This window comes from Methylobacterium sp. DB0501, from assembly GCF_011043735.1.
Taxonomy (GTDB): Bacteria; Pseudomonadota; Alphaproteobacteria; order Rhizobiales; family Beijerinckiaceae; genus Methylobacterium; species Methylobacterium alsaeris.
In genome coordinates, this window is the sequence record NZ_JAAKGV010000001.1 from 1 (window position 1) to 55,482 (window position 55,482).

Consider the following 55,482-nt stretch of genomic DNA (forward strand, 5'->3'; position numbering starts at 1 on the left):
GCATGGCGAGCGTGGCGCCGCGCTCGATGCCGGCGGGGCTGTCGCAGATCACCCAGTCGAACTTCTCGCGTAGTTCGCCGATCACGCGGGCGACGCCGTCGTCGGTGAGGGCGTCCTTGTCGCGGGTCTGGGAGGCGGGGAGGAGCGAGAGGGTGTCGAGGCGCTTGTCGCGGATGAGGGCCTGGGGGAGCTTGGCGTCGCCCTGGACGACGTTGATGAGGTCGTAGACGACGCGGCGCTCGGCGCCCATGATGAGGTCGAGGTTGCGCAGGCCCACGTCGAAGTCGACGACGCAGACGTTCTGGCCGGCCTGCGCGAGGGCGGCGCCGAGCGCCGCCGTCGTGGTGGTCTTGCCCACCCCGCCCTTGCCGGACGTCACCACTATGATCTTGGCCATTCTCGTGCTCCCCCCAGAGCGGTCGGGATGATGCGGCATCCGGCTTAGGAGCCGGAAGGCGCGCGTGCGGGGTTTCGGTGGTCTGTCTCGTCGGGCGGGTCGGGGCGGGATCGCCCGCGGGACTTCGCCCGGTCGTCTGGTGTCGCGGCGCCGAGGGCCGTGAGGGACCGGTCCGGAGGGCCGATCAGTCCAGGGCGGCCATCCGGAGGGTCTCCCCCTCCAGCCAGACCTGGACCGCCATCTTGCGCAGCTTCGGGTCGGTGGTGTCGGCGGTGCGGAACAGGCCGTCGATGCCGATCAGCTCGGGCTCGAACTTGCGGCAGCAGATGCGGGCCCGGGGGTTGCCGCCCGCGCCGGCGATGGCACGGCCGCGCAGGGCCCCGTAGATGTGGATCGAGCCGCCGGCCAGGATCTCGGCGCCCGAAGCGACCGAACCCATCACCGTCACGTCGCCCTCGGGATGGTAGACCGACTGGCCGGAGCGCAGCGGGTTCTCGAGGACGAGGGAGTTCGGCTTGCGCGGCGGCTCGGGCGTCTTGGTGGGCTCTTGCGCCTTGACGGGCGCGGGGGCCTCGACGTCCGCCGGTGGCGTCATCTCGGCCGGGCGGCCGCCGCTGAGGAGCGGCGGCAGCGCCGGGCCGAGCCAAGCCGGCTCGGCCTTCTCGACGCCCATGATGCGGATGCCGCGCTGCTTGAGCTCGTCGACGAGGCCGGCGATGTCGGGCGTCGCCGCCGCGGCATTCGCGTCGTCCTCGGCGGGCTCGGCCGCCTCAGGTCCCGCCAGGTCCCCCCGGAGGGAGAGTCCCCCCCGGGGGGAATCCTTGGCGAGGCCCGAGACGTCCAGGATCACGGGGCGCTCGGAGAAGAGCGTCGGCGAGCGCTGCACCAGGGCATCCAGGTGCGAGAACCAGTCGCCGAGCGGCGTCTCCGGTGCGAGCACGAGCGCCCGGAAGGAGCGGCCGCGCAGCGGGAGGGAGGGGCGGGTGAGGCTGATGCTGGTCACGGCGGTTGACGAGTTGTTACCGACCGCCATGAAGCGCGCATCGTGGTTACCGGATCGTTAATGACCCCCGCCATCGTCAGGAATTCGACCGGAGGCGGACCTGCGTGGCGCCGCGGCCGGAACGAGGCGGTGACGGTCACCCATGAAAAAAGGGCCCGCGCAGGCGCGGACCCCGAAGCTTCCGGGCAACAACCGGTGGTACAGATGGGACTTATCCCAGGAAGTCGCCGCATTTCGGCGGCAGCTCGGTCCCCCATGGCATCAGCGGTACCGTCGAGGTCGAGTTCTTCGGTGATCCCTGCACCACCTTGTCGGAATAGACCATGTAGATCAGCGTATTGCGCTTGGCATCGCAGCCGCGAACGATCTGCATGCTCTTGAAGATCAAGGAGCGCCGCTCGCTGAACACGACCTCGCCCTGCTTGACCTTGCCCTTGAACTTCACCGGCCCGACCTGGCGGCAGGAGAGCGAGATGTCCGAGACCTCCTCGGCGAGGCCCAGCGTCCCCTTGATGCCGCCCTTCTCGGGCTGGGTGTAATGGCAGGCGACGCCGGCCACGTCCGGGTCGTCGATGCCGTAGACCACGAGCTTGTCGTTCGGCGTCAGCGGACGCCAGACCGTGGACTTGTCGAAGATCCGGTCCGGCTCCTGCGCGAGCGCCGCGTCGGCGGACGCCGCGAGGCAGCCCCCCGCGAGAAGCGCCGTGAGACTCCGCCCAACCGCCGTGAGACTCCGCCGCCACACCATCGCGTCAACCTTTCCGTAAACGAGCTTAACGTATGTAGGGAGGCTGTCGCCCGGCGGCGAGGGCGGCTAGAACGGACCTGTCCCGTCCAGCCAAGCTTTGCGCATCCGCGCGCGGGGCCGCTCGTTCCCGTCCGCCGCCCGCGAGGGCGGTCGTCCCCGCATACCGGTCGGTCCCCCGAACGCCATGCCGCTGCTCCGCCTCACGGTCCGGCTCCTTGCCGGCGCCCTTGCGACCCTTTCCTTGTGCCAGGCCGTCCTGGCCGAGCCCAACGCCGCGTCGTGCCAGCGCTTTCGCGCCGAGCTCGCCGGCCTGCAGCGGGATTCCAACCGCGGCCAGATCGAGGAGATTCAGCAGCTCGTCGCCTATCGCCAGTCGATCGGCTGCGAGGGCGGGCGCTTCCTGTTCTTCGACATGCGGCCGCCGCAATGCGCCCAGGTCGAGCAGCGCATCCGCGCCCTCAACGCCGGCTACGGCGCCGGGGCCCGCGAGGTCTCGAATGCCCGCCGCGAGCAGCTCATCGGCGCCGTGAAGGAGGCCTGCACTGGCCTGCCGAGCCCGGCGGCGCTGCAATCGAAGCCCGCCGACGGGTTCGGCCGCGGCGGCTCGCAGGTGATCTGCGTGCGGATGTGCGACGGCGCCTATTTTCCGATGCCGAACCTGCCCGACGGGCGCGAGGGCGCCGACGAGATGTGCCAGGCGCTCTGCCCCGGCGCCGAGGCCGCCGCCTACTCGATGCCGCCCACCGACAGCGGCCTGACCCAGGCCGCCGCGATCCAGACCAGGCGCGCCTACTCGGCCCTGCCGAACGCCTTCAAGTTCCAGAAGACCTTCGTGCCGAACTGCTCGTGCAAGGGCACGCAGACCTGGGCCCAGGCCCTGGTCAAGGCGGAGAGCATGCTGGTCCGCCACAAGGGCGACATCTTCGTGACCCCGGCCCAGGCCGAGGCGATGTCGCGACCCAAGGTGCGCCTGACGCTCGTCGGCCGCGCCGACCGGGCCGCCGCGACGCTGGCCGCCACCGCGGCGACCCGGGTCGAGGAGGAGGCCGCCGAGGCGCCCCGCCCGGCCAACCCGGACGAGCGCCCCGCCGTGCGGATCATCGCCCCGAACCTGATCCCGGTGCCGCAGACCGCGAGGGCGGACGGCCCGCAGGCAGCGGCGGTCGCGGTGCCGGCCCCCGGCGCCGCCCCGGTCGCGACCCCCTAGGGCGGGGCCACGCAAGGACCCTCTCAAGTCCGGAACGCCGCCGACGGGCGGCTTCCCGATGGGAAACGACGCGGGGAACCAATTCGCCGTCAAGCTGTTCGAAGGAACCGACGACGGACGAGAGGTTCCCCTGATGCGTTCTGCCCGCGCGCTGCTGCTGACCGGCACGATGCTGCCGGCGCTGCTGCTCCAGCCCCTTCTTGCGAGCCCGGTGGCGGCGCGAGGCGACGACGTGATCCGGCTGGCCCAGGGCGGACCCGGCGGGCCGGGTGGCCCCGGTGGACCGGGCGGGCCGGGCGGCCCGGGACCGGGCGGCGGCCATGGCGGTCCCGGCGGCGAACGGGGTGGTCCCGGCGGCGGTCCGGGAGGCCCAGGCGGCGAACGCGGTGGCCCGGGCGGCGGGCCGCGCGAGCGACCGGAGCCCCGCCAGGAGCGTCCGGAGCCACGGCCGGAGCGCACCGCGCCCCCGCGCGAGCGGCCGGAGCCCCGCCAGGAACGCCCCGAACCCCAGCGCGAGCGGCCCGAGCCGCGTGAGCGCCAGGAACCGCGCGAGCGTCAGGAGCCGCGCGAGCGTCAGGAGCCGCGCGAGAGACAAGAGCCTCGCGAGAGACCCGAGCCGCGGCAGCGCCAGGAGCGGCCCGACCCGCAGGAGCGCGGGCCTCAGGAGCGCGGCCCGCAGGGACGCCCGGACCGGCCCGAGCCGCGCGAGCGGCAGGACCGCCAGCAGGAGCGTCAACAGGAACAGCGCGGCCCGCGCGGCGAGGAGCCCGGCCGTCCGCCGGCGCCGCCGCAGGACCGTGGGCCCGCCGGACGGCCCGACCAGCAACGCGAGCGCCCGGCCCCGGATGCACGGCCCGATCGCCCCGACCGCCGCGGCGAGGAGCCCGGCCGGGCCCCGGAGCCGCAGGACCGCGGGCCCGCCGGGCGGCCCGATCCGCGCGACCGTCCGGACCGCCGCGACGAGCGGCCCGATCCGCGCGACGAGCGCCGAGGGCCCGACGCGCCGGGCGCCCCCGCCCAGCGCGGCCCCGGCCAGCCCCCCGCTCCCGGCCAAGCCCCGGCACCCGGCCAAGCCCCGGCACCCGGCCAAGCCCCGGCGCCCGGCCAGCCCCCTGCTCCGGGCCGGCCGATCCCGCCGCCGGCGGGCGAGGCCCAGCCCGGTCGCGGGCCGGGCCGGCCCGACGCCCCGGGCGCCGGCCCGAACGGCGCACCGCTGCCGCCGAACCAGCAGCCCGGCGTGCCCGGCCGCCCGTTCGTGCCCGGCGGCGCCGGCCCCGACGGGCGCGACCTCGACCGCCGCGACCCGCGCGACCAGGACCGCCGCGACTTCGACCGGCGCGATGGCGACCGGCGCGGCTTCGACGATCGCGGCGAGCTGCCCGGCGGCTACCGCCGCGATGCGCCGGACTACGTCCCGGGCGGCTTCCGCCGCAGCGACGTCGACGTGCGCAGCTACGAGGACGTGCGCCGCGCCCGGCGCGAGTTCAACGACGGCGGCCGCCTGATCATCCGCGAGCCCGGCCGGGTGATCGTGCGCGACGACGACCGCTACTTCCTGCGCCACGACGAGACCGAGCGTTTCCGCCTGCTCGACCGCGACGCCCGCATCGAGCGCCGCGGCCGCGACACCGTGACGATCATCGACCGCCCCGGCGGCTACCAGGTCTTCACCGTGGTGGACGACGACGGCCGGCTGCTGCGGCGCTACCGCCGCGGGCCGGACGGGCGCGAGGTGGTTCTGATCGATAATTCCTATGCCGGCCCGCCCCGGTCGATCGAGCAGGACGTCGTCGTGCTGCCGCCGCCGGACATCCGCATCCCCCGCGACCGCTACGTGGTCGAGGCGGACCGGGCGGACGAGGGCGCGATCTACGAGGCGCTCACCGCCCCGCCGGTCGTCCCCGTCGAGCGGCGCTACACCCTCGACCAGGTGCGCTACAGCCCGACCCTGCGCGCCCGGATGCGCAGCGTCGACATCGACACGATCACGTTCGACACCGGATCGTGGGAGGTCACGCCCGACCAGGCCCGGCGCCTCGCCACCATCGCGGCGGCGATCAACCAGGCGGTTCAGAACAACCCGCAGGAGGTGTTCCTGATCGAGGGCTACACCGATGCGGTGGGCAGCGACGTCGACAACCTGTCGCTCTCCGACCGCCGCGCGCAGTCGGTGGCGGAGGTGCTGACCCGCGACTTCAAGGTGCCGCCGGAGAACCTGACCACGCAAGGTTACGGCGAGCAGTACCTGAAGGTGAACACGCAGGGCCCCTCGCGGGAGAACCGCCGGGTCACCGTGCGCCGCATCACCCCGCTGATCCAGCAGCAGGCGCAGCAGCCGCAACAGCAGCAGCGCTGACGAACGAAGGGCCGCTCTCCGCGGGGCGGCCCTTTTTCCATAACTCCGGCACCGCTCCGGTCATCCGACGTCCGATCGACGGCTCGGCGATTGCTGCGCAATCGCGTTCGCGATGCGGATTTCGGCTTCGCTCGGACGCCGCGCCGGCTGGTGATACCCTTTCCAGGACGACGATCCGTGCGCCGTCGGGCGCGCGGCACGATCGACGCTGCGCCAGGGGACTGCGCAGGCCGGCCGTTCAGGCCCGCCGATGCGTCGCCGACCCGAGGACGCAGCCGGCGAGGTAGGCCGCCAGCATCAGGGCGGCATTCTCGATCCGGAAGCCGTCCCGCCCCGGCACGGCAAGGGGCCCGGGCACCAGGCCGGCGATGGCCGCCGCGGCGGCGGCGAGCGCCAGGAGCGCGACGAGGAACGCGGCGAAACGCGCGCCCCGGGTGGCGGGCGGGCCGGCCCACCATCCGGTGCAGGCTCCGATCAGGAAGCCCGCGAGGAGGCCCGGCCAGGCGACGGAAGCGAGAAGCAGCACGGGCGGGCCTCAGGAACGCAGCGCGAAGGCGACCGTGCGGCGGTCGGTGGGGACGTCGGCGGGCGCGGCGGCGATCCGCCCGGCCGGGATGCCGGCCTTGACCAGGTAATCGACGATCGCCGCGGCGCGGCGCTGGGGCAGGCCGGGATCGGGCATCGACGGGGCCTCGGCCGGTTTCTCCGCGGTCTTGGCCGCCGGCTTGCCGGGCTTCGCCGCGGCCTTGCCCTTGGCCGAAACATCCTTCGCGGCGTCCTTCGCGGCATCCTTGGCCGCGGGCGGCTCCTTCGGGGCCGGCGGCGGAACGGTGCCGGGCGGGTCGTCGTGGCCGGCGACCTCGATCCGGGCCTGCGGGCAGGCCCGGGCGAGACCCGCCACCCCGTCGAGGACGGGGTAGAAGGCGGGCTTCAGGTCGGCGCTGCCGGGATCGAAGCGCAGGGTCGGCTCGCTCGCCAGCGCCGCGAAGGTGTCGCGACAGGAGGCCGGATCCCGCGGCGGCGGCGCGCCGCGGGCACCGACCGCGACCTCGGTCCGCCAGCCGGCGGGCGCGATCCGCGCCGCGTCCGCAGCGACCCGGCGGGCGCTCTCGGGATAGAGCCCTTCGCCGGCGATGCGCAGGCTCTGGTCGCGCACGGTCACCTCGCCCTCGGCGAGCTGGCCCAGGGCGCCGATCCCGGCGGTCAGGCCCTCGACGAGCGCGGGCGGCGCGCCTTCGGCGAGGCGGGTGCGGTCGATCACCCGCTCGCCGTAGAGGTAGGGCCGCAACGCGGTGCGGAGCGCCGCGCGCGCCTCGGCATCCGGCAGGTGGCCGGTGAGGGTGAAGGCGTCCGGTCCGCGCCGGACGGTGACGAGGTAGGGCGAAACCGGGCTCGCCGTCAGGGCGACCGTCCCGCGCGAGACGCCCGCCGGCAGGGCGTCGGCCACGGCCTCGGCCTCGCGCACCGCCTGGGCGTCGATGGCCGAACCCCGGATCGACAGGGTCGATCCCTCGAGGGAGACGCGGCCCTCCCGCACCAGCGCCAGGGCCGCGAAGGCGCGGTCGGTGAGCGCCCGCGCGTCGATCCCGGCAGGCAGGCCGCGGGCGGTGCGCATCGCGTCGGTGACGGGGGTGCCGTCGGCGAGGAGCCGCGCGGCGGCCAGGATCACGGCCCGGTCGCCCTCCGACACGGTATAGCCGTCGAGGCGGATGCCCTCCGGGCCGCGGCTCGCCGACCAGGCGAAGGGCGAGATCAGGGCCGGCTCGACCGCGACCTCGCCGATCGTGAACCCGGCGGGCGGATGGGCGAGGTCGGCCTTGAGGCCCGCATAGGCCTCGACGCTCGCCGCCTCGCCGCGGATCGACAGGACGCGGTCGCTCATCGCCGCGCTGGCGCCGGGCTTCAGGTGCAGGACGATCCCGACGAGGAAGCGGGCGGCCGCGGAAAAAGCCTCCGGCGCACCGCGGGCAGCGCGTGCCGCGTCGCGCAAGCCGAGGCCGGCGGGCAGGCCGGCGCCCAGGGATTCGGCGAGGGCGGCGCGGCCGGTCTCGGCCGGGCGGTGGCCGATCAGGTCGAGGTGGTCGGGCGTCCGGCGCAGGACGGCCCAGGTGAAGGGCGAGGTTTCCGCCACGAGGCCGAGGCGGTCGGCGATCCGCCGGTGGCCGGGAAGGGCCTCAAGGGCGGCGCGGGCCTCGGCGAGGGCGCCCTCCCCCGGCGCCTCGCCGCTCGCCACGAGGTCGCGGCCCCGCGCCTCGGCCCGCAGCCACGGCTCGGCCCCGTCGCGGCCGGTGGCCGCGGCGACGGCCTCGGCGGGTGCCTCCAGGGCGGCTTCGAGCCGCGGCTCGGCCCAGCCGGTCGCCGCAACCCACGCACCGGCGAGAAGAGGAAGGCCGGCGAGCCAGCCGATCGAGCGAATCGCCATCGAAGGACCTCGTCGCGGGAGGGCGCGGCCGGGGGCGTCGCGCGTGCCGGCCACCCTGGCCCCGGTTTCCGGCATCAGCAAGGCGCGACGGGCCGGCCGGCCGCGCTCACGCAAAAAGGGCCCCGGCTCGCGCCGGGACCCTGAATCCTCTGCCGTCGGCGGCCCCCGCGGGGGCCGCGTCGCGGCTTAGAAGTCGCGCTGGACGCGCATGCGGACCTGGAACGTGTCCGCGTAGTTGGTGGTCGGCAGGGCCACACCGGCGGCGTTGGTCGGCAGACCGGCAGCGTTCAGGCCGACGGGCACCTGGCCCGGAGCCTTGTTCTGGTCGACCACGCGGCCGCCCTTGAGGTCGACGCGGTTGTAGAGACCCTCGACGCCGATGTCGAGGTCCTTGACCGGCGACCAGATCAGGCTCGCGCCGGCGACGATCTGGCTGGTGTCGCGCAGGGCGGCGCTGTAGGCGAAGGCGCCGGGGCTGTTGACCGGATTGCCGAGGCCGTTGAAGTTCAGGCCGCCCAGCAGGTTGCGGCTGGTCTTGCCGAACGACATCTCGCCGTAGCTGCCGATGATCGCCGACCGCCACTCGGGGGTCCAGTAGTGCAGGTACGACCCGACCACCGTCCAGCTGGTCGACAGCTCCATCTTGCCCGTCAGCGGGTTGACGGTGGCGTCGGTGAAGTAGGCGGCGAAGGGCGAGCCCTGGGTGTTGCCGGCGCTGGCGGTGTAGGTGCCGATATACTGGGAGTAGCCGGTGTAGATCTGGGCGCCCTCGCCGTACGAACCCTGCAGGTACAGGGAGTCGCCCGGAGCGATGAACGGCAGGTTGAACTTCAGGCCGCCCTGCACCGCCCAGCCGTACTCGCTGTTGACGCGCGGGGTGACGACCGTGCCGGCCGGGATGGTGGCGCCGCCGAAGGTCAGGACCGTGGTGGCGTTCTGGGCGTTCAGCTCATGCACGGCGGCCGACAGCTGGGCCGAGCCCCAGGCGGCGTCGTAGCGCAGGGCGCCGACGAAGTCGGGCATGCGCGAGGTCTGGCGCAGGTCGTAGAACGCCTCGCCGATCGGCACGCCGGCCGCGTTGGTGGCGATGACCGGGCTCAGGTTGGCGGCCGCGGCGGTGAAGACCGCGAACTGGCTCGCCGCGTTGCCGGCGGTGGCGGTGCCGAACAGCGGGTTCTTGCGGAAGATCGGGTCTTCGACCGAGATCGTCGCCGAGAAGCCGTCGCCGAAGGTCGCCGTGTAGGCGAGCAGGTTGGTGGAGGAGGTGTCCGAGCCCAGCGAGGTGCCGATGATCTCGAAGTCGTGGGCGTAGAAGTCGTAGAACGAGGCCGCGCGACCGGCGGTGAGGCCGGCGAACTGGATGAAGGCCTTGTCGACGTTCACGTATTGCTGAGCGCGGCCGAACGTGTCGACGCCGACCGCCGGGAAGGCGTTGGCGATGCGCTGCTGCGTGCCCGAGTTCAGGTAGGCGCCGGTGCGGGAGGCGAGCTCGAACCGGACGAAGGCGCGGAGCGTGCCGTAGGCAGTCTGCGTGCGGGCGTCGAGGTTGAGGCGGCCGAGGCCGCGATAGCCCATCAGGTCGCCGTTGTTGCCGCCGCGCTGATAGCCCTGCGAGTAGCCGGCCTCGAAGCGGGCACGGCCCGACACGCGCAGGCAGGTATCCGTACCGGGAATGAAGAAGAACCCGGCGCCATAAGCCGAGCAGACACGAACGTATTCAACAGGCGCCGCTTTCTTGATCGGCAGATCGGCAGCCTGCGCCCCAGCCACAACGGTCAGGCCAGCGGCCGAACCCAGCAGAAGGCTCTTCACGAGCTTCATCGAGACCTCCAAAGTTTCGAGACCCTGGGGGTGAACGACTGTGTCCCGACGAATGCCGAACCACGCCACTCTTATCCCCTTGCGCCCGGCGCTCCCTGGGGGATGTCATCCGGGCTGCACCGGGTTGTGCCCGGTGCAGGGGCACCATGTGCGAGGCGCTAACGGCGATCAACCGGCTTCCGCATCCGGAACGGCCAAGTCGCCGGGTTTCGGCAGGAATGTTGCACGGACGCCACGAAAGCTTACGCGGGTCAGCTAATAACCGGAGCCTTTCAGGCGAGAACTGATGTTCTCGCGTGCCGTCCTGTCATCGCTTCGGATAGGCCGGCGCCTCCGCGGCGCCGGGACGATTCATTCACAGGTTGAGTCGACGAATCAACCCTCGAGTTCCTCGCGCAGCATCTCGAGGGCGAGCCAGCGCTCCTCGGCCGCGGCGAGGTCGGTCTCGGTCGTCGCCAGGGTACGGGAGATCGCCTCGAACCGGGCGGGGTCGCGGGCATAGAGCGTCGGGTCGTCGAGGGCGGCCCGCAGCTTGGCCCGGTTGCCCTCGAGCGCCGCCATCCGGGCCGGCAGAGTCTTGAGTTCGTGCTGCTCGTTGAAGCCGAGGCGCTTCTTGCCCGCCGCCGGACGGGGCGCGGCGGATCTCGCCGGCTCCTTCGCCTCCTTGACCGCGCCCTGCACCACCCCGCGGGCCTGCACCCCGACGCCGCGCTGGGCGACCATGTCGCTGTAGCCGCCCGCATAGGCGATCCAGCGCCCCTCCCCTTCCGAGACCAGCACGGTGTCCACCACCCGGTCGAGGAAGTCGCGGTCGTGGCTGACCAGGATCAGGGTGCCGGCATAGTCGCCGAGCATCTCCTGGAGCAGATCGAGGGTCTCGAGGTCGAGGTCGTTGGTCGGCTCGTCCAGGACCAGGAGGTTGCCGGCTTCCGCAAGGGCGCGGGCCAGCAGCAGCCGGTTGCGCTCGCCGCCGGACAGCACCCCCACCGGCGTGCGCGCCTGCTCGGGGGAGAACAGGAAGTCCTTCATGTAGCCGATGACGTGCCGGCTCTGGTTGCCGACCTGGACTGTGTCGCTGCCCCCGCCGGTCAGCACGTCGGCGACGGTGCGCTCGGGATCGAGCGCGCTGCGGCGCTGGTCGAGGAGGTTGAGGGTGACGTTGGCCCCCACCTTCACCGTCCCCGAATCGGGTGGGAGGCGGCCGGTGAGGAGGTTGACGAGCGTCGTCTTGCCGGTGCCGTTGGCGCCGACGATGCCGAGCCGGTCGCGGCGGGCGATGCGCAGGGACAGGTCGCGGACGATCGGGCGGTCGCCGTAGGATTTGGCGACGTCGCGCGCCTCGACCACCAGGGCGCCGGAGGCCTCGGTCTCGCTCACCGTCATCGTCGCGGCGCCGACGGGCCCGCGATGCTCGCGCGCCTGGCGGCGCAGGTCGTGCAGGCCAGCGAGGCGCTTGACGTTGCGCTTGCGCCGCGCGGTCACGCCGTAGCGCAGCCAGTCCTCTTCCGCCGCGATCTTGCGGTCGAGCTTGTGGCGGTCGCGCTCCTCCTCCTCGAACACCTGGTCGCGCCAGGCCTCGAAGGCGGAGAAGCCCTGTTCGAGCCGCCGCGTCGTGCCGCGGTCGAGCCAGACGGTCGAGCGCGACAGCGATTCGAGGAAGCGCCGGTCGTGGCTGATGAGGACCAGGGCCGAGCGGCTCCCCTTCAGCTCGGCCTCCAGCCACTCGATCGCCGGCAGGTCGAGGTGGTTGGTCGGCTCGTCGAGGAGCAGGATGTCGGGCTCCGGCGCCAGGGCCTGGGCGAGCGCCGCGCGGCGCGATTCGCCGCCCGAGAGCCGGCTCGGATCCTCCTCGCCGGTCAACCCCAGGCTCTCGAGCAGGTAGCGCGCCCGGTACAGCTCGTCGCCCGGCCCCATCCCGGCCTCGACGAAGGACAGGGTGGTGTCGTGCCCGGAGAAATCCGGCTCCTGGGCGAGGTAGCGCAAGGTCGTGCCGGGCTGCAGGAAGCGCACGCCCTTGTCGGACTCGACCAGCCCGGCGGCGACCTTGAGCAGGGTCGACTTGCCCGAGCCGTTGCGGCCGACGAGGCAGGTGCGGTCGCCGGGAGCCAGCGAGAGGTCGGCGCCGGCGAGCAGCGGCGTGCCGCCGAAGGTGAGCGCGATGCCCTGGAGGGTGAGAAGCGGAGGAGCGGCCATGGGGTGGGGGATTACGGCAGGGCCGGCGGAAAGGCGAGACCGGGCGGGGGCGTCTTGTGCGCCGCACGACCTTGACCCAGCAGGAGGAGACCGCACAGCTTCGATTTCGCGGGGATGCATGGCGGATCGCAAGATCAGAACCCGCGAGCACGTCATCGCGACCACGAGCCTGCACCATGTCGGCTACATCGTTGCGAAGGCCGGCTACGTCTCGATGTTCCAGCAGCCGATTACGGCATCGATGGCCTGATCACGACCTTCGACGCCGATGGCTGCATCGCTGTCCGGATCGATCTGCGCGACATCGATTTCTAGCTGGCAGATTTCTTTCCGGTGATCGTTGTGGTGTTCGATGCCCGCGCGGAGATAGGCTACTATCTGGTCGTACAAGATTACTTCAAGGCGCATCAGCTCACGGCAGCCCAACGACGGCGTGGCACGTTGACCGTCCACATCGACCCGGAGGCGATCGTGAGCGATAGTGTGGTCCGGTCGTGGCGGGACCTGAAGACCGGGCACAGAAAGGCGCGGGCATGACGGACGTCCGGACGCAGACGGTCATCGACGCTCTGACGGAACTCGGCTTCGAGCGGAGAATGGCCAATGATAGCCATGCACTCTACGATCATCCGGCCGGCGCGAGCGTATCGCTTCCCCACAGCCGGCCTCACGTGTCCGGTGCGTTCCTGAAGGCGATCGAGCGTCAGGTGACGGGGTTCGGCATCGCTCCGGCTCATGTCTTCGGTGAGAAGGTCCACACCCCGCACCGGGTTGCTCCGGTGACCGACGAGGCCGGCGACGGTTCGGCCGACACGACCGATTCCGGGACCGCGCCGGCACGATCCGCATTCGGTCGCGAGACCGGCGGGCACAGGGCCGCGAGCCCGCCGAAATCGCGCCGACGCCGCGCCGCCGCGCAGTAGCTTTCGAGTCGCATAAACCCCTCCTGGCTCCCGGCACAATTCACGATGAGCGCGAGCAAGCCCGCTGCGCCTCCCTTTTCCCCTGATGCCTACGGGGCGGCCGACGTCGCCAGGGTCGACGCGCACACCATCGCGGCCGAGGAATACGACGAGCTGCCGGAACTCGCCGAGGCGGACCTGGAGGCGGCCGACACCGACCGGGGCACGACCCTGATCCGCCGTGGGCGCGGTCGTCCGCCCGTCACACAGACCAAGAAGCTCGTGACGCTGCGCCTGGATCCGGACGTCGTCGAGCGCTGGAAGGCGAGTGGCCCGGGTTGGCAGACCCGGATGAACGCGGTGCTGCGCGAGACGATGCCCTAAGCAGATTTCGCAAAAGTGGTTGCCGGTTTTGCGACAAAAATCTGCGACAAGACAAGAGTCTAAGCGGACGAAGCGTTGGCCTGCCAACGCAAGTCCGCTTAGGCGTCGGCGCCGGCAAGGCGCGGCGTCGCATCGCCGACCCCGACGGATTGCATCGTTCCCGCCGTGGGTGGGAGCCTAGAATGGCGGCCCTGGTGTTGTAAGAGCCTGGGCCTCGGCTGCCCGGAGAGGAAACCCGATGAGCTTCGTCACCCCCGATCCCTTCACCACGCGCCCCGAGATCGACGGCACCTTCGGGGTCGTGGCCTCGACCCACTGGATCGCCACCGCGGTCGGCATGGGCGTGCTGGAGCGGGGCGGCAACGCCTTCGATGCGGGGGTCGCCACCGCCTTCGTGCTCCAGGTGGTCGAGCCGCATCTCAACGGGCCGGGCGGCGACGTGCCGGTGATCCTGCACGACGTCCGGGTCGGGCACCCGCAGGTGGTGTGCGGGCAGGGCCCGGCGCCGCAGGCCGCCACCATCTCGCGCCTGCGCGACGACCTCGGCCTCGATCTCGTGCCGGGGACCGGGCTGCTCGCGCCGTGCGTGCCGGGCACCTTCGACGCCTACATGCTGATCCTGCGCGACCACGGCACCTGGCGCCTCGCGGACGTGCTGGAGGCGGCGATATCCTATGCCCGCGACGGCTTCCCGCTGGTCGAGCGGGTCTCGGCGACCATCGCCACCGTCGAGGGGCTGTTCCGCGAGCACTGGCCGAGCTCGGCGGCGACCTACCTCAAGGAGGGGGGCGTGCCCGCCCCCGGCACGCTGTTCACGAATCCGGTGCTGGCCGAGACCTATGCCCGCATCGTGCGCGAGGCCGCCGGCGGCACGCGCGAGCAGGAGATCGAGCGCGCCCGCCGGATCTGGTCGCAGGGCTTCGTCGCCGAGGCGATCGACGCCTTCTGCAAGGCCGAACCGGTGATGGACGTGACGGGGACGCCGCATCGCGGCCTCCTCACCGGCGCCGACATGGCGGCCTGGCAGGCGAGCGTCGAGGCGCCGGTCGGGTACGAGTACGGCCGCTACACCGTGCTGAAGGCCGGGCCTTGGACGCAAGGGCTCGCGACGCTGCAGCAGCTCGCCCTGCTCAAGGGCTTCGACCTCGATCGCCTCGATCCGGCCGGGCCCGACTTCATCCACCTCCAGGTCGAATGCGCCAAGCTCGCCTTCGCCGACCGCGACACGTTCTACGGCGACCCCGCCTTCGTCGACGTGCCGGTCGAGACGCTGCTGTCCGACGCCTACAACGCCGAGCGCCGCCGGCTCGTCGGCGACACCGCCTCGCTGGAGCAGCGGCCGGGCACGATCCCGGGCTTCGGCAAGGCCCTCGACGCCCGGGTGAGCAGCGGCGCCCGCACGGCGGTGGGCGCGTCCGGCGCCGGGGAGCCGACGGTGGGCAAGATCGAGGCGACGGTGCCGCCGGACGACGCCCGCTCCGGCGTCGTCCGGGGCGACACCGTGCATTTCGACATCATCGACCGGCACGGCAACATGATCGCCGCCACGCCGTCCGGCGGCTGGCTGCAATCCTCGCCGGTGATCCCGTCCCTCGGCTTCTGCCTCGGCACCCGGGCGCAGATGTTCGTGCTCGACGAGGCCCATCCGGCAGCGCTCGCCCCGGGCAAGCGGCCGCGCTCGACGCTGTCCCCCACGATGGCCCTTCGCGACGGCCAGCCCTACCTCGCCTGGGGCTCGCCCGGCGGCGACCAGCAGGACCAGTGGATCCCGCAATTCTTCCTGCGCCACGTCCATGCCGGCATGAACCTGCAGGCGGCGATCGATGCGCCGGCCTGGCACACCGAGCATTTCCCGTCGTCGTTCTGGCCCCGCACCGCGCGGCCGGGGGTCGTGGTGGTGGAGAACCGGATCAGCGCAGGCACGATCGCGGAGCTGCGCCGGCGCGGCCACCTCGTCGAGGTCGGGCCGGACTGGTCGGAGGGGCGGCTGACGGCGGCGAGCCGCGATGGGCGGCGCCTGCGGGCCGCCGCCAATCCCCGCGGCATGCAGGGCTACGCCGCGGGGCGGTAACCTGCCTCACATCGTCGGGTTGGCCGGGCCGGTCGGGGACGGGTCGGGGGTGATCGCCGGGGAGTTGCCCGGATCGTTCACCGGGATCTCGACCGGCCGGTCGCCCGGCGCCTCGCTCGGCAGCTCGGGCCCGCCCGGATTCGGCGTATCGGGACCGGGGGTGGGGGGCACGGGATCGTAGGGCTGGTCCGGGATCGGGCCGGGATTCGACATCGAGCGCTCCTCTCTCTCGTCGAACCCAAACCGGGGCGCCCGGCCCCGGTTCCGCCGCGTCCCCGATTGCCGGGCGAGTCTACTGCTTGGTCAGGAGCTTGGCGCCGTTCTGGCTGACGATCTGCTGGATCTTGTGGGCGAAGATCGAGAGCAGGAGCGGCATCCGCACCTCGACCCGCACCGCATCGTCCTCGACGTCGATGTCGCCGTCGACCCGCTGGTTCATGGCGGCGACGAGGAACGACAGCCGGTCGCCGGTCCAGGTCGCGTCGGCCATGCTGAGACCTGCCTTGTGCAGCATCTCCTTGGCCTGGCCGATCCCGTTCTCGAGCCGGCGGCGGGCCTCGGCCCGGCCGAGCTGATGGGGAATCACGACAACCAGGGGCTTTGCCATCATCACGCTCCGCTCGCACGATGAGCCTGATGTGGGGAGGCGTCGCCCAACGGCAACGCCGCGTCGGACGATCAGTCCACCACCGCCACGGCGACCCGAGCGACGCCGTTCATGCCGATCGCCTTGCCGGCGCCGCGGGCGAGATCGATGATGCGGCCATGGGCGAAGGGCCCGCGGTCGTTGATCCGCACCACCACCGAGCGGCCGTTGGCCTCGTTCGTCACCCGCACCCGGGTGCCGAAGGGCAGGCTGCGATGCGCCGCGGTGAGGCCGTTGGGGTTGAAGCGCTCGCCGCTCGCAGTGCGATGGCCGGACGCGTACCAGGAGGCCCTGCCGCTCTGGGCCTGCGCCGTCGACACCACCGCGAGATTCCCGATTCCGGCGAGGGCGAGCCCGCCGAGAAGAGCCGAGACGGGAGCCGCGATCGACCGCCGCGCAGGCTTGGCGCTGTTCATTCCACTGTCCTTGGTGGTTGCTGATGACAGTGCCAATCGAGGCCAAACAGGACGAAAATATGACCGCCCGATTTGCGGCAGAACACGCCGCAATCCTGTCCAATATCTTGCAGTCCGTTAAGGATTGATCTTGCAAGTTGTCGGACGCGCTGAGATCTTATTGGTGACTTGCGATCCCGAGCGGCTGCATTCGGGGTTTTCAGCATTCGCGAGTTGCGGCGGAGGCGGGCCGGCCGGGCCCGGCGGCGCCGGGATAGGTCGGCGCGTGCCTCTCCTCCCGGCTCGCGCGGGGAAAGCCCGCGCGTCGTTCGGCGATGATGGGGAAGCTGGTGCGCCGACACGCACGCACACGCGGACGCAGCTAGAACGATCAACCCGCGTCGCGCTCGCCGCCCGTAGCCTTTCGTTAACGGATCGACCTGGCGACCGGCCAACCCGGCAAGATGTGCAGCCCCATTTCGAGACGCAATTCGTGCCTCTTGGCAACCTCACCTTTACCGTAGCCGCGGCAATGTCTGGGTGTCAGTCGCGTAACCGGTGTTTGCCATGGCTTCCCCGCGTACCGCGGTCGCCGGCACCGCCGCCCGGAATCAAGTCTCGCGTACCGGGCGAGTGGTGTCGGCACCGCGGATGGGTCTCGTTACCCCCGCACAGCGTCTTCCCCTGGACGAGGTCATCCTGGGGGATTGCCTCACCGCCCTCGAGCGGCTGCCGCCGGCCAGCGTCGACCTGGTCTTCGCGGATCCGCCCTACAATCTCCAGCTCGGCGCCGGCACCCTGCTGCGCCCGAACCAGAGCGCCGTCGACGCCGTCGACGACGACTGGGACCAGTTCGCCAGCTTCGAGTCCTACGACACCTTCACCCGCGCCTGGCTCGCCGCCTGCCGCCGGGTGATGAAGCCGACCGCCACCCTCTGGGTGATCGGGTCGTACCACAACATCTTCCGCGTCGGGAGCGCGTTGCAGGATCTTGGTTTCTGGATCCTGAACGACATCGTGTGGCGCAAGGCCAACCCGATGCCGAACTTCCGCGGCAAGCGCTTCACCAACGCCCACGAGACCCTGATCTGGGCCTCGCGCAGCGACCAGAAGGGCTATACCTTCCATTACGAGGCGCTGAAGGGCGGCAACGACGACCTTCAGATGCGCTCGGACTGGTTCATCCCGCTCTGCACCGGCGACGAGCGCCTGAAGGGCGACGACGGGCGGAAATTGCACCCGACCCAGAAGCCCGAGGCCCTGCTCGCCCGCACCATCCTGTCGTCGTCCAATCCCGGCGACGTGGTGCTCGACCCGTTCTTCGGCACCGGCACCACCGGTGCGGTCGCCAAGCGGCTCGGCCGGCACTTCATCGGCATCGAGCAGGAGCCGGCCTATGCGGCGGCGGCGCGCGAGCGCATCGCCGGCATCGAGCCGCTGTCGCGTGCCGCCCTCCTCACTGCGCCGACGAAGCGTGCCGAACCGCGGGTGCCGTTCCTGAGCCTCCTGGAAGCCGGCCACGTCAGGGCCGGCGAGACGCTCACCGACGAGCGCCGCCGCCACAAGGCCCTGGTCCGCCCCGACGGCACGCTGGGGGTCGGCCCGGCCTCGGGCTCGATCCACAAGATCGGCGCCCTCGTCCAGGGTCTGCCGGCCTGCAACGGCTGGACCTTCTGGCATGCCGAGCGCGGCGGACGCCTCGTCTGCATCGACGACTTCCGCGGCACGATGCGGGCCGGGATGGGCTCGGCCGCCTGACGGGCGGCATCACCGCGACGCGCCTGTGTCCTTGCGGCCACGGGCGCTTCGCTCGTTAACACATGCGAAACACTTCGCTTGCCGGTTGACCCTGGGTCAGACATCGCTCGCAGACCGCGACCGCATCGGGCGGCGCGAGGGGTCGAGAGAGTTCCCGACGATGGGTCGATGGTCCTGGCTGGTCGCCGTGGTGGCGGCCCTGTGCGTGGCGGCCTGCAACACCGTGGCCCCCAACCGTCTCTCGCTCGCCGACACGGCGCAGCTGCGCTTCACCGGGATCGAGGTCCGGACGGCGGGCGCGGCCGTGAACTGGACCGATGCAGAGGACGCGTATCTCAAGAGCCGCAACCTGTCGCTGACCGACCCGGCCCTGCTGCAGACGCCGGAGGCAGCGGCCTTTATCCGCTGCATGGCGGGGCAGCGCCTCAAGGCGGCGCTGGAGCGGGCGCTGGCCTCCCGGCCCGAGGGCGCGCGTCCGGTCCGCCTCGTCGTCACGCTGCTCGCAGCCGACATCCCCTCGGCGGTGCGCCGCGTCATCGCCGGCGGCTCGCCGACGATCCGCGCCAACATCGAGATCGTCGACGCCCGCACCGGCGCGGTCCTGTCCGCCTATTCGGGCGACCAGGGCATGCAGGCCGCCGGGCAGGGCGTGCTCGGCGTGGTCCTCGACGGGGCGCTGACGGCCGGCGGCTACGACGACCTGTACGACCGGGCCGCCAACGACTTCGCGCGGCGCTTCAAGCGGTGGCTGACGGCCGGGGCCTGACCGCCCCGAACGAAGCGGGCTTGCGCAGGCAGGCCACACGGCACACGACACGGCAGGTCGCGAGGGCACAGAGCAACCTGCCGTGTCGTGTACTTTGGCGTTGCGATCGGACGCCGCTCCAAGCCTTCGATTGTGCCGCGGTTTTTTCGACGACCCGGTATCCACTTCGCCGAGAAATGCTTCAGCTTCCCTTCGGCCGTCCCCGTGCCTTGACCACGGGAGCGGCCGAGGCCGGCCGTCGCGACAGCACCTTCGGCACCGGAGCCCGCCGCGGCGGCGGCTCGGGCTCGGGGAGCGTCGCGAGGTCGGGCGCCGGCGGGGGCGCCGGGACGGGCGGCGGCGCCGCCAGCTTCTGCTCCAGGGCGTGGGCCAGCACCTTCTTCATCGCGCCGGGCAGGGGCTCGGAGTCGAGGCCGGCGCGGGGGGTGAAGCGCATCCCCTCGGGGGCCGGCGTGCCGGCGGCGACCCGGGCGAGGAAGACCGTCAGTTCGAGCGGGAAATGCGTGAAGACGTGGCGCACGATCCCGGGCAGCCGCTTCCAGCGCGCGTCGAGGGGCGCGTCGAGGAGCGCCTGGGCCGGGTCGTAGTCGGCCCGCCACTCGCTCGTCGGCGGCTCGGCCATGGAGCCCAGCAGCCCCTCCGGCGGCCGCGTGCGCAGGAGAACGGCGTCGTCGCCGGCGCGCAGCACCACGAAGGCGGCGCCGCGGCGCAGCTGCCCGGCGACCTTCCTCACCTTGCGCGGGAAGGTCTCCTGCAAGCCCTCGGCCCGGGCGCGGCAGGGCTGCATCCAGGGGCAGAGCGCGCAGGCCGGCCGCTTCGGGGTGCAGAGCGTGGCGCCGAGATCCATCACGGCTTGCGCGAAGTCGCCGGGGCGTTTCGCCGGCACCAGGTCTTCCGCGAGGCGGCGGATCTCGGGGCGCGACGCGGGAATCGGCGTCTCGATCGCGTAGAGGCGCGACACTACGCGCTCGACATTGCCGTCCACCGCCGCCGCCGGCCGGTCGAAGGCGATCGCCGCGACGGCGCCGGCCGTGTAGGCGCCGATCCCCGGGAGCTTCCTCAGGCCCTCGACCGTGTCGGGGAAGCGGCCGGCCTGCGCCACCGCCTTCGCGCAAGCGTGCAGGTTGCGGGCGCGGGAATAGTAGCCCAAGCCCGCCCAGGCCCCCATCACGGCCTCTTCCGGCGCCGCCGCCAGGGCCTCGACGGTCGGGAAGCGCTCCAGGAAACGGGCGAAGTAAGGCTTCACCGCAGCGACGGTGGTCTGCTGCAGCATGATCTCGGACAGCCAGACCCGGTACGGGTCGGGCGCGACGCCGGGCAGCGCGCGCCAGGGCAGCGCGCGGCGGTGGCGGTCGTACCAGACCAGGAGGTCGGCGGGATCCGGCCTTGAGTGCGACGCGGCGGGCGCTACCATGCGGCTCGCCTTAGCCGGTTTTCCGCCGCGGCGGGAGCGGGATTTCGGGGTGGTGCACCGTCATGCCCCTCCGGGACCATGCTGGTCTTCGCGCCCCGGAGGGTTAAGGATTCCCTCACGCGAAGCCCCTATCTGTCGGGCTTCACGCCGGACACGGCGACTCACCAGGACGGACGGGCGATGGCGCGGCCCAAACCCTTGAGCGAGCTGATCGAGCGGTCCCTCGGCCCCGTCTTCGCGGCGCAGGGCTTCGCCTCGACCGACATCCTGGCCTCCTGGGCCGAGATCGTCGGCGAGCGCCTGGCCCGGGCCTGCCAGCCGGAGAAGCTCGAATGGCCGCGCCGCCGCGGCAGCACGCGCGAGCGGCCGGAGCCCGGCACCCTGACGGTCCGGGTCGAGGGCGCCTTCGCCCTCGAACTCCAGCACCTGGTGCCGCTGGTGATCGAGCGCATCAACCGCCATTACGGCTGGGCCTGCGTCGGCAAGATCCGGATGCGCCAGGACCGGGTCGCCCAGGCGCAGCGCCGGAAGGTCGCCCCCCCGCCCCTCGACCCGGTGCGTCGCGGCGAGGTCGCGCTCGCGGTGTCGAGCGTGAGCGAGGCGGCGCTCCGCGACGCCCTCGACCGCCTCGGCCTCGCGGTCCTGGGCGCGCAGCGCTCGCGCTGACGAGCGTGTCCGTCGGGCCCAGAGGGCCCGAGGCAAGCCCGAAACCCGCGAGCCTTCGGATCGTGGCAAGCCCGACCGGGCGCCGGCGCTCATGCGCCGGACGCCGTCGCGGCATGCAACGGCCACCCCGAGATCCGCGAGCCTCCGGAGCGCGGCAAGCCCGACCGGGCGCCGGCGCCCATGCGCCGGACGCTGTCGCGGCACGCGACGGCACAAAGGAAGTTGATACGCCGGCGGCTTGCCACGAGGCGGCCGGGATTCTACCGCAGTCCGATCGCGGACCCTCCCGCAACCGCTCACGAAGACGCCTGCCATGAGGACGCCTGCCATGCTCACCCGTCGCGAGGCCCTGACACTCACCGGCTCGGCCCTCGGCGCGGCCCTGCTCGCGCCGGCCCTGCCGTTCCGCGCTCTCGCCCAAGGGCCGGTGGTGGACGGTCTGATGCAGCCCGGCCCCCTCGGCGACATCTGGCTCGGGCCCGACAACGCCCGCTGCACCATCATCGAGTACGCCTCGATGACCTGCTCGCACTGCGCCGCCTTCCACAAGACCACCTGGCCGGCGCTCAAGGAGCGCTGGATCGATACCGGCAAGGTGCGCTTCACCCTGCGCGAATTCCCCCTCGACCCGCTCGCCACCGCAGCCTTCATGCTCGCTCGCGCCGACAACGGCGCACGCTACTACCCGATCACCGACATGCTGTTCGACCAGCAGGCGAACTGGGCCTTCGTCCCGAAACCCCTCGACGCCCTCGAGCAGATGATGCGCCAGGCCGGCTTCTCGAAGGAGAAGTTCGAGGCGACCCTGAAGGACCAGAAGCTCTACGACGCGGTCAACGCCGTGAAGGAGAAGGCCATGACCACCTTCAAGGTCAACGCCACGCCGACCTTCTTCATCAACGGCCAGAAGTACCAGGGCGAGATGACGATCGAGGGCATGGAGAAGGTGATCAAGCCGATCGTGGGGGCGTAGTTTTCACGAAGATCCACTCGATTCCGCTTCGCGTAAAAAGTGAAGCACCTCCCCTCACCCCGGCGATCCCGGGCTTGCGCGGTATCGCTGCAAGTTGTGGGGAGGGGTGAGGGGGTGGGGGTGGTGCAGGAGGCACCGTCTCGCTTTACGCGGCACCACCCCGACCCCTGACCCCTCCCCACAAGGGGGAGGGGAAGGCAGACCCCGCGCACCGCGCCGCCCCATGAAATTCACGCGCCTGCGCATCGTCGGCTTCAAGACTTTCGTCGAGCCGAGCGAATTCCTGATCGAGCCCGGGCTGACCGGGGTGATCGGGCCGAACGGCTGCGGCAAGTCGAACCTCGTCGAGGCCCTGCGCTGGGTGATGGGGGAGAGCTCGCACAAGAGCATGCGGGCCTCCGGCATGGACGATGTGATCTTCTCGGGCTCCGGCGGGCGGGCCGGGCGCAGCCACGCCGAGGTGACGCTGGCGCTCGACAACAGCGCCCGCACGGCGCCCGCCGCCTTCAACGCCGCCGACGCGCTGGAGGTGTCGCGCCGCATCGACCGGGGCGCCGGCTCGACCTACCGGGTCAACGGCCGCGAGGTCCGGGCCCGCGACGTCCAGCTGATGTTCGCCGACGCGGCGACCGGCGCCCGCTCCCCCGCCATGGTGCGCCAGGGCCAGGTGGCGGAGCTGATCGCGGCCAAGCCCCAGGCGCGCCGCCGCATCCTGGAGGATGCCGCGGGCATCGGCGGCCTGCATGCCCGTCGGCACGAGGCCGAATTGCGCCTGCGCGCGGCGGAGGACAACCTCGCCCGCGTCGAGGACGTGCTGACGGCGATCACCGCCGGCGTCGATTCCCTGCGACGCCAGGCCCGCTCGGCCCAGCGCTACCGGGCGATCGCCGCCGAGATCCGCCGGCACGAGGCGCTGCTGCTCCTGATCGGCCATAGCGAGGCCCGCCGCGAGGCCGCGGCGGCGCAAAGCGCGCTGGCCCAGGCCCTCGACCGGCTGGCCGCCGCGCAAGCCGAGCAGGTGGACTCCGCGACTGCGCAAGGGTTGGCCGCCGCCGCCCTGCCGCGGCTGCGCGAAGCGGAGGCCAGTGCTGCGGAGGAGTTGCAGCGCCTGACCCTGGCGGCGGCGCAGCTCGAGGCGCAGGAGCGCCGCAGCGCCGAGCGCCTGCGCGACCTCGGCCGCCGGATCGTCGACCTGCGCCGCGACCTCGCCCGCGAGACCGCCTCCCGGGACGACGCCCGCACCACTCTGGAGCGCCTCGACGGCGAGGCGGCGGCCCTGTCCGGGACCGATGACGGCGCGGCGGCGCGGCTGGAGGCCGACGCGCGGGCCGACGCGGCCGATGCCCGCCTCGCTCACGCCGAGGCGGCGTTGTCCGCCGCGCAGGGCGCCCAGGCCGAGCACGCGGCGCGCCGCAGCGCCCTGATCCGCGCGGCCGCCGACGAGCGCGCCCGGGCCGCGCGGCTGTCCGCCGAGCAGGCCCGCCTCGCCCGCGAGGCGAGCGCCGCCGGCGAGGCCGGGTCTGAGCGGCTCTCTGCCCTGCGCGAGGCCTACGACGAGGCCAGGGAGACCGCCGAGGGCGCCGAGGAGGCGGCGGCGGCGGCCCGCGACGCCGTGGCGGAGGCCCGCGACGCCGAGGCGCGGGGCCGGCCGGTCCTGGCGGCGGCGGAGCGCGAGGCGGCGCGGCTCGACACCGAGGCCCGCACCCTCGCCCGCCTGGTGGCCCCCGTCGCCGAGGCCCGCTTCCCGCCGGTCCTCGACGCGGTGGCCGTCACGCCAGGCTACGAGGCCGCCCTGGCGGCGGCCCTCGGCGACGACCTCGAGGCCGCGACCGACCCGACGGCCCCGACCCACTGGGCGCTCACCCCCGATCCCGGCACCGATCCGGCGCTGCCGGACGGGGCACGGCCGCTCGCCGATCTGGTCACCGGCCCGCCGGCGCTGGCCCGCCGCCTGCGCCAGGTCGGAGTCGTCGATGCCGGGCTGGTGGCGCCGGAGCAGGCGGCCACCGTGCGCAGCCGGTTGCATCCCGGCCAGCGCCTCGTCACGAAGCGCGGCGACCTCATCCGCTGGGACGGCCTCAACGCCGCCGCGGAGGCGCCGCGGCCGGCGGCGCGGCGGCTGTCCGAGCGCAACCGGCTCGACACGCTGCACGAGGCGGCGGCCCTCGCCCGGGAGCAGGCCGAGACCGCGCGGGAGACCCACGACGCCCTCCAGACCAGGGCCCAGGATGCGGCGGCGGCGGAGCTGCGCGCCGTCGAGGGCGCCCGCCTCGCCCGGCGCAACCTCGACGGCGCCCGTGAGATCCTGACCCACGCCGAGCGCCGGGAGGCCGAGGTCGCCGCCCGCCGGGCGGCCCTGTCCGAGGCACAGAATCGCATCGCCGCCGATGCCGAGGAGGCGGCGGCCCGGGCCGAGGCGGCGGAGGAGGCCCTGGCCGCCCTCGACGAGCCCGAGGACCTGAGCGCCCGCCTCGACGCCGCCCGCCGCGAGGCCGAGGGGCACAGGCTCGCCGCCGCCGAGGCCCGGGCCGCGCGCCTGGCGCTGACCCGCGCCGCCGAGGAGGCCGCCGCCCGCAGCAGCGCGCTCGCCGCCGACCGGGCGCGCTGGCAGGAGCGGGCCGAGCGGGCGGACGCGATCCTCGACGAACTGGAGGACCGGCTGGCGGCGGCCGAGGAGGAGCAGGCGGAACTCGCCGAGGCGCCCGAGACCTTCGCCGAGGAGCATCGCCGGCTGAAAGCCGTGACCGAGGCGGCGGGCCTCGCCCGCGCCAAGGCCGGCGGGCGCCTGGCAGCCGGCGAGACGGCACTCGCCGAGGCCGAGGCGCGGGCGCGCCAGGCCCTCGACGCCTTCGCGAATGCCCGCGAGACCCGCGCGGCGGCGGCGGCCGCCCACGAGGCCCTGGAACGGCGCCTCGCGGAGGTCGTCCGGGCCATCGCCGACAGCCTCGAGACGACGCCGGAGGGCCTCTACGGCCTCGCCGGCGCGGCGCCCGGCGATCCCCTGCCGGAGGCCGGGGCGATCGAGGCGAAGGCCGCGGCGCTCAGGGCCGACCGCGACCGGCTCGGCGCGGTGAACCTGCGGGCCGAGGAGGAGCTGCGCGAGACGGAAGGACGGCGCGACGAGCTGGGGCGCGAGCGCGACGAGCTGATCGAGGCGATCCGGCGCCTGCGCGGCGCGATCCAGAGCCTCAACCGCGAGGGACGCGAGCGGCTGCTGGCCGCCTTCACGGCGGTGAACGGGCATTTCGAGCGGCTGTTCACCACCCTGTTCGGCGGCGGCACCGCCGAGCTGACCCTGGTCGATTCGGACGATCCCCTGGAAGCGGGCCTCGACATCCTGGCCCGGCCGCCGGGCAAGAAGCCGCAGACGATGACGCTGCTCTCGGGCGGCGAGCAGGCCCTGACGGCGACCGCCCTGATCTTCGCGGTATTCCTCACCAACCCGTCGCCGGTCTGCGTCCTCGACGAGGTCGACGCGCCCCTCGACGACGCCAACGTCGAGCGCTACTGCGATCTCCTGACGGCGATGGCGCGGGACACCGATACCCGCTTCATCGTCATCACCCACAACCCGATCACCATGGCCAGGATGGACCGGCTGTTCGGCGTGACCATGGCCGAGCGGGGGGTGTCGCAGCTCGTCTCGGTCGATCTCGCGACCGCCGAGCAACTGGCCGAGGCGGTTTGACGGCAGACCGGTGTGCAGCGCGAAATCCGCCGAAAGTCCAATGACTTACCATTGCTTCGGGGTGCCTTGACACCCAAGGTGGGCGAAACTATGGTGCGCCCGCTCGACGGGGGTTAGCCGGACCGGATCTCCTCATCCTTCACGCGCGAGGTTTCGCCATGAACGGCAACGACCCGCGGGGGAAGGACGGCACCGGTGAGGGCTCCTCCCCCGACGACGACCTCTCCGCGAGGCTCAAGCGTCTCGAGATGCAGATCGACCGGAAGCGCCCCGCGGCGTCTCCCGATCCTTCGTCGCGTCAACAGAGCGGCCAGCCTTCGTCCCTCGGCATCGCCATGCGGCTGTCCACGGAATTCGTGGCCGGCGTCCTGGCGGGCGGCCTTCTCGGCTGGGGCTGCGACCGTCTCCTGGGCACCAAGCCCTGGGGCCTGATCGTCCTGCTCGTCCTGGGCTTCGCGGCCGGAATTTACAACGTGATGCGCGTTTCCGGATTTTTTCCGAGCGTGGACACGAAGAAAGGCCCGCCAGGGTCTTGATCATCCGGTGGATGCCGTGCATCCGCCTGCACGGATTGGCAGCGCGGCGGGAGAAACCCGCGGCAGCGATACACGAGGGGGCGGGACCGGCATGGCCGTCAAGATGGATCCGATCCACCAGTTCGAGCTGAAGCCGCTGGTTTCGTTCGGGCATATCGGCCACCAGAACATCGCCTTCACCCAGTCGGCGCTGTACATGTTCCTGGCCGTGGGGCTCATCGCGCTCCTGACGATCTGGGCCACGAAGAGCCGCGCGGTGGTGCCGGGCCGGGCGCAGTCCCTGGCCGAGGTGTTCTATGAGTTCATCGGCCAGACGGTGCACCAGTCGGCCGGCCACGGCAGCGAGCGCTTCGTGCCGCTGGTGTTCTCCCTGTTCATGTTCATCCTGCTGCTGAACCTGTTCGGGATGATCCCCTACGCCTTCGCGGTGACCAGCCACATCATCGTCACCTTCATGCTGGCGCTGGTGGTGATCCTGACCGTGGTGATCTACGGCTTCATGGCCCACGGCACCCACTTCCTCGGCCTGTTCGTGCCCCCCGGCGTGCCCGGCTGGCTCAAGCCGCTGATCGTGGTGATCGAGGTCGTGTCGTTCATCTCGCGGCCGATCAGCCTCTCGGTCCGTCTCTTCGCCAACATGCTGGCGGGCCACATCGCGCTGAAGATCTTCGCGGGCTTCGTCCCGGCCCTGCTCGCCGCCGGCGTCTGGGGCATCCTCTCGCCCCTGCCCCTCGCCCTCTCGGTCGCCGTCACGGCCCTCGAGATGCTGGTCGCGGTGCTGCAGGCCTACGTCTTCGCAACGCTGACCTCGATCTACCTCAGCGACGCCCTGCATCCGGGCCACTAAGGGACCGGGGGCCTCGTCCGAGGCCCCGCCCCCGCCCGCGATCAGCCAAAGAGCTTCCCACCCCGGTTCGCCGTGTCGCGGCCGGATATCCCCGCCAGACGACTAGACGACCTTAGGAGCATCACGATGGATCCCGTTGCTGCGAAGTACATCGGCGCCGGCCTCGCCTGCCTCGGCATGGCGGGCGCCGCCATGGGCCTCGGCAACCTGTTCGGCCAGTTCTTCGCCGGCGCCCTGCGCAACCCCTCCGCGGCCGACAGCCAGCGCGCCAACCTGCTCCTCGGCTTCGCGCTGACCGAGGCGCTCGGCATCTTCTCGCTGCTCGTCGCGCTGCTGCTGCTGTTCGCCGTCTAATCCCGGCGAGGATTACCGAAACGAGGTGGTCCACCCGCGCACCGGGCCTTCACACGAGGCTCCGGTGCGCGTGCGTTAAGGGCCCCCGACACCTCTTCGTGCAGCCGCCGCCCGCGAGGCGTGGCGGCGCGACGGCCGGCCCGGCCGAGCGCTCGGAGGGAGCGCTTCGTCTCCCCCACACCCGGACGACACCATGGCGCAGCCACACGCACCCGCCCCCTTGAAGGAGGGGATGATTCACGAGCCGGTCTCCGAGCATGGCGGCGGCTTCCCGCCGTTCGAGAGCAGCACCTTCGTCGGGCAGATCCTCTGGCTCGCGCTCGCCTTCGGCCTGCTCTACTACCTGATGTCGAAGATCGCGCTGCCGCAGATCGCCGGCATCCTGCACGACCGGCAGACCCGCCTGTCCGGCGACCTCGATCAGGCGGCCCGCGCCAAGGCCGAGGCCGACAGCGCCCGCGACACCTACGAGCGCGCCCTGAAGGACGCCCAGGACAAGGCCAAGGGCATCGCCCAGACCACCCGCGAGCAGCTCGCGGCCGAGGCCGAGACCCGCCGCAAGTCCCTCGAGGCCGACCTGGCGACCAAGCTCGCCGAGGCCGAAGGCCAGATCCGCACCCGCACCGCCACCGCGATGGGCAGCGTGCGCGAGGTCGCCGCCGACGCCGCGACCGCCATCGTCGAGCGCCTGACCGGCCAGGCGCCGGACCGCGGCGCCGTCGAGGCGGCCTACGACCGCGCGGCCGCGTCGCGTCCGCAGACCGTGCACTGAGCCCCGCAGGAGATCACGACAATGCTGTTCGATGCGGAGTTCTGGGTCGCGGTCGCCTTCGTGGTGTTCTGCGGCATCGCCTGGAAGATGGGTCTGTTCGACCAGATCATCGGCGGGCTCGACAAGCGCGGCGAGCGCGTGCGCAAGGAGCTCGACGAGGCCCGTCGCCTGCGCGAGGAGGCCCAAGGCCTGCTGGCGGATTTCAAGCGCCGCCGCGCCGAGGCCGAGCGTGAGGCCGCCGAGATCGTCGCCAACGCCCGCGCCGAGGCCGAAGCCGCCGCGGCCGAGGGCCATGCCCGCCTGAACGAGTTCGTCGCCCGCCGCACCAAGGCGGCGGAGACCAAGATCGCCCAGGCGGAGGCGCAGGCCGCCGCCGAGGTTCGGGCCGCCGCGGCGGAAGCCGCCGTGCGGGTCTCCGAGACGATCCTGCGGGAGAAGGTCAGCGGCGACGCCGCCCAGGACCTGATCCGCCGCAGCCTCGGTGAGGTCCGGACCCGCCTGCGGGCCTGACGCACCCCACAACTTTGGTACAAAGTGAGAGCCGCCTTCGGGCGGCTTTCTTATTTGGCGGGACGAAACCCGCACTCGAAAACAACGCAAAGTCCTCGGTTTCGACCACAGGAATAATTTCAAATTACAATGGGATCCCGGCGATCTCGGCCTTGCCAAACATGCATGCGCTCTACTGGTTTAACGCAAAGAGGTTCGCCCCCGTCCGGTTTCTGTGTCATAGACCGAGGCGAAGCACCGTCGGGCCCGCGATGACCGTCTACTACTTCCACTTCCAGTCGGGACGCCGCCTGATCCTCGATCCCGAGGGTGTCGAGCTGCCGAGCCTCGCCGACGCCCTGGAAGTGGCAGCGAAGCTGGCGGCCGGTTTGCTCGACGATCGTGAAGTCGCCTGCGACTGGAGGCGCAGCGCCTTCCGGGTCGAGGACCAGCACCAGCGCCGCGTCTTCCGCCTGCCGATGGCCTCGGTGCGCGCGCGCGACAGCCGCAGCCGGGCGCTGCTGAACTAAGTTGCGGCGCGGGTCGCCGACGGCGGCGTCACCCCGGTCTTCCGCGGGCCTGTTCCAAGACCCATGAAGCGCGGGATCCCCTCTCCAGGCGAGGCCGGGCCTGCCCGGTCTCGCGACGGGGGGTGAGAGAGGGGAGGTTGCCCTCCACCCTTCATGCGAAGGGATCGAGCGGACCTCGCATCACTCCGCCGCCATCCCATTCGCCTTGAACCACTCGTAGACCCCGCCGATCCCCTCCCGCAACGGGATCCGCGGCGCCCAGCCCATGTCCCGGAGCCTGTCGGCGCTCATCAGCTTGCGCGGCGTGCCGTCCGGCTTGCTCGGGTCCCGGGCGATCCGCCCGCGGAAACCGACGACCTCGGCGACGAGTTCGGCGAGGTCGTAGATCGCGATGTCGGTGCCGGACCCGACATTGACGTGCCCCTCGCCGGAATAGGTCTTGAGCAGGAACACCAGCGCGTCGGCGCAATCGTCGACGTGGAGGAATTCCCGCCGCGGCGAGCCGGTGCCCCAGATCACCAGCTCGTCGTCGCCCCGCAGCTTGGCCTCGTGCGCCTTGCGGATCAGGGCCGGCAGGACGTGGCTGCTGGTCAGGTCGAAATTGTCCTCCGGCCCGTAGAGGTTGGTTGGCATCGCCGCGATGAAGTCGCAGCCGTGCTGGCGGCGATAGGCCTGGGCGAGCTTGATCCCGGCGATCTTGGCGACGGCGTACCACTCGTTCGTTGGTTCGAGCGGGCCGGTCATGAGGGCGTCCTCGACGATCGGCTGGTCCGCGAATTTCGGGTAGATGCAGCTCGATCCGAGGAAGAGCAGCTTCTCCACGCCGGTGCGGCGGGCCGCCTCGACGACGTTCGCCTCGATCATCAGGTTGTCGTACAGGAAATCGGCCGGGTAGGTGTCGTTGGCCAGGATCCCGCCGACCTTGGCGGCGGCGAGCACGATCGCGTGGGCCTTCGCCTGCGCCAGCCAGGCCTCGGTCTCGGCCTGGCGTGACAGGTCGACGGCGCGGCGGTCGGCGGTGAGGACGTCGCAGCCCTCGCGCGCGAGCCGGCGCACGACCGCGCTCCCGACCATGCCGCGATGACCGGCGACCCAGACGCGCTTGCCCGCGAGCGGGTAGAGGACGTCGTGCGGCAAAGCTTCACTCGGCATCATCTCACTCGACATCATTTCGCCCGGCATGGGCGCGCTGCTCCCGGGCGACCGTCGCGAGGTCGTGGCGCACCATCTCGGCGCAGAGTTCCCGCCATGTCGTGTCGTGGGTCCAGCCGAGCTTCTCGCGCGCCTTGGTCGGATCGCCGATCAGCAGGTCGACCTCGGTCGGCCGGAAGTAGCGCGGATCGACCTCGACGAGGACCCGTCCGGTCCGGGCGCACCGCGCCCGCTCCTCGACGCCGTGGCCCGACCAGTCGAGGGCGATGTCGGCCTCCGCGAAGGCGGCGGTGACGAAGTCGCGCACTAGGGTCGTCTCGCCGGTCGCCAGCACGTAGTCGTCCGGCGTGTCCTGCTGCAGCATCATCCACATGCCGCGGGCATATTCGCGGGCATGGCCCCAGTCGCGGCGGGCGTCGAGGTTGCCGAGATAGAGCGTGTCCTGGAGCCCGTGCCGGATCGCCGCCACCGCGCGGGTGATCTTGCGGGTCACGAAGGTCTCGCCCCGCAGCGGGCTCTCGTGGTTGAACAGGATGCCGTTCGAGGCGTGCATGCCGTAGGCCTCGCGGTAGTTCACCACGATCCAGTAGGCGTAGAGCTTGGCCGCCGCGTAGGGGCTGCGGGGATAGAACGGCGTCGTCTCGCTCTGCGGCACCTGCTGGACGAGGCCGTACAGCTCCGAGGTCGAGGCCTGGTAGAAGCGCGTCTTCGCGGTGAGACCGAGGATACGGATCGCCTCCAGGATCCGCAGCGTGCCGAGCCCGTCGGCATTGGCGGTGTATTCCGGCGTCTCGAAGCTGACCTGGACGTGGCTCTGCGCCGCGAGATTGTAGATCTCGTCCGGCTGGACCTGCTGGATCACCCGGATCAGGTTCGTCGAATCGGTCATGTCGCCGTAATGGAGCACGAAGCGCTGATCGAGGACGTGCGGATCCTGGTACAGGTGCTCGATCCGCCCGGTGTTGAACGACGACGAGCGGCGCTTGATGCCGTGAACGACGTAGCCCTTCTGCAGCAGGATCTCCGACAGGTAGGCCCCGTCCTGCCCCGTCACGCCGGTGATCAAGGCAACTTTCTTCGATCGATCGATTGTCATCGGCCGCCCATGAGAATTACGTACGTATTGACGTAATCATACCGGACGCGCGACTTCGGTGGCAATCGGATCGGGCAGTTATGATGGGCATGATTCCTGGAATCGTCGAAACCGTCAACGATCAGGAAAGATCAAGCCTGAATTCCTCGACATCGGTACTCTGCACGAATGCGGCACCCGGCCGCGCCGGGAGTCGGGGCAACCCCGATCGGGGCCGGCCGAACGGACCTCCGCCGGAGCTGGTCCCCACCGCTCATTCCGGGGCCGCGCAACGGAGCCCGGAATGAGCGGTGGATCTGCACTCCGTCCACGACGCCGCTCAAGCAGCGCGTCCGCCCATCAGAGCCGGTAGCGGATCTGGTCGGTCCAGAAGCGCTCGAGGCGGGCGAGCGCCAGGTTGAGCCGGCCGAAATCGTCCTCGGAGATGCCGCCGATCGGCTGGATCGTCTTGGCGTGCTTGTCGTAGAGCCCGCGGACGATCTCGTGGACCTCGCGGCCCTTGTCGGTGAGGCTGATGCGAACCGAACGGCGGTCGGTCTTCGAGCGGGCGTGGTGCAGGTAACCGGTCTCGACCAGCTTCTTGACGTTGTACGAGACGTTGGAGCCCAGGTAGTAGCCGCGGGTGCGCAGCTCGCTCGCGGTCAGCTCCTTGTCGCCGATGTTGTAGAGCAGCAGCGCCTGGACGCTGTTGACGTCCTCGCGGCCGCGGCGCTCGAACTCGTCCTTGATCACGTCGAGGAGCCGGCGGTGCAGGCGCTCGACCAGGTGCAGGGCCTCGAGGTAGTGGGGGCGCACGGCGGTCTCGGTCTCGGGAGCGGAGATCGTCTGCGCCACCTTCGTCGCCTGGGTCTTCATCGGAACGCCTCACTCTGTACGGGGGTGCTCGGCGGTGTGTCCCGCTCCGCTTATGAGTTCAAATTAGGTGGGCCCCGTGAATGTGAGTTTAAACGACAGGATAAATTCTCGATTTACCTCTGTCGGTAAACCGAAGATGAACCTGATCGTTCACTTTCGAGAAAGGTTGAGGATCAGCGTAGTTCGCGCGAGGCCAGCCAGGACACGGTGAAGTAGACCAGGATGATCATGCCGTCGAACGCGAGGCTCGGGATCGACATCGGCAGGAGCTGCGGCGTCAGCAGCGCGAGCACGATCGCCGAGGTGGCGGCGAGCAGCCAGACCACCCCGCCCCAGGCGGTGGCGAGCCACAGGCCTACCGCCGCCAGGAGGTTGATGACGCCGAAATAGACGATCACCGCCTGCCGGCCGATCGGCGCGGTCTCGAACGGCGCGGCGTTGGGGCGGGCGCCGAGGATCTCGGCCCAGGCGCTCAGGCCCTTGACCATCCAGACCACGGCGACGACCCGCATCAGCCAGACCAGCACCACGTCCCAGCGCGTCTCGGGCCGCGGGGCCCGGCGCTCGATGCGGTCGGCCGCCTCGTCGGGGCCGGCCCGCCGGGGGCCGCCCCGGACCTTGCTGAGCGAGCGCATGGTCAGGTGAAGCTCGGCTCGCCGGCCATCGGCGCGAAATGGGCCTCGACGTCGTCGGGCTTCACCGCCTCCAGGGTAGCGGGCTGCCAGTCGGGCGTCCCGTCGCGGTCGATCAGCACCGAGCGCACGCCCTCGTAGAAGTCGTGCCCGCGCAGGATCCGGCACAGGATGCGGTATTCGAGCCGCATCGCCTCCGGGAAGGACAGCGACGCGCCCCGGCGCATCTGGGCGAGCGCCAGGGCGAGGCTCGTGGGCGAGCGGGTGCGGATCGTCGCGGCGGTCGTTTTCGCGAAGTCGGAGCCGTCGGCATCGAGGCGCGCCAGCACCTCGGGTACGCTGTCGGCCGAGAAGCAGGCCTCGATCAAGGGCCGCTCGGCATGGCGCGGACCGGGGGCCGGGGTCTCGGAGGTGCCTGTCGTCTGCGGGCCGATCGCCGCCTCGACCGGTCCGCCCTCGCTGAGCGCGTCGCGGATCGCGGGAAAGCGCGCGGCGGGGGCCGCGTGGGTGGCCAGCCCGAAGGCGAGGACGTCGCCCTGGCCGATCCGCTCGCCGGTGAGCGCGAGATAGGTGCCGACGAAGCCGGGCAGGCGCGGCAGGGCGTAGGTGGCGCCGACATCGGGGAAGAAGCCGATCCCGGTCTCAGGCATCGCGAAGGTGGTGCGCTCCGCCGCGACCCGGTGCGAGCCGTGCAGCGACACGCCGACGCCGCCGCCCATCACGATGCCGTCGATCAGCGCGATGTAGGGCTTCGGGTAGCGCCGGATCAGCGCGTTGAGCTCGTACTCCTCGCGAAAGAAGGTCTCGGCTTCCGCGTATCGCCCCGCCCTCCCCTCCTCGTGGATGCGGCGGATGTCGCCGCCGGCGCAGAAGGCGCGCTCGCCGGCGCCCTGCACCACCACCCGGGTCACCGCCGGATCCGCCGCCCAGTCGTCGAGGGCCCGGCGCAGGGCGCGCACCATCTCGAGGTTGAGGGCGTTGAGCGCCTTCGGCCGGTTGAGGGTGATGATCCCGGCAGCAGACTGCCGCTCGCGCAGGACCGCGCCGTCCGCCATCTCGCCCATCGTGCCGTCCCTCCAAGGTTAAGGGCGGTTAACCGGGCCGGGCCGCCCGCGTCAACGGCGCGGGGCGGTTCGGCTCGTCGCGGCCTTCCGAACGCTGCGGCCCAGCCGGGCGCCGCGGCCCTGCCAGGCGCCGCGGCCCTGCCATGCATCGAGTCCCGGGTTCTGGCGCCGGCCGGAACGTGCTACCTGCGGATTGGACGAATTCGACGAGACGCGAGCCCGGCGCGGAGCGGGCCGCCAGGAGGCCCGATCCCGGATGTCGCAGATCCAGCCGATGCCCCGGCCGCTTGCCCGGGAAGCCGCCCGGACCGAGCCGGCCTCCCTAGGCCTCACCCAGCGGCCGCGGCGCAACCGCAAGGCCGAGTGGTCGCGCCGGCTGGTGCGCGAGACGACGCTCACCGTCGACGACCTGATCTGGCCGATCTTCCTGATCGAGGGCGAAGGGCGCCGCGAGCCGGTCGCCTCGATGCCGGGGGTCGAGCGCCTCTCGGTCGACGAGGTGGTGCGGGCGGCCGAGCGGGCCGCTTCCTTGCGCATCCCGGCGATCTCGTTCTTCCCCTTCGTCGAGCCTCGCCTGCGCGACGCCACCGGCTCCGAGGCGCTCAACCGCGACAACCTGGTCTGCCGCGCCGTCAAGGCGGTGAAGAAGGCGGTGCCGGAGATCGGCATCATCACCGACGTCGCCCTCGACCCCTATACCAGCCACGGCCATGACGGGCTCCTGGAGGACGGGGTCATCGTCAACGACGAGACGGTGGCGCTCCTCGTCGAGCAGAGCCTGATCCAGGCCGAGGCCGGCACCGACGTGATCGCCCCCTCCGACATGATGGACGGACGGGTGGGCGCGATCCGGGCCGGGCTGGACCGGGCGGGTTTCCGCGACGTGCAGATCATGACCTACGCGGCGAAGTACGCCAGCGCCTTCTACGGCCCGTTCCGCGACGCGATCGGCACCAGCGCCACGCTGGTCGGCGACAAGCGCACCTACCAGATGGATGCCGGCAACACCGACGAGGCCCTGCGCGAGGTCGCCCTCGACCTCGACGAGGGCGCCGATTCGGTGATGGTGAAGCCCGGGATGCCCTATCTCGACGTGATCCGCCGGGTGAAGGAGACCTTCTCGGTCCCGACCTTCGCCTACCAGGTCTCGGGCGAGTACGCGATGATCGCGGCCGCCGCCCAGAACGGCTGGCTCGACGGCGAGCGCGCCATGCTGGAGAGCCTGGCCGCCTTCAAGCGCGCCGGCGCCGACGGCATCTTCACCTACTTCGCCCCGCGGGTCGCCGAGCGGCTGCGGCAAGGTTGAGCCCGGGATCGAGGGTGAGGCTCGCGGCCCTCGCGGCCCTGGCGAGCCTCGGCGCCTGCTCCGGCACACCGGATCCCGAGCAGGCGCGCATCTGCCGGCGCGCCCTGCCGACCCTGGTGCCGGCAGGCGCCCGCATCACGGTCCTGCGCACCGCGCAGGGACCGCAGGAGCGCAGCATCCGCATCGACTTCTCGCAGGAGCGCGACGGCCGCGCCCCGTTGCCGCGCTACGCGGTGTGCGAATTCTCAGGGATGAGCCGCACCGACCTGTCGGGCCTCACCAGCGACCGCGGCCCGGTCGGCGGCGCGGCGCTCTACCTGCTCAAGCACTATTACCTCGACACGCCGGACGCGGCGCTGGCCGAACCGGGACCGGGCTGACGCGGGACGGGGCGGGCTCTATGGTGCCGCGAGCCCCGGAGAGCCCACGCGTGAGCCAGCCCTACGCCATCACCCCGGACGACGTGGTCCGGGCCTCGCACACCATCCGCGGCCACGTGCTGCGCACGCCGCTGGTGCCGGCGCCGCGCCTCTCCGAACTCACCGGGGCGCGGGTTCTGGTCAAGCACGAGAACATGCAGGCGACCGGCGCGTTCAAGGAGCGCGGCGCGGTCAACCGCCTGAACGCCCTGACGGCACCCGAGCGCCGCCGCGGCGTGGTGGCGATGTCGGCCGGCAACCACGCGCAAGCCGTGGCCTACCACGCCCACCGTCTCGGCATCCCGGCCACCATCGTGATGCCGGCGACGACGCCGCTGGTGAAGGTCGAAAACACCCGCGCCCACGGTGCCACGGTGGTCCTGGAGGGCGAGACCCTGGTCGAATCGGCGGCTTGCGTCGACCGGCTCGTCGCGGCGCACGGCTTCGTCCTGGTCCACCCCTACGACGATCCCCTGGTGATGGCCGGACAGGGCACCATCGCGCTGGAAATGCTGGAGGACGCCCCCGACCTCGACTGCCTGGTGGTGCCGATCGGCGGCGGCGGGCTGATGAGCGGCATCGCGATGGCGGCGAGCCTAAGGCCGCGGGTCGGGCTCTACGGCGTCGAGGCCGCGCTCTATCCCTCCTTCCTCAACGCCATCGACGGCCAGGACCGGCCGATCGGCGGGCCAACGCTCGCCGAGGGCATCGCCGTCAAGACCGTCGGGCGCCTGACCCTGCCGATCATCCGCGACATGGTGCGCGAGATCGTCCTCGTCGACGAGCCGCAGATCGAGCGGGCGGTGCACGATTACGCCACGCTCCAGCGCAGCCTCGCGGAAGGCGCGGGTGCGGCCGGCCTCGCGGCCCTGCTCGCCCGGCCCGATCTCTTTTCCGGCCGCACGGTGGGCCTGGTGCTCTGCGGCGGCAACATCGACGCGCGGCTGCTGGCCTCCGTGATGGTGCGCGAACTGGAGCGCGAGGACCGCATCATCTCGTTCCGGATGACCGCGAGCGACCGGCCCGGCGTGCTCGGCCGGGTCGCCGGGCGCCTCGGCGAGCTCGGGGCCAATATCCTGGAGGTCTCGCATGGCCGCCTGCACCTCGACGTACCGGCCAAAAGCGTCTCGATCGACGTGACGATCGAGACCCGCGGCCCCGGCCACACCGCCGAGATTCTCGACACCCTGCGCCGGGAAGGGCTGGAGCCGCGGCGGATCGGGTCGGTCGGCACGGCGGCGACGGGGGGCTGACCCCGTCGCCGGCGGCTCAGCGCGACTGCTCGCGCGTCACCAGGGTGCGGCCGGGCGCCGCCTCCTGCTTGTCCTGGTAGAGCGGGATCACGGCCCTGAGCCAGGCCCGGGTATCGCGGCCGCCGTAATTGCGGTCGATCACGTCGCGGGTGACGAAGGCCTGGAGGTTCACCGGCCCGAAATTGTACCCGACGAGCCCCCCGACCGCGATCTGCCCCTGGGAGCGGGTGCCCGCGACGCCGGTCGGCAGGTCGGTCGAGGCGAAGGCCACCGCCCCGACCTGCCACTTGCCGAATTTCTTCGTCGCGGTCAGGTCGAGGTTCATGTAGTCGGGATAGGTCGCCACCCCGGCCGGCGGCCGGTCGCCGAGGAAGTGGCCGTAGAACAGGTGGCCGGTCAGGTTCCAGTCGTTGCCGACGTAGCTGAGCGCGAAGCGGTGGGTCAGCGACGGGGCCTGCGTGGTGATGCCGGTCCGGCTCGGGAAATAGCCGCCGAGCAGGTAGCTGAAGCCGACATCGCCGCCGAGATCCCAGGCGAGCTGGCCGGCGAGCAGCGGCTGGCCGACACCGCTCTGCCAGGCACGGTCCTGCGGACCGATCGCCGAGTACGGGATGCCGGCGAAGAGCTGCACCCGCCCGCCGAGCAGATCCCACGGGGTCGCCCAGGCAAGCGTCATGGTGTTGACGTTGAGGGGCAGCGCGCCGGAAGCGGTGTCGCGGACGCCGAAATTCGACGCGGTGATGAGATAGAGGCCGTGCGGAATCTGCGCGCCGACCGGAAGGCCGACCGATTGCCCGGGCTGGGCGGCGGAGCCGGCGAGAGCCGCGCCGGAGCCGGCGAGGAACGCCCCGGAGGCGAGGAAAGCCGCCGCGAGGGTGCGCCGCCGTGGGCCGCGCCTGCCGCCCTCCCGACGATCACCCGTTCGCAGCGGACCGATGCTCGCGCCCATCCGGCGGTCCCGTCGCCGGGCCGTCCCATGCGGCATGTCCATGCCTTCCTCCCTCGATGTCGTCGGCGGCGCTCGCGACGCGACGATTTTCTGAGATTTTTGACTCTGCTTATCGATAGACCTCCACTCGCACAATTTAGTGCTTGAGCGAGCGGAGAGATCAAAAAATCCAATTTTAAAATTACTTAGAAGGTCGGGTGCGGTGGCGACGCAAGACGGAGCATGACTTTGCTGCCGACGCAACGGGGACAGGCACGAGCCCCGGCCTCTCCCCGCGGGCGCCCCTTCCTCAGCGATGCCCCGGCTGCATCGCCCAGGCCGGCACCCCGGCCCCGCGCGGCAGGAGCCGCGTGCCCGGATCGGCCGTCATGGGCGCGCCGAGCAGCTGCCCGGTGCCACGCCGCTGCGAGTAGGCGGAGCGCGGGTCGTGGTAGGGGTCGCTGACGTAGCTGCTCATGTGCCCGCCGCCGGCCGGCATGCGCCCGCCGCCGCCGCCATCGGCGCGGGCGGCCCCCGCCGCGAGCAGGGGCAGCGCCAGGGCGGCGGCGGCGAGCGGAGTGAGACGACGCAGTGTCATGAGATCCATCCTCGATCTACGGCGAGATTTCCGTGCGACGGAACCTGCCATTTCGATGGAATGATCGTTGAATATATTGATATTGATTGATGTGCGCCCACGCACATCAAGTATTTTTGGTTTTAATCCCGTCAACTGTACGGCAATGTGCGCAGCGACACCGGACGGACCGGATCTCCTGGCGGGCACGGGATGACGCGGGCGCGAGATCGCGCAAGGCGCGCCCGGTACCCGAGGCGCGCTCTGTGCCCAAGGTGCGCCCTGTGCCCTTGAGACGGCCCACCGCCGCGCCCACCTTATCGGCTGGCTGAGGCGGCGGAGACGAGGACGATGGCGAATTCCTGGCAAGGCGGGCCCTATGGCGGTCCCTCCCCCGGCAACCCCTACCAGCAGGGCTACGCACCGGCACCGGGCTGGGCCGGGCCGCCGGTGCTGGTGGCGCATGGCTCGCTGAGCCGGCGCTTCATGGCCTACCTGCTCGACATCGTGTTCATCTTCGGCTTCAGCTGCCTCTTGTGGCTGGCGATCTCGTTCCTCGGGGTCATCACCTTCGGGGTGGCCTGGGTGCTCTACGCGATCCTGCCGGCGAGCGGCATCATCTACAGCGCGATCACGGTCGGCGGGCCGCGCCAGAGTACGCTCGGCATGCGGATGCTGGGCCTGCGGGCGGTGCGGGCGACCACCGGCGGTCCGGTCGACTGGATCACCGCCGGGGTGCACGCGCTGCTGTTCTACTTCGCGCTCTCGACCTTCCTGCTCTGGCTGCTCGACATCGGCATCGGCGTGGTGCGGTCCGACCGGCGGATGGGTCACGACCTCGTCATCGACCTCGCGGTGGTGCGCGACGCGTGAGCCTGCAACTTTCGGCGGCCTGCCGCGCTTAAGACCTCAGGAATTCGCGCCGTCGCCGCTCTGGCCCTTGAGGCGGGCCGCGCCGGTGCTATCCTGTCCCACCCGGCGCCCCGCGCCGGCCCCTGCCTGCGAGCACGACGAAGCGTGACCAGCCATCCGCGGGATGCACCGCAGTTCTACCTCACGGCGCCCTCGCCCTGCCCCTACCTGCCGGGCCAGCAGGAGCGGAAGGTCTTCACCCACCTCGTCGGCCGGCGCGCCCGGGACCTCAACGAGATCCTGACCCAGGGGGGCTTCCGCCGCTCGCAGACCATCGCCTACCGGCCGGCCTGCGAGACCTGCCGCGCCTGCATCTCGGTGCGGGTGGTGGTGGGCGACTTTTCGCCCAGCGACAGCCAGCGCCGGGTCTTGAAGCGCAACCGCGACCTCGTCGGCCAGGCCCAGGCCAACCGCCCGGCCTCGGAGCAGTACGCGCTGTTTCGCCGCTACCTCGACGCCCGCCACGGCGATGGCGGCATGGTCGACATGACGGTGCTCGACTACGCGATGATGGTCGAGGACAGCCACGTCGAGACCCATCTGGTGGTCTACCGCCGGCGCGGGCCCGACACCGCGATCAACGGCCGCGGCACCGGCGCACCGGTCGCGGTCTGCCTGACCGACGTGCTCTCCGACGGCCTGTCGATGGTCTACTCGTTCTACGACCCGGTGGAGGCCGACCGGTCGCTCGGCACCTTCATGATCCTCGACCACATCGAGCGCGCCCGCAGCCTCGGCCTGCCCTACCTCTACCTGGGTTACTGGGTCGAGGGCTCGCGCAAGATGCAGTACAAGGCCAAGTTCACCCCCCAGGAACGTCTGATGCCGAACGGCTGGGCCCGGATCGAGGAGGCCTGATCCCATTCCCGGACGATGACTTCCGGGAATGGTACCATCAGCCCGCGCGGCGTCCGGGCGAAGCCGCAATCTGCATTGCGATGGCGCAGCAATCGCCGAGCAATCAGTCGGATATCGTATGACGGGTGGACAAGGCCTGAAGACCGGGCGCGACTGTCGCCGCGCGGCCACAGGGCAGGCCCCCTGCTTTTTCTCACCTGTAACCGGGACGGTCGAACCTTGACCGCCCCGCCCCCGATCTGCCCCATCGTGACGCACAAGCGGCGCACCGAAGCCGCAGGCGCTTGGGGGGAGACGGCGGATGGGAACGGGATTCGGGCGCCGGGCGGGATTCGCCGCGGCCTGCCTCGCCGGCACGATGCTGGCGGGCATGCAAGGTGCCGCTGCGCAAGGCGTGACCGGGCTCACGGTCTTCGGCGACAGCTACGCCGATACCGGCAACGTCGTGCGCCTCACCGGCCGCCCCCTCGGCTTTCCCTACCTGGACGGCCGCTACTCCAACGGCGCCAATTTCGTCGACGGGCTGCAGGCGCTCTACGGCCTGCCCGATGCCGCGGTCGTGAACTACGCCGTCGGCGGCGCCCAGACCGGCACCGGCAATGTCGGCTCGGCCCTGCTGCCGGGCCTGACCCAGGAGGTGGCGGCCTTCCTGGCGAGCGGCCAGCGCCTCGGGCCCGGCAATCTCGTCGCCATCAATATCGGCGGCAATGACGGCATCGGGGCGACGCTCGCCGGCCTCACCCCGGCCCAGGCGCCGCGCCTCGGCCAGGCCTCGGCGGCGAACGCCGTCGGCAGCGTCGGCCGGCTCGTCGGCGCCGGTGCGCAGACGATCGTGTTCAACGGCTTCACCACCCTGAACGGCCTGCCGCGGGTCGCCGCCTCCGGCAACGCCGCCGCCGGCGACCTGTTCGCGCGCTCCTACTTCGACGGCCTCCAGGCCGGCCTCGCGCCGTACGCCGCCGCCGGCACCCGGATCTTCCTCCTCGACAACGGCCAGATCTTCCAGCGCATCATCGCCGAGCCGGGCCGCTTCGGCTTCGCCAACGCCACCGCTCCGTGCGCCCTCGTCGTCGCCTGCATCACGGCGCCGAAGGCGGTGCAGAACACCTTCCTCTCCCTCGACGGCGTCCACCTGACCGAGGGCGGCTACCTCCTCCTGTCGCGCTACATGGCGAATGCCGTCGCGGGCCCGAACGGCATCGCCGCCCAGGCCGAGCTCGGCCAGATCGGCACCACCAGCTTCGCCGGCGCCCTGCTCCAGCGCCTCGACGCCTACCGGCTCTTCGCCCCCGTCCCGGGCGCGGCGACGGGCACGCTCGGCACCACCGGCGTCGCACCCCTCGGCGCCCCGGCGAGCCCGCTGATCGTGTGGGGGCAAGGAGGTTATGCCGGCGGCAGCCGGGCGACCCGCGGCTTCGCCACCGGCTACGATTACGACAGCCCGAGCGGCACGATCGGCCTCGAGGCGACGCCGATGCCGGGCGTGCGCTTCGGCTTCGCCTTCAACTACGCCAACCCGCACGCCAACCTCCGGGGCGGCGCCGGCTCGATCGACATCGACAGCTACGGCTTTGCCGCCTACGGCTCGTTCACCGGCCCGAACCTGTTCGGCGACGCGGTGCTGGCCTACGGCCGCCACGATTACGCGGTGACCCGCCCGGGCGTGATCGACCCGCTCAACGGCGCCACCGGCGGCGACAGCGTCGCGGTGGCGGCGAAGGCCGGCTACCTGTTCGACACCTTCGGACCGGTGCGGCTGGGGCCGATCGTCGGCCTCACCTACGCCACCACCCGGGTCGGCGCCTATACCGAGCGGGGCGACCCGGTACTGACGCAGTCGGTCGGCGCCACCGGCCTCGAGTCGCTCGTCGGCCGCGCCGGCGTCCAGCTGCGCGCCGCGCCCTTCGACGTGGTCGGCCTGCCGGTGCGGGCCTTCGTCAACGTCACCGCGGAGCACGAATTCCTGGACGGCGGCCGCACCCTGGTGACCTCGCTCACCTCGACCCCGCTCCTGCCGATCCTGACCCCGCTCGGCCGCGGGGCGCGGGGCACCTACGGCCTCATCGAGGCGGGCCTTGCCGCCGACGTGACGCCGGGGGTGAGCCTGACGCTCACCGGCGGCACCACCTTCGCCCGGACGGGCGGGGACGGCTACGCGGTGAATGGCGGGCTGACGATGCGGTTCTGAGCGGGCCGTGTCCCGGCACCGACCCGCCTGCGGGCTTGGAGAGAGCCGTCACCGTCGAAGCGGAACCGGTGCTCCGCGCCTTCGTGCCTTGACCCGGTCGAACCGGCACCCTCCGTGTCGTTTCCGCCGGAGTGGGCCGACGCCGCCGGCGGGCTGGCCTGGGGGCTTCGGCGCGACGTCCGCCTCCCCTTCCTTGCCTTCTCGCCCCGCATCCCATAGCCGTCGCGGCATCCCAACCCCGCCTTATCGCGCAGGAGCCCCGACGATGATCCCCCGCTACAGCCGGCCCGAGATGACGGCGATCTGGTCGCCGGAAGCGCGTTTCCGGATCTGGTTCGAGATCGAGGCCCACGCCACCACGGCGCTCGCCGAACTCGGCGTCGTCCCGAAGGAGGCCGCCGCCAAGGTGTGGGAGAAGGGCCGCGACGCCGTGTTCGACGTCGCGCGCATCGACGAGATCGAGCGCGTCACCAAGCATGACGTGATCGCGTTCCTGACCCATCTCGCCGAGATCGTCGGGCCCGAGGCGCGCTTCGTCCACCAGGGCATGACCTCGTCGGACGTGCTCGACACCTGCCTGAACGTGCAGCTCGCCCGCGCCGCCGACCTGCTGATCGCCGATATCGACGGCTTGCTCGCCGCGCTGAAGCGCCGGGCCTTCGAGCACAAGCTCACCCCGACCATCGGCCGCTCGCACGGCATCCATGCCGAGCCGGTGACCTTCGGGCTCAAGCTCGCCCAGGCCTATGCCGAGTTCGAGCGCGCCCGCGCCCGCCTCGTCGCCGCCAAGGCCGAGATCGCCACCTGCGCCATCTCGGGAGCGGTGGGCACCTTCGCCAACATCGACCCGCGGGTGGAGGAATACGTCGCCGAGAAGATGGGGCTGACCCCCGAGCCGGTCTCGACCCAGGTCATCCCGCGTGACCGGCACGCGATGTTCTTCGCGGTGCTCGGCGTCGTCGCCTCGTCGATCGAGCGGCTGGCGATCGAGGTGCGCCACCTGCAGCGCACCGAGGTGCTGGAGGCGGAGGAATACTTCTCCGAGGGCCAGAAAGGCTCCTCGGCGATGCCGCACAAGCGCAACCCGGTCCTGACCGAGAACCTGACCGGGCTCGCCCGCATGGTCCGCGCCTACGCCCTGCCGGCGATGGAGAACGTGGCGCTCTGGCACGAGCGCGACATCTCACACTCCTCGGTCGAGCGGATGATCGGCCCGGACGCCACCGTGACCCTCGATTTCGCGCTCGCCCGCCTCACCGGCGTGGTCGACAAGCTGCTCGTCTACCCCGAGCAGATGCAGCGCAACCTCGACCGGCTCGGCGGCCTCGTCCACTCGCAGCGGGTGCTGCTGGCGCTGACCCAGGCCGGCGTGTCGCGCGAGGATGCCTACCGGCTGGTGCAGCGCAACGCGATGCCGGTTTGGCGCGGCGAGGGCGACTTCCTCACCCTGCTCCAGGCCGACGCGGACGTCACCGCCGCGCTCAAGCCCGAGGCGATCGCCGAGTGCTTCGACCTCGGCTACCACCTCAAGCACGTCGATACGATCTTCCGGCGGGTGTTCAAGACCGCCGCGTAAGTGGCACGGCCGGGCGCCGCGCGGCGCCCGGCCACAAGGCTGATCTGCGAACGATGCAGGGCCCCGCGCCATGCATGCCGGCTCGATGGACTTGACGCCCCTTCGCCGCTCACCATCCTCCTACACCAGGGGAGCATCTTCGTGTCTCACGGGGTAGCGGCGTGGTCCTCGATCATCTGCTGGAGACGGCTTTCGGCGTCAGCGGCCTGAGCGGCACCCTGACGGTGGTCACGGCCAGCGGCCGCCGCTTCCGGGCCGGGGACGGCGACGGCCCGGCGGCGGCGATCCGCTTCGCCGACGCCGCCGCCGAGCGCGAGCTGCTCCTCGATCCCGAGCTGAAATTCGGCGAGCTCTACACCGACGGGCGCCTGATCCTGGAGACGGGCGGCCTGCCGGAGCTGCTGACGGTGCTGCTCGGACGCAACCACGGCGAGCCGTCCCTGCGCCAGATCCGGGCGCTGGCGGCCTTGCGCCGCCTCGGCCGCCGCATCGCCGGCCGCAACACGCTGCTGCGCTCGCGCCGCAACGTCGAGCGCCATTACGACCTCGACGACCGGCTCTATGCCCTCTTCCTCGATGCCGACCGGCTCTATTCCTGCGCCTATTACGCGACGCCCGGAATGAGCCTGGAGGAGGCGCAACGCGCCAAGATGCGCCACATCGCAGCGAAGCTCCTGGCCGGTCCGGGCCAGCGGGTGCTCGATATCGGCTGCGGCTGGGGGGCGCTCGCCCTCTACCTCGCCGGCGTGGCGGGCTGCGCGTCGGTGCGCGGCATCACCCTCTCGGCCGAGCAGCACCGGATCGCACAGGCGCGGGCGGCGGAGCGAGGCCTGTCGGCCTCCGTCCGCTTCGCGCTGGAAGACTACCGCACCCTCCACGGCACGTTCGACCGTATCGTCTCCGTCGGCATGTTCGAGCATGTCGGCTCGGCCCATTACGACGCGTTCTTCCGCGCGGCCCATGACCGCCTTGCCGAGGACGGGGTGATGCTGCTGCACACGATCGGCCGCACCGGCGTGCCCTGGCCGACCAACCCGTGGATCACCCGCTACATCTTCCCCGGCGGCCACCTGCCGACCCTGTCCGAGATGATGCCGGCGATCGAGCGCGCCGGGCTGAGGCTCGCCGACGTCGAGGTCTTGCGCCTGCACTATGCCGAGACGCTGCGCGACTGGCGCACCCGCTTCCTAGCCCATCGCGAAGAGGCCGCCGCGCTCTACGACGAGCGCTTCTGCCGGATGTGGGACTGGTACCTGGCGAGCGCCGAGGCGGCGTTCCGGCACGAGGACGCGGTGGTGTTCCAGCTCCAGCTCACCCGCCGCAACGACGTGGTGCCGCTGACGCGGGACTACATCGCGGAAGGCGAGGCGCGGTTGCGGCGGGCGGAGGAGGCGGAGTGGGGGAAGGGGGAGATGCGAGCGGCGGGATGAGAGTCGGCCTCGCGCATCTGTATCGATTCGGATACGCAGGGGGACGTGAAGCCGATTCCCTTCCTCGGCGACAGCCGCAGTGTCCTGCAGCATTTTCCGGATGCGGCGCGTTACCAGGCCGGGGTCGAGCTGCGAGCCGTACAGAAGGGAGATGTCAGGAGCTTTCAGGATCATCTACTTGGCGACGTTGCCGGACCGCGTGCCGGGGCTGCATGCCTTCCAGAAGAAGTCTCATCAGACGGCTCGCACCGATATCGAACTGGCGGCCAAGCACTTCGGGGATTGGCAGGCACGAGATGACACTTGAGACCTTCGCGAACGTCTTCGACGCGCTGGCCGACGTCCCGGCCGAGGCGGCGAACATGACCGCGCGCGCGGACCTTCTGCTCCGGATCCGCGCGCTAATCCGGGGCTGGGACCTGCCGCAGGAGCAGGCGGCGGCCCGCCTGGGCCTGACCCGCCCGCGGCTCAACGACCTGATGCGCGGCAAGCTCGACCAGTTCTCGCTCGACGCGCTGGTCAACATCGCGACCGCTGCAGGCTTCGTCCTGCGCATCCATCTGGAAGACGCCGCCTGAACGGGAGCGGGTTGACGGACCTCAAATACCTAGAGGTCGAACGAAAACCCTCCGCGTCATCCAGGGGCCGCGAAAGTGGAGCCCGGGACGACGCGGAGGGTCTGATTTTCTCGATCAGAACGGACGAAAGGCCGGCGTCACACCCGCGCCCGCGGATCGTGCCGGCCTAACCGCTCCAGCAGGAAATCCACCTCGGCCTTCGCCGTCGCCGACAATCCGGCCCCCGGCTTGCGCTGGGCATCCGAGGCCAGGATGCCGCGGCGCATCAAGACGTATTTGCGCACCGCGAGGCCGAGGCCCGGCTGCTGCTCGTAGCGCAGCAGCGGCAGGTGGGCGTCGAAGATGTCGTGGGCGCGCTCGCGCTCGCCGGCCGCCGAGAGGCGCACCACGTCCACCAGCATCTCCGGGAAGGCGTAGCCGGTATTGGCGCCGTCGGCCCCGCGCTCGCACTCGAAGTCGAGGAACAGGCCGCCATTGCCGCACAGGATCGAGAGCGGCCGCAGCGAGCCGTCGCGCTGGAAGGCCCGGAGCGCCGAGATCTTCTCCAGCCCCGGCCAGTCCTCGTGCTTGAGCATCACGCAGTTCGGGTTGTCGGTAACGATGCGGCGGATCACGCCCGGCGTCATCACCACGCTCAAGGTGAGCGGATAATCCTGGATCACGAACGGCACGTCGGGCCCGATCACCTCGGCGGCCTGGGCGTAGTAGCCGACGATCTGGTCGTCGGTGCGCAAGGACGGCGGAGGTGCGATCATCACGGCGGCCGCGCCCGCATCCATCACCGCGCGGGTGAGCGAGCCCATGGCGGCGAAGCCCGGGGCCGAGACGCCGATGACGACCGGGAGCTTGGTGCGCCGGATCACCCGCGAGGCCAGGGCCACGGCCTCCGCCCCGTCGAGCTTGGGCGCCTCGCCCATGATGCCGAGCACGGTGAGGCCGGTGGCACCGATCTCGCCGTAGAAATCGGTCATCCTGTCGACCGAGGCCTCGTCGATGCGGCCGTCCGGGTGGAACGGCGTCGGGGCGATGGGGAAGACGCCCTTCGCGTCGGGGGTGAGCCGCATGTCGTGTCCTCTCGTGTCGACCGGACGATAGGTCGTGGTCGCCGGCCTGCGCAACCGCCGCGGGCGCGGCCCGCATGCCTGATCCATGCAAGGCGGGGCGGCCGGAATCGCGCTTGCGGCCGGGCGCCGGCTGGTGCTTCAACGCCCCCTTGCAAGGACGACCGGTTCTTGCACGGCCGCGCCGAGGCCCCGCGAGAGGAAGACCCGCATGTCCCGCATCGTCTACGTCAACGGCCGCTTCGTGCCCTTCGAGGAGGCGACGATCCCGATCATGGACCGCGGGTTCCTGTTCGCCGACGGGATCTACGAGGTGAGCGCGGTGCTGAACGGGCGCCTCGTCGACAACGAGGCCCATCTCGCCCGCCTCGACCGGTCCTTGGCCGAGATCGGCATCCGCAATCCCCACACCATCGCCGAGTGGACGCGGCTCGAGGAGGAGCTGGTCACCCGCAACGCCCTTCGGGAAGGCCTCGTCTACATGGAGGTGACCCGCGGCGTCGCAGAACGCGACTTCGCCTTCCCGCCGGAGGGCACGCCGCCGACGGTGGTGATGTTCACCCAGGCCAAGAACGTTTCGGCGAACCCGCTGGCCGAGCGCGGCGCCAAGGTCATCTCCGTCGAGGACCTGCGCTGGAAGCGCCGGGACATCAAGTCGGTGGCGCTGCTGGCCCAGGTGCTGGCCAAGCAGCAGGCGGCGGCGGCCGGCGTCGCGGAAGCCTGGATGCACGAGGACGGCCTCGTCACCGAGGGCGGCTCCTCGACCGCCTTCATCATCACCGAGGATGGCCGCATCGTCACCCGCCCGCTCTCCACGGCGCTCCTTCCCGGCATCACCCGCCGGGCGGTGATGCGGCTCGCCGAGGAGAACGGCCTGACCGTGGAGGAGCGCGCCTTCTCGATCGAGGAGGCGCTTCAGGCCTCCGAGGCGTTCTTCACCTCGGCCTCCGCCTTCGTGATGCCGGTGGTCGAAATCGACGGAAAGCGGGTCGGCGGCGGCCAGCCCGGGCCGATGACGCGGCGGCTGCGGGAGCTGTACCTCGATATGGCGAAGGCGGGTTGAAGAAGCTCCGACATCAAGCGGAGCCGGAACCCACGGGTGCCGGCCCGGTTTCCCTGAGGAGACTCCATCCTCAGGAGAAACCCCATGACCAAGCTGATGCGTGGCGGACTGGCGGTGCTGGCGATCGTCGCCGGCACGACCGCCGCCCTCGCCCAGTCGCCCGAGGTGCCCCTGCAGGGGCGCGACCGCGATCCGAACCTGCCGCCCCTGAACCAGACCATCCCCGAGAAGGTGCGGCCGGGCGACGCGACCTCGAATGCCGACAAGACCGATACCACCGGCTCGACGCTCAGCGACAAGCTCCAGCGCTCGGACGGCGTGATCAAGCCGCCGGCCACCGGCACCCCGGACATGGCGGTGAAGCCGCCGGATCCGACCCCGAACTCGACCCCGGTGATCAAGCCGGGCGAGCTGCCGGGCCAGGGCCCGAATACCGAGGCCAAATAGGCGGCGCAGGGCGGTTGTTCCGGCCGTCGCTTGATTTCCCGGCCGGGATCGCCGAAGAGCGCACACGCGTGACACCATCCGCAGCCGATCAGCCCCGCGCCTTCCTGCGCCGGGGCTTTTCGCGCGGCGGGCAGGGACGGGTATTTGTGATATGACGAACGTCGTCGTCGTGGGCGCCCAGTGGGGCGACGAGGGCAAGGGCAAGATCGTCGACTGGCTCTCCGAGCAGGCCGACGTCGTGGTGCGCTTCCAGGGCGGGCACAATGCCGGCCACACCCTCGTGATCGACGGCGTGACCTACAAGCTGTCGCTGCTGCCCTCGGGCGTGGTGCGCGGCGGCACGCTCTCGGTCATCGGCAACGGTGTGGTGGTCGATCCCTGGCACCTCATCGAGGAGATCGCCAAGATCGGCCAGCAGGGCGTGGCGATCACGCCGGAGAACCTGCGCATCGCCGACAACGCGACGCTGATCCTGCCGCTGCACCGCGAGCTCGACCATTTCCGCGAGACCTCGAACGCGGTCCTGAAGATCGGCACCACCAAGCGCGGCATCGGTCCGGCCTACGAGGACAAGGTCGGCCGCCGGGCGATCCGCGTCGTCGATCTCGCCGATGCCGAGATGCTCGACGCCAAGATCTCGCGGCTGCTCGCCCACCACAACGCCCTACGCCGGGGCCTCGGCATCGACGAGATCGACGGCGCGGCGCTGAAGGCCGAGCTTCTCGCCATCGCGCCCAAGATCCTGCCCTATGCCGACACGGTGTGGTCGCTCCTCGACGATGCCCGCCGCTCCGGCAAGCGCATCCTGTTCGAGGGCGCGCAGGGCGCGCTCCTCGACGTCGATCACGGCACCTACCCCTACGTGACGTCCTCGAACATCGTGGCGGCGCAGGCCGCGACCGGGTCGGGCCTCGGTCCGGGGGCGATCGGCTACGTGCTCGGCATCGTCAAGGCCTACACCACCCGGGTCGGCGAGGGGCCGTTCCCGACGGAGCTCACCGACGCGATCGGCGAGCGCATCGGCGAGCGCGGCCGCGAATTCGGCGTCGTCACCGGGCGCAAGCGCCGCTGCGGCTGGTTCGACGCCGCCCTGGTGCGCCAGACCGTGCGGACCTCGGGCATCGACGGCATCGCACTGACCAAGCTCGACATCCTCGACGGGTTCGAGACGATCCAGATCTGCACCGGCTACCGCCTCGACGGCCGCGTGATCGACCACCTGCCGGCGAGCCAGGCCGACCAGGCCCGGGTCGAGCCGATCTACGAGGCCTTCGAGGGCTGGAGCGAGACCACCGCGGGCGGCCGCTCCTGGGCCGACCTGCCGGCCCAGGCGATCAAGTACGTACGCCGCATCGAGGAGCTGATCGGTGCGCCGGTGGCGCTCCTGTCGACCTCCCCCGAGCGGGACGACACCATCCTGGTCCACAACCCCTTCGAGGATTGAGCGGACTTCGTCGCGTTCCCGGCGGGCGAAGCTTGACGCCCGCCGCCCCGCACGACAAGGCATGCGGCGACCATGGCCGATTACTATCCCCTGCTCGCCCGCGCCCTCGAGGCCCTGCCCGACCGTTCGCCCGACCTGCGGCACACGGTCTACGAGCGCGCCCGCGCGGCGCTGATCGGCCAGCTCCGCTCCCTCGACCCGCCCCTGTCGGAAGCCGACATCGAGGCGGAGCGCGTCTCCCTCGACCGGGCGATCGCCCGGCTCGAGATCGAGAACGGCGGCCTGCCCGAGGCGGAGCCGGCGCCCCCCGAGCCGCCCCTCGCCCAGGACCCGCCCCGCGACCAGGATTTGCCGCCGGCATCCGCCGCGACGCCGCCCGAGCCGGCAATGCCGCCCGCCCTGCCCCGCGCGGTCGCCCCCGGCTCCGAGCCGATCCCCTCCGCCCCGCCCCCAGAGGCGCCGGCTCCGCACCATGCCGACGCCCTGCCGGAGGCCGGCCCGCCGGTCGAGCTGAAGCTGCCGCCGGTGCGGCCGCGCAACCCGGAGCCCGCTGACGAGACGGCGGGCCCGGATTCGGGCCTGTCGGCTCCGCAGCGCCCGCGCCTCGACGTGGTGGCGCCCAAGCGCGACCGCTCGCGCCTCGTGCGCAACGGCATCGTGGCGGCGGTGCTGGCCGGGGTGGTCGGCGCCATCGCGGTCACCGCCTGGTCCCTGCGCGACAACCCCGCCGCCCTGCCGACGGGCTTCGCCGAGAACGGGCCCAACCGGCCGGCGGAGAACCAGGATTCGAAATTCGCCGACCGGGTCGGCGGCGACCGGACGCCCCCGGCCCCCGCGCCCGCGCCGGCCCCCGCTGCCGCCGCACCGCAAGGCAGCGCCCCGCGCCCCTCGCCGACGCCCGACATCGCGGTGGCGCAGCGCGGCACCCTCTATGAGGAGAACGGCCCGCAGGGCTCGGCTCCGAAGGCGACGCAGGCCCGGGTGGTCTGGCGGCTCGACGCCGTTAATGCCGGCCAGGGCCAGCCGCTCCAGACCGTGGTGCGCGCCACGGTCGACGTGCCCGATGCGGGCCTGAGCCTCGCCATGGTCCTGCGCCGCAACACCGATGCGACCCTGCCGGCCTCGCACATCCTCGAACTCACCTTCACCTCGACCGATCCGAACCGCACGGTGCGCGACGTCGGCCTGATCCAGTTCAAGGACGACGAGGCCGGTCGCGGCTCGCCGGTCTCCGGCCTGCCGGTGCCGGTGCGCGACAACCTGTTCCTGATCGGCCTCTCGAACCTGAAGGCCGACATCGAGCGCAACACCGACCTGCTGCTCAAGCGCAACTGGATCGACCTGCCGATCCGCTACGCCAACGGCAACCGCGCGATCCTGACCTTCGAGAAGGGGAATGCCGGGGAGAAGGTGCTGCGCGAGGCGTTCGAGCAGTGGCAGCCGTGAGCCGCTGAAACACCGCCGTCCGGACGCGATCGTCCGGACGGCGGATCGCTCACGCCGCCCGGACCGTGGCGAGGAAGCGAACGACCTCGGCCGAGAGATGCTCGGACTGGCGCGACAGCTCGGAGGCCGAGGCCAGCACCTGGTGCGCCGCCGCGCCCGTATCCTCGGAGGCGCGCGCTACCCCGGCGATGTTGCCGGTCACCTCGGCGGCACCGCTCGCGGCCTGGGCCACGTTGCGGACGATTTCCTGGGTCGCCGCGCCCTGCTGCTCCACCGCCGAGGCGATGGACGCCGCGACGCCGTTGAACTGCTGGATCCGCCCGGTGATGGCCTCGATGGCGTCGACCGCCTGGCCGGTCACGCCCTGGACCTGGCCGATGCGCTGGCCGATCTCCTCGGTGGCCCTGGCGGTCTGGGAGGCGAGCTCCTTCACCTCGGTCGCCACCACGGCGAAGCCGCGGCCCGCGGACCCGGCCCGGGCCGCCTCGATCGTGGCGTTGAGCGCCAGCAGGTTGGTCTGGCCGGCGATGGTCGAGATCATCCCGACCATCGCGCCGATCTGCTCGGCGGCCTGGGAGAGTTCCTGCACCAGCCGCGAGGTCTGGTCGGCCTCGGTGACGGCGGCCCGGGCCAGGCCGGCCGAGCCGGCAACCTGCCGGCCGATCTCCTGCACGGCGGCCCCCAGTTCCTCGGCGGCGGCGGCCACCGTGCCGACATTGGCGGCCGCGTCCTCCGCCGCCGCCGCGACCGTGGTCGATTGCGATGCCGTCTCGGACGCCGTCGCGGTCAGTTGCGCGGCCGTCGCCTGAAGCTCGGTGGCCGAGGAAGAGACGATGCCGACGATGCCGCCGACCGCCCGCTCGAACCCGTCGGCCAGCTCGATCATCGTGCGCCTGCGCTCGCCCGCGGCCGCCTCGTCGGCGATGCGCCGGATCTCGGCCTCTTCGGCGGCTTTCCGGGCCACCATGGCCTTGATGCCCTCGACGGCGCGGCCGACGGTGCCGATCTCGTCGCCGCGCCGCGCCTCCTTGATCTGCGCGTCGATGTCGCCGTCGGCCATGCGCTGCAGCACCGAGACCAGGCGGCCGAGCGGGCGCGTGATGCCAAGAACCGCGAGGAGGACCGCCACGACCAGCCCGGCCAGCATGCCCGCGGCGCTGAAGCCGATCAGGCTGTACCGGGTGGCATTGGTCTGGCCGGTCAGGTCGTCGGAACCCTTCTCCATGTAGCCGCGGATGTCCTCGGCCAGCCGCGAGCCCTCGTCGACCATGGCCGTGAAGGTCGGATCGATGCTTCGGTGCACGAGGTCGATGGCTTCGGCGTTATGGTTGCCGGATCCGAGGCGGCGGACCTCGGACACGTCCCGGACGAAGCGATCGACGAGGGCGGTCTGCGCGTCGATCCGGGCCGTGAAGGCGGGAGCCTCGGTGCGCAGATCGGCGAGCACCGCCTTCATGTTCGGCAAGGCGGCCTCGAACCCCGCATCGGCGGCCTGCATCCGATCGCCGTCCGTCTCGGCGATGATACGATAGACCCAGTAGTTGAGTTCGAAGATGACGCGGTTGGCGCGCCGGGCCGACGCGACGGCGCGAGCCTCCCGAACGATGAAGAGACTGTAGTCATCATCGATATTCGTCATTTTCGCTTGTGCGTACCAGACACATCCGCCGATCACTAAGCCGATCAGCGCAACAATACTCGCGATTTTATAGGATATTTTCATATCGGATACACGCATGATATCCTCCGCCCCAACAATCAATCAAATATTATAAATTTTCATTAAATATGAATTAACGATAAATTGGAAAGTGTCCATGTCATGCGAACGGCCAAAGGTTGCCTTTGGTCAAGTGTCGACATTTTGGCTCATAATGACTCATCGAAGCTCGATCAGACCTGCATGGTCGAATTCCGCTCAAGCTCTCGGCTCCGCTTCGTTCATGCGGCCGAACGGATGATCGCGTCGGCAAAGGCCGCTGAAAGGTCATCGCATCCCTGCATGATGGATCATCGGGCAGCGCCGACCCTCACGCGAGCGAGGCTGCGGCGCGATGCTCGGACGCGCTCCGAAGACCCCACTCCGGTCCCCCGCCGGCCCGCGACCTTCGTGGACCATGGCGCGTCGCCAGCCTCTCATGCATCGCTTACTGCTCAGGTGTTTGGATTTGCGTCAATAAATATTGTTAAAAATGCCGTCTTGCTGCCTATCTGCAAATAAAAATGAAAATATGCTTGCAAATTTATAGGCATCGTGCTTTACTGATTATGCCTAACGGCGATAGTAGAGCAAGTATCAGAGAAAGACGCCACTGTCGATTTTCAATCGGCGGAACCGCAGTCGTTTACATATACGATAATAAATCGACATAGATAAATTAAAAAATATGCGCCTTACTTTGATATCTTGTTGCGCAAAAGCATAACGATACAATCAGGGGAGATTTCAGATGCAAGCTCAATCGACATACGGCAACGGCGCCCAACCCCAGTTTGGAGCCCAGTTCGACATCGGGCAGATTCTCGGTGACGTCCTCAGGACCACCGTGCCGCTCATCCTCAGCAGCCTCCAGGCCCAGCCGCAGCTCGGGGCCCAGAGCACGATGGGGGCTCAGAGCACGATGAGCAGCCCATCTCCGCTCAGCGCCCAACCCCAGCTGGGAGCCCAGTTCGACTTCGGGCGGATCCTCGGCGACGTTCTCAAGACCACCGTGCCGCTCATCCTCAGCAGCCTCCAGGCCCAGCCGCAGCTCGGGGCCCAGAGCACGATGAGCAGCCCATCTCCGCTCAGCGCCCAACCCCAGCTGGGAGCCCAGTTCGACTTCGGGCGGATCCTCGGCGACGTTCTCAAGACCACCGTGCCGCTCATCCTCAGCAGCCTCCAGGCCCAGCCGCAGCTCGGGGCCCAGAGCACGATGAGCAGCCCATCTCCGCTCAGTGCCCAGCCCCAGCTGGGAGCCCAGTTCGACTTCGGGCGGATCCTCGGCGACGTCCTCAAGACCACCGTGCCGCTCATCCTCAGCAGCCTCCAGGCCCAGCCGAGCCTGTACGCGGCGCGATGATGCCGGGCGCTGCAGCCCGCGATCGGGTGATCGCGGGCTGCAGTCGGTTCAGACAGGGCGAGGCCGGCCCGGTGCAGCGTCGCGAGGGCGCGCCCGAGACCTGACGACGTCGAAAGACCGTGTCCGACCGGATCCACGGCCAGATGGGTCTGGAACGCGGCAGGATCACGCTGCCATCGGCCATTGCTCTCGGCCTTCGATCGTGGCGCGCCGCCTCCGGCGGAACCGATATCCGCTCCACCGGGGGCGCTCCGGCGGCTCGTACGAAGCACGCAGCCGAGACCGTGCAAGGTTCAACCCTGCGAGCCGCAACCTTGCATTTCGCACTCGTGCGGCCCCCTCCTGTCCGGCCCGAGCATTCCGTGATGCGAAGCGCTGAGCACCGTCTCGGGCGTCGCATACCAAGGCCTGCCGAGGGAAATGACCGACAGGAGAAACGACCATCATGTCACCGGCAGATCATCAGAAAGAATTCCTGATCCACGTCAAGAACGAGGCGGGAAGCAGCCCCAACATCGACAATGTCCTCTCGGACATCAAGAACGACCCTCAGATCGAGATCATAGACGACAGTCTTCTCTCGGAAGCGTCGGCGCAGGTCGATCTCTTCAAGATTTCAGCAACTCCAGACGCAGCGCAGCAACTTCAACAAAAATTCCAGGATCAGATCGACGTCATCCCGAACGACCCGCTTCCACGCAATATCCTTCCAAATCCAACCCTACCGCCTGAATAAACGATATTTCCAAACGGGAGGAGTCCATGCAAGACGACCGCAAGACGCGAGACCGGCTTTC

Annotated in this window: 54 protein-coding genes (1 of these 54 only partly in view); 33 read left to right on the plus strand and 21 right to left on the minus strand. The window is 71.1% G+C overall.

Annotation, left to right across the window (positions count from 1 at the left end; translation table 11 throughout):
* From G4G93_RS00005 to G4G93_RS00015, 3 genes are all read right to left on the minus strand, one after another.
* The coding region (locus tag G4G93_RS00005; RefSeq protein WP_165080009.1) for an AAA family ATPase at positions 1–397 on the minus strand (397 nt) is incomplete at its 3' end.
* A 184-nt stretch (positions 398–581) separates the two neighbouring features.
* Entirely contained in the window at positions 582–1,430 is an 849-nt protein-coding gene (gene minC, locus G4G93_RS00010) for a septum site-determining protein MinC (protein WP_165080011.1), read from the minus strand.
* A 181-nt stretch (positions 1,431–1,611) separates the two neighbouring features.
* Positions 1,612–2,148: a CreA family protein gene (locus G4G93_RS00015; protein WP_206289403.1), complete on the minus strand. Its 537-nt coding sequence runs from the start codon at positions 2,146–2,148 to the stop codon at positions 1,612–1,614.
* A gap of 184 nt (positions 2,149–2,332) precedes the next feature.
* Between G4G93_RS00015 and G4G93_RS00020 the strand changes: the two genes are divergently transcribed.
* Both G4G93_RS00020 and G4G93_RS00025 read left to right on the plus strand, forming a co-directional pair.
* On the plus strand, positions 2,333–3,355 hold the full coding sequence (locus G4G93_RS00020; RefSeq protein ID WP_165080013.1) for a DUF2865 domain-containing protein: 1,023 nt from the start codon (positions 2,333–2,335) through the stop codon (positions 3,353–3,355).
* Between the two features lie 133 nt (positions 3,356–3,488).
* Positions 3,489–5,711 carry an OmpA family protein gene (locus G4G93_RS00025; RefSeq protein WP_165080015.1) on the plus strand — a complete coding sequence of 741 codons (2,223 nt, stop codon included), beginning with the start codon at positions 3,489–3,491 and terminating at the stop codon, positions 5,709–5,711.
* Positions 5,712–5,949: 238 nt separating this feature from the next.
* Here G4G93_RS00025 and G4G93_RS00030 read toward each other — a convergent pair whose 3' ends face one another.
* From G4G93_RS00030 to G4G93_RS00050, 5 genes are all read right to left on the minus strand, one after another.
* Entirely contained in the window at positions 5,950–6,237 is a 288-nt protein-coding gene (locus tag G4G93_RS00030; RefSeq protein ID WP_165080017.1) for a hypothetical protein, read from the minus strand.
* Between the two features lie 9 nt (positions 6,238–6,246).
* Entirely contained in the window at positions 6,247–8,133 is a 1,887-nt protein-coding gene (locus tag G4G93_RS00035; protein ID WP_165080019.1) for a flagellar motor protein MotB, read from the minus strand.
* Between the two features lie 186 nt (positions 8,134–8,319).
* Positions 8,320–9,954, minus strand: a complete 1,635-nt coding sequence (locus G4G93_RS00040) for a porin (RefSeq protein WP_165080021.1) — start codon at positions 9,952–9,954, stop codon at positions 8,320–8,322.
* Positions 9,955–10,329: 375 nt separating this feature from the next.
* Positions 10,330–12,147: an ABC-F family ATP-binding cassette domain-containing protein gene (locus tag G4G93_RS00045; protein WP_165080023.1), complete on the minus strand. Its 1,818-nt coding sequence runs from the start codon at positions 12,145–12,147 to the stop codon at positions 10,330–10,332.
* A 204-nt stretch (positions 12,148–12,351) separates the two neighbouring features.
* Positions 12,352–12,537, minus strand: a complete 186-nt coding sequence (locus G4G93_RS00050; RefSeq protein ID WP_165080025.1) for a hypothetical protein — start codon at positions 12,535–12,537, stop codon at positions 12,352–12,354.
* A gap of 143 nt (positions 12,538–12,680) precedes the next feature.
* Here G4G93_RS00050 and G4G93_RS00055 point away from each other — a divergent pair, with 143 nt between their 5' ends.
* The 3 genes from G4G93_RS00055 to G4G93_RS00065 all read left to right on the plus strand — a co-directional run bounded on the left by G4G93_RS00055 (position 12,681) and on the right by G4G93_RS00065 (position 15,504).
* Positions 12,681–13,070 carry a hypothetical protein gene (locus G4G93_RS00055; protein WP_165080027.1) on the plus strand — a complete coding sequence of 130 codons (390 nt, stop codon included), beginning with the start codon at positions 12,681–12,683 and terminating at the stop codon, positions 13,068–13,070.
* 45 nt (positions 13,071–13,115) lie between these two features.
* Positions 13,116–13,433 (plus strand): BrnA antitoxin family protein, encoded by a 318-nt coding sequence (locus tag G4G93_RS00060; RefSeq protein WP_165080029.1) that lies wholly within the window; start codon positions 13,116–13,118, stop codon positions 13,431–13,433.
* 238 nt (positions 13,434–13,671) lie between these two features.
* Positions 13,672–15,504, plus strand: a complete 1,833-nt coding sequence (locus G4G93_RS00065) for a gamma-glutamyltransferase family protein (protein WP_165080031.1) — start codon at positions 13,672–13,674, stop codon at positions 15,502–15,504.
* 6 nt (positions 15,505–15,510) lie between these two features.
* On the opposite strand, the gene G4G93_RS00070 is transcribed toward G4G93_RS00065, so the two are convergent.
* The 3 genes from G4G93_RS00070 to G4G93_RS00080 form a co-directional block, all read right to left on the minus strand.
* The gene (locus tag G4G93_RS00070) at positions 15,511–15,717 is read right to left on the minus strand and encodes a hypothetical protein (protein ID WP_048433129.1); all 207 of its coding nucleotides are present in this window, start codon (positions 15,715–15,717) and stop codon (positions 15,511–15,513) included.
* A gap of 79 nt (positions 15,718–15,796) precedes the next feature.
* A complete protein-coding gene (locus G4G93_RS00075) occupies positions 15,797–16,111 on the minus strand; it encodes a polyhydroxyalkanoic acid system family protein (protein ID WP_165080033.1) in 315 nt (104 codons plus the stop codon).
* A 71-nt stretch (positions 16,112–16,182) separates the two neighbouring features.
* Positions 16,183–16,566 carry a septal ring lytic transglycosylase RlpA family protein gene (locus G4G93_RS00080; protein ID WP_165080035.1) on the minus strand — a complete coding sequence of 128 codons (384 nt, stop codon included), beginning with the start codon at positions 16,564–16,566 and terminating at the stop codon, positions 16,183–16,185.
* Between the two features lie 546 nt (positions 16,567–17,112).
* Between G4G93_RS00080 and G4G93_RS00085 the strand changes: the two genes are divergently transcribed.
* Positions 17,113–18,303: a site-specific DNA-methyltransferase gene (locus G4G93_RS00085; RefSeq protein WP_165080037.1), complete on the plus strand. Its 1,191-nt coding sequence runs from the start codon at positions 17,113–17,115 to the stop codon at positions 18,301–18,303.
* A gap of 160 nt (positions 18,304–18,463) precedes the next feature.
* Positions 18,464–19,069, plus strand: coding sequence for a hypothetical protein (locus G4G93_RS00090; protein WP_165080039.1), 606 nt, complete (start codon positions 18,464–18,466; stop codon positions 19,067–19,069).
* A 181-nt stretch (positions 19,070–19,250) separates the two neighbouring features.
* On the opposite strand, the gene mutY is transcribed toward G4G93_RS00090, so the two are convergent.
* Complete coding sequence (mutY, locus tag G4G93_RS00095; RefSeq protein WP_165080041.1) at positions 19,251–20,483, minus strand: A/G-specific adenine glycosylase; 1,233 nt, start codon at positions 20,481–20,483, stop codon at positions 19,251–19,253.
* Positions 20,484–20,663: 180 nt separating this feature from the next.
* Here mutY and G4G93_RS00100 point away from each other — a divergent pair, with 180 nt between their 5' ends.
* From G4G93_RS00100 to G4G93_RS00140, 9 genes are all read left to right on the plus strand, one after another.
* A complete protein-coding gene (locus tag G4G93_RS00100) occupies positions 20,664–21,149 on the plus strand; it encodes a DUF721 domain-containing protein (protein WP_165080043.1) in 486 nt (161 codons plus the stop codon).
* Between the two features lie 328 nt (positions 21,150–21,477).
* On the plus strand, positions 21,478–22,122 hold the full coding sequence (locus G4G93_RS00105) for a thioredoxin domain-containing protein (protein ID WP_165080045.1): 645 nt from the start codon (positions 21,478–21,480) through the stop codon (positions 22,120–22,122).
* 223 nt (positions 22,123–22,345) lie between these two features.
* Positions 22,346–25,810: a chromosome segregation SMC family protein gene (locus G4G93_RS00110; protein WP_165080047.1), complete on the plus strand. Its 3,465-nt coding sequence runs from the start codon at positions 22,346–22,348 to the stop codon at positions 25,808–25,810.
* A gap of 158 nt (positions 25,811–25,968) precedes the next feature.
* A complete protein-coding gene (locus G4G93_RS00115) occupies positions 25,969–26,346 on the plus strand; it encodes an AtpZ/AtpI family protein (RefSeq protein ID WP_165080049.1) in 378 nt (125 codons plus the stop codon).
* 91 nt (positions 26,347–26,437) lie between these two features.
* On the plus strand, positions 26,438–27,193 hold the full coding sequence (locus G4G93_RS00120) for a F0F1 ATP synthase subunit A (protein WP_109959015.1): 756 nt from the start codon (positions 26,438–26,440) through the stop codon (positions 27,191–27,193).
* 126 nt (positions 27,194–27,319) lie between these two features.
* Positions 27,320–27,547: a F0F1 ATP synthase subunit C gene (locus G4G93_RS00125; protein WP_048436618.1), complete on the plus strand. Its 228-nt coding sequence runs from the start codon at positions 27,320–27,322 to the stop codon at positions 27,545–27,547.
* 193 nt (positions 27,548–27,740) lie between these two features.
* Positions 27,741–28,319, plus strand: a complete 579-nt coding sequence (locus tag G4G93_RS00130) for a F0F1 ATP synthase subunit B' (RefSeq protein ID WP_165080051.1) — start codon at positions 27,741–27,743, stop codon at positions 28,317–28,319.
* Between the two features lie 24 nt (positions 28,320–28,343).
* Positions 28,344–28,829, plus strand: coding sequence for an ATP F0F1 synthase subunit B (locus G4G93_RS00135; protein ID WP_206289447.1), 486 nt, complete (start codon positions 28,344–28,346; stop codon positions 28,827–28,829).
* A 251-nt stretch (positions 28,830–29,080) separates the two neighbouring features.
* Positions 29,081–29,338, plus strand: a complete 258-nt coding sequence (locus tag G4G93_RS00140) for a DUF6894 family protein (protein ID WP_165080055.1) — start codon at positions 29,081–29,083, stop codon at positions 29,336–29,338.
* 180 nt (positions 29,339–29,518) lie between these two features.
* Here G4G93_RS00140 and G4G93_RS00145 read toward each other — a convergent pair whose 3' ends face one another.
* The 5 genes from G4G93_RS00145 to G4G93_RS00165 all read right to left on the minus strand — a co-directional run bounded on the left by G4G93_RS00145 (position 29,519) and on the right by G4G93_RS00165 (position 34,137).
* Positions 29,519–30,493 (minus strand): GDP-L-fucose synthase, encoded by a 975-nt coding sequence (locus tag G4G93_RS00145; RefSeq protein ID WP_165080057.1) that lies wholly within the window; start codon positions 30,491–30,493, stop codon positions 29,519–29,521.
* A 1-nt stretch (position 30,494) separates the two neighbouring features.
* Positions 30,495–31,586, minus strand: a complete 1,092-nt coding sequence (gmd, locus tag G4G93_RS00150) for a GDP-mannose 4,6-dehydratase (RefSeq protein WP_165080059.1) — start codon at positions 31,584–31,586, stop codon at positions 30,495–30,497.
* A gap of 339 nt (positions 31,587–31,925) precedes the next feature.
* Positions 31,926–32,441 (minus strand): transcriptional regulator LdtR, encoded by a 516-nt coding sequence (gene ldtR / locus G4G93_RS00155; RefSeq protein WP_048436624.1) that lies wholly within the window; start codon positions 32,439–32,441, stop codon positions 31,926–31,928.
* A 173-nt stretch (positions 32,442–32,614) separates the two neighbouring features.
* Positions 32,615–33,076: a DUF6163 family protein gene (locus G4G93_RS00160; RefSeq protein WP_165080061.1), complete on the minus strand. Its 462-nt coding sequence runs from the start codon at positions 33,074–33,076 to the stop codon at positions 32,615–32,617.
* Positions 33,077–33,078: 2 nt separating this feature from the next.
* Complete coding sequence (locus G4G93_RS00165; protein WP_165080063.1) at positions 33,079–34,137, minus strand: enoyl-CoA hydratase/isomerase family protein; 1,059 nt, start codon at positions 34,135–34,137, stop codon at positions 33,079–33,081.
* 256 nt (positions 34,138–34,393) lie between these two features.
* Here G4G93_RS00165 and hemB point away from each other — a divergent pair, with 256 nt between their 5' ends.
* From hemB to G4G93_RS00180, 3 genes are read left to right on the plus strand one after another with little or no spacing between them, the layout of a single operon-like run.
* Positions 34,394–35,443 (plus strand): porphobilinogen synthase, encoded by a 1,050-nt coding sequence (gene hemB, locus G4G93_RS00170; RefSeq protein ID WP_165080065.1) that lies wholly within the window; start codon positions 34,394–34,396, stop codon positions 35,441–35,443.
* 14 nt (positions 35,444–35,457) lie between these two features.
* Positions 35,458–35,823, plus strand: a complete 366-nt coding sequence (locus G4G93_RS00175) for a hypothetical protein (RefSeq protein ID WP_165080067.1) — start codon at positions 35,458–35,460, stop codon at positions 35,821–35,823.
* A gap of 50 nt (positions 35,824–35,873) precedes the next feature.
* Positions 35,874–37,115 (plus strand): threonine ammonia-lyase, encoded by a 1,242-nt coding sequence (locus tag G4G93_RS00180; RefSeq protein ID WP_165080069.1) that lies wholly within the window; start codon positions 35,874–35,876, stop codon positions 37,113–37,115.
* A 16-nt stretch (positions 37,116–37,131) separates the two neighbouring features.
* Here G4G93_RS00180 and G4G93_RS00185 read toward each other — a convergent pair whose 3' ends face one another.
* Both G4G93_RS00185 and G4G93_RS00190 read right to left on the minus strand, forming a co-directional pair.
* Positions 37,132–38,064 carry a transporter gene (locus G4G93_RS00185; RefSeq protein ID WP_246736460.1) on the minus strand — a complete coding sequence of 311 codons (933 nt, stop codon included), beginning with the start codon at positions 38,062–38,064 and terminating at the stop codon, positions 37,132–37,134.
* 289 nt (positions 38,065–38,353) lie between these two features.
* Positions 38,354–38,641 carry a hypothetical protein gene (locus G4G93_RS00190; RefSeq protein ID WP_395410020.1) on the minus strand — a complete coding sequence of 96 codons (288 nt, stop codon included), beginning with the start codon at positions 38,639–38,641 and terminating at the stop codon, positions 38,354–38,356.
* A 330-nt stretch (positions 38,642–38,971) separates the two neighbouring features.
* Between G4G93_RS00190 and G4G93_RS00195 the strand changes: the two genes are divergently transcribed.
* The 7 genes from G4G93_RS00195 to G4G93_RS00225 all read left to right on the plus strand — a co-directional run bounded on the left by G4G93_RS00195 (position 38,972) and on the right by G4G93_RS00225 (position 46,162).
* Positions 38,972–39,493 (plus strand): RDD family protein, encoded by a 522-nt coding sequence (locus tag G4G93_RS00195; protein WP_165080071.1) that lies wholly within the window; start codon positions 38,972–38,974, stop codon positions 39,491–39,493.
* 144 nt (positions 39,494–39,637) lie between these two features.
* Complete coding sequence (locus G4G93_RS00200; RefSeq protein ID WP_165080073.1) at positions 39,638–40,390, plus strand: arginyltransferase; 753 nt, start codon at positions 39,638–39,640, stop codon at positions 40,388–40,390.
* Between the two features lie 301 nt (positions 40,391–40,691).
* A complete protein-coding gene (locus G4G93_RS00205) occupies positions 40,692–42,578 on the plus strand; it encodes an autotransporter domain-containing protein (protein ID WP_165080075.1) in 1,887 nt (628 codons plus the stop codon).
* Between the two features lie 265 nt (positions 42,579–42,843).
* Complete coding sequence (gene purB, locus G4G93_RS00210) at positions 42,844–44,154, plus strand: adenylosuccinate lyase (RefSeq protein ID WP_165080077.1); 1,311 nt, start codon at positions 42,844–42,846, stop codon at positions 44,152–44,154.
* 161 nt (positions 44,155–44,315) lie between these two features.
* Entirely contained in the window at positions 44,316–45,584 is a 1,269-nt protein-coding gene (locus G4G93_RS00215; RefSeq protein ID WP_165080079.1) for a cyclopropane-fatty-acyl-phospholipid synthase family protein, read from the plus strand.
* A gap of 178 nt (positions 45,585–45,762) precedes the next feature.
* Entirely contained in the window at positions 45,763–45,891 is a 129-nt protein-coding gene (locus G4G93_RS36535; protein ID WP_312891580.1) for a hypothetical protein, read from the plus strand.
* Positions 45,881–46,162, plus strand: coding sequence for a helix-turn-helix domain-containing protein (locus G4G93_RS00225; protein WP_165080081.1), 282 nt, complete (start codon positions 45,881–45,883; stop codon positions 46,160–46,162). The genes G4G93_RS36535 and G4G93_RS00225 overlap by 11 nt, the downstream gene beginning before the upstream one ends.
* Before the next feature lie 137 nt (positions 46,163–46,299).
* Here the strand turns inward: G4G93_RS00225 and G4G93_RS00230 are convergent, their stop codons facing one another.
* Positions 46,300–47,226, minus strand: a complete 927-nt coding sequence (locus G4G93_RS00230) for a dihydrodipicolinate synthase family protein (RefSeq protein WP_165080083.1) — start codon at positions 47,224–47,226, stop codon at positions 46,300–46,302.
* A gap of 208 nt (positions 47,227–47,434) precedes the next feature.
* On the opposite strand from G4G93_RS00230, the gene G4G93_RS00235 reads away from it, so the two are divergent.
* From G4G93_RS00235 to G4G93_RS00250, 4 genes are all read left to right on the plus strand, one after another.
* On the plus strand, positions 47,435–48,286 hold the full coding sequence (locus G4G93_RS00235; RefSeq protein WP_165080085.1) for a D-amino-acid transaminase: 852 nt from the start codon (positions 47,435–47,437) through the stop codon (positions 48,284–48,286).
* Positions 48,287–48,370: 84 nt separating this feature from the next.
* Entirely contained in the window at positions 48,371–48,733 is a 363-nt protein-coding gene (locus G4G93_RS00240) for a hypothetical protein (RefSeq protein ID WP_165080088.1), read from the plus strand.
* Positions 48,734–48,884: 151 nt separating this feature from the next.
* Positions 48,885–50,177, plus strand: coding sequence for an adenylosuccinate synthase (locus G4G93_RS00245; RefSeq protein WP_165080090.1), 1,293 nt, complete (start codon positions 48,885–48,887; stop codon positions 50,175–50,177).
* Positions 50,178–50,249: 72 nt separating this feature from the next.
* Positions 50,250–51,623, plus strand: coding sequence for a histidine kinase (locus G4G93_RS00250; protein WP_165080092.1), 1,374 nt, complete (start codon positions 50,250–50,252; stop codon positions 51,621–51,623).
* 49 nt (positions 51,624–51,672) lie between these two features.
* On the opposite strand, the gene G4G93_RS00255 is transcribed toward G4G93_RS00250, so the two are convergent.
* Complete coding sequence (locus G4G93_RS00255) at positions 51,673–53,361, minus strand: methyl-accepting chemotaxis protein (protein WP_165080094.1); 1,689 nt, start codon at positions 53,359–53,361, stop codon at positions 51,673–51,675.
* A gap of 712 nt (positions 53,362–54,073) precedes the next feature.
* On the opposite strand from G4G93_RS00255, the gene G4G93_RS00260 reads away from it, so the two are divergent.
* From G4G93_RS00260 to G4G93_RS00270, 3 genes are all read left to right on the plus strand, one after another.
* The gene (locus G4G93_RS00260; protein ID WP_165080096.1) at positions 54,074–54,685 is read left to right on the plus strand and encodes a hypothetical protein; all 612 of its coding nucleotides are present in this window, start codon (positions 54,074–54,076) and stop codon (positions 54,683–54,685) included.
* 445 nt (positions 54,686–55,130) lie between these two features.
* The gene (locus G4G93_RS00265; RefSeq protein ID WP_165080098.1) at positions 55,131–55,421 is read left to right on the plus strand and encodes a hypothetical protein; all 291 of its coding nucleotides are present in this window, start codon (positions 55,131–55,133) and stop codon (positions 55,419–55,421) included.
* 26 nt (positions 55,422–55,447) lie between these two features.
* A protein-coding gene (locus G4G93_RS00270) for a S8 family serine peptidase (RefSeq protein ID WP_165080100.1) crosses the window boundary here: on the plus strand, positions 55,448–55,482 show its 5' end (the start). Its footprint extends 2,065 nt past the window's final position; only the first 35 of its 2,100 coding nucleotides appear in the window; its start codon is at positions 55,448–55,450; its stop codon lies off the right edge, out of view.

What these genes read in the sequence shown, in the direction of transcription:
- minC (WP_165080011.1), bottom strand. Translation starts at nt 1,430, where the DNA reads ATGGCGGTCGGTAACAACTCGTCAACCGCCGTGACCAGCATCAGCCTC.
- G4G93_RS00015 (WP_206289403.1), bottom strand. Translation starts at nt 2,148, where the DNA reads ATGGTGTGGCGGCGGAGTCTCACGGCGGTTGGGCGGAGTCTCACGGCG.
- G4G93_RS00020 (WP_165080013.1), top strand. Translation starts at nt 2,333, where the DNA reads ATGCCGCTGCTCCGCCTCACGGTCCGGCTCCTTGCCGGCGCCCTTGCG.
- G4G93_RS00025 (WP_165080015.1), top strand. Translation starts at nt 3,489, where the DNA reads ATGCGTTCTGCCCGCGCGCTGCTGCTGACCGGCACGATGCTGCCGGCG.
- G4G93_RS00035 (WP_165080019.1), bottom strand. Translation starts at nt 8,133, where the DNA reads ATGGCGATTCGCTCGATCGGCTGGCTCGCCGGCCTTCCTCTTCTCGCC.
- G4G93_RS00040 (WP_165080021.1), bottom strand. Translation starts at nt 9,954, where the DNA reads ATGAAGCTCGTGAAGAGCCTTCTGCTGGGTTCGGCCGCTGGCCTGACC.
- G4G93_RS00045 (WP_165080023.1), bottom strand. Translation starts at nt 12,147, where the DNA reads ATGGCCGCTCCTCCGCTTCTCACCCTCCAGGGCATCGCGCTCACCTTC.
- G4G93_RS00055 (WP_165080027.1), top strand. Translation starts at nt 12,681, where the DNA reads ATGACGGACGTCCGGACGCAGACGGTCATCGACGCTCTGACGGAACTC.
- G4G93_RS00060 (WP_165080029.1), top strand. Translation starts at nt 13,116, where the DNA reads ATGAGCGCGAGCAAGCCCGCTGCGCCTCCCTTTTCCCCTGATGCCTAC.
- G4G93_RS00065 (WP_165080031.1), top strand. Translation starts at nt 13,672, where the DNA reads ATGAGCTTCGTCACCCCCGATCCCTTCACCACGCGCCCCGAGATCGAC.
- G4G93_RS00070 (WP_048433129.1), bottom strand. Translation starts at nt 15,717, where the DNA reads ATGTCGAATCCCGGCCCGATCCCGGACCAGCCCTACGATCCCGTGCCC.
- G4G93_RS00075 (WP_165080033.1), bottom strand. Translation starts at nt 16,111, where the DNA reads ATGGCAAAGCCCCTGGTTGTCGTGATTCCCCATCAGCTCGGCCGGGCC.
- G4G93_RS00080 (WP_165080035.1), bottom strand. Translation starts at nt 16,566, where the DNA reads ATGAACAGCGCCAAGCCTGCGCGGCGGTCGATCGCGGCTCCCGTCTCG.
- G4G93_RS00085 (WP_165080037.1), top strand. Translation starts at nt 17,113, where the DNA reads ATGGCTTCCCCGCGTACCGCGGTCGCCGGCACCGCCGCCCGGAATCAA.
- G4G93_RS00090 (WP_165080039.1), top strand. Translation starts at nt 18,464, where the DNA reads ATGGGTCGATGGTCCTGGCTGGTCGCCGTGGTGGCGGCCCTGTGCGTG.
- mutY (WP_165080041.1), bottom strand. Translation starts at nt 20,483, where the DNA reads ATGGTAGCGCCCGCCGCGTCGCACTCAAGGCCGGATCCCGCCGACCTC.
- G4G93_RS00100 (WP_165080043.1), top strand. Translation starts at nt 20,664, where the DNA reads ATGGCGCGGCCCAAACCCTTGAGCGAGCTGATCGAGCGGTCCCTCGGC.
- G4G93_RS00105 (WP_165080045.1), top strand. Translation starts at nt 21,478, where the DNA reads ATGCTCACCCGTCGCGAGGCCCTGACACTCACCGGCTCGGCCCTCGGC.
- G4G93_RS00110 (WP_165080047.1), top strand. Translation starts at nt 22,346, where the DNA reads ATGAAATTCACGCGCCTGCGCATCGTCGGCTTCAAGACTTTCGTCGAG.
- G4G93_RS00115 (WP_165080049.1), top strand. Translation starts at nt 25,969, where the DNA reads ATGAACGGCAACGACCCGCGGGGGAAGGACGGCACCGGTGAGGGCTCC.
- G4G93_RS00120 (WP_109959015.1), top strand. Translation starts at nt 26,438, where the DNA reads ATGGCCGTCAAGATGGATCCGATCCACCAGTTCGAGCTGAAGCCGCTG.
- G4G93_RS00125 (WP_048436618.1), top strand. Translation starts at nt 27,320, where the DNA reads ATGGATCCCGTTGCTGCGAAGTACATCGGCGCCGGCCTCGCCTGCCTC.
- G4G93_RS00130 (WP_165080051.1), top strand. Translation starts at nt 27,741, where the DNA reads ATGGCGCAGCCACACGCACCCGCCCCCTTGAAGGAGGGGATGATTCAC.
- G4G93_RS00140 (WP_165080055.1), top strand. Translation starts at nt 29,081, where the DNA reads ATGACCGTCTACTACTTCCACTTCCAGTCGGGACGCCGCCTGATCCTC.
- G4G93_RS00145 (WP_165080057.1), bottom strand. Translation starts at nt 30,493, where the DNA reads ATGATGCCGAGTGAAGCTTTGCCGCACGACGTCCTCTACCCGCTCGCG.
- gmd (WP_165080059.1), bottom strand. Translation starts at nt 31,586, where the DNA reads ATGACAATCGATCGATCGAAGAAAGTTGCCTTGATCACCGGCGTGACG.
- ldtR (WP_048436624.1), bottom strand. Translation starts at nt 32,441, where the DNA reads ATGAAGACCCAGGCGACGAAGGTGGCGCAGACGATCTCCGCTCCCGAG.
- G4G93_RS00160 (WP_165080061.1), bottom strand. Translation starts at nt 33,076, where the DNA reads ATGCGCTCGCTCAGCAAGGTCCGGGGCGGCCCCCGGCGGGCCGGCCCC.
- G4G93_RS00165 (WP_165080063.1), bottom strand. Translation starts at nt 34,137, where the DNA reads ATGGGCGAGATGGCGGACGGCGCGGTCCTGCGCGAGCGGCAGTCTGCT.
- hemB (WP_165080065.1), top strand. Translation starts at nt 34,394, where the DNA reads ATGTCGCAGATCCAGCCGATGCCCCGGCCGCTTGCCCGGGAAGCCGCC.
- G4G93_RS00185 (WP_246736460.1), bottom strand. Translation starts at nt 38,064, where the DNA reads ATGGGCGCGAGCATCGGTCCGCTGCGAACGGGTGATCGTCGGGAGGGC.
- G4G93_RS00190 (WP_395410020.1), bottom strand. Translation starts at nt 38,641, where the DNA reads ATGACACTGCGTCGTCTCACTCCGCTCGCCGCCGCCGCCCTGGCGCTG.
- G4G93_RS00195 (WP_165080071.1), top strand. Translation starts at nt 38,972, where the DNA reads ATGGCGAATTCCTGGCAAGGCGGGCCCTATGGCGGTCCCTCCCCCGGC.
- G4G93_RS00205 (WP_165080075.1), top strand. Translation starts at nt 40,692, where the DNA reads ATGGGAACGGGATTCGGGCGCCGGGCGGGATTCGCCGCGGCCTGCCTC.
- purB (WP_165080077.1), top strand. Translation starts at nt 42,844, where the DNA reads ATGATCCCCCGCTACAGCCGGCCCGAGATGACGGCGATCTGGTCGCCG.
- G4G93_RS00225 (WP_165080081.1), top strand. Translation starts at nt 45,881, where the DNA reads ATGACACTTGAGACCTTCGCGAACGTCTTCGACGCGCTGGCCGACGTC.
- G4G93_RS00230 (WP_165080083.1), bottom strand. Translation starts at nt 47,226, where the DNA reads ATGCGGCTCACCCCCGACGCGAAGGGCGTCTTCCCCATCGCCCCGACG.
- G4G93_RS00235 (WP_165080085.1), top strand. Translation starts at nt 47,435, where the DNA reads ATGTCCCGCATCGTCTACGTCAACGGCCGCTTCGTGCCCTTCGAGGAG.
- G4G93_RS00240 (WP_165080088.1), top strand. Translation starts at nt 48,371, where the DNA reads ATGACCAAGCTGATGCGTGGCGGACTGGCGGTGCTGGCGATCGTCGCC.
- G4G93_RS00245 (WP_165080090.1), top strand. Translation starts at nt 48,885, where the DNA reads ATGACGAACGTCGTCGTCGTGGGCGCCCAGTGGGGCGACGAGGGCAAG.
- G4G93_RS00250 (WP_165080092.1), top strand. Translation starts at nt 50,250, where the DNA reads ATGGCCGATTACTATCCCCTGCTCGCCCGCGCCCTCGAGGCCCTGCCC.
- G4G93_RS00255 (WP_165080094.1), bottom strand. Translation starts at nt 53,361, where the DNA reads ATGCGTGTATCCGATATGAAAATATCCTATAAAATCGCGAGTATTGTT.
- G4G93_RS00260 (WP_165080096.1), top strand. Translation starts at nt 54,074, where the DNA reads ATGCAAGCTCAATCGACATACGGCAACGGCGCCCAACCCCAGTTTGGA.
- G4G93_RS00265 (WP_165080098.1), top strand. Translation starts at nt 55,131, where the DNA reads ATGTCACCGGCAGATCATCAGAAAGAATTCCTGATCCACGTCAAGAAC.